Raw genomic sequence first — 57,149 nt, 5'->3', positions numbered from 1 at the left:
GCCCGGAGGGCTCGTAGGAGCCGGCGCCCGCACCCACGTTGAGTACCGAGCGAGCCGGGCCGAGAGCCGATTCGATCATCGCCGCGATGCGCGGGTCGGGACGCCGCCGGCGCGCGTACCCGTTGCCGAGAACCGCATACGGATCGTCCGACGCCGTCACAGGCGTCCTCCTCTGCGCTGGCCGTGGAGCTCCTCGTGATCGACATCCTAAACGATCATCATCCGGTTCCGGGAGGAAGCGGCCGCCGAGGGGCGGTTCAGCGGCAGCGGTCGAGGACCTGCTCCCGCGCGAGGAGACATGTGAGCCCGCTGGTGATCACTCGGCCAGCACGTGCGGCCGCCCCAGCACCTCCTCCGACCGGGGGCGGACCGAGCAGGCCGGAAAGGGGACCAACCGCAGGCCAGGCGCTGGAGGCGGAAGCCGAGGTTTCGGCCGACGCCGCGGCCAAGGCCGCCCACGATGCCTACGGTCTGGTCGACCTGGTGATCAACAACGCCGGTGCGATGCTGCCCAACCCCCTCACCGAGGGCCGGCTCGACGAGTGGACCCGCATGATCGACACCAAACCCAGGGGTTCACGCCAGCTCTGTGAGACACACGCCAGGTCTCCTGAGACAGAACAGCGAGCGCGGTCGGCGACGTTCATGCGGTGGGATCCGTCTGGCGGCCAGGCGCCGGGAAAGTGTTGACGGCCGGTCGCGGATCGATGCTCCGTTCAAATGATCATAGCTAGCGGCTTTACGCTGTAGATTCATTGGGTGGCCGGTGCCACGGGATCCACCAGGCCACCGGCGCCAGCACGGCCCCGGCCAGGAGGGCCGCGGCGATGTACGGCTGGCGCTGCGGCGGTGCCCGGCGCAGCGCCACCGCGCTCAACAGCGCCAGGAAGGCGAAGAACAGCGCCAGCCGGCGGGCGGCGCGTCGCGCGCCGTCACCGAGTACGGACCGCCGCCCCATGGTCTCCTCCTTCACCCCGAAACCGGCCAAAGAGTCATAACGGGATGAATGCCCTCCCTGGTGGGCTTAACGCCGCAGCCCGGCCCGGCGATGCTCATCGGGGGCCCGCCGGGGAAGGATCCCTCCCGGAACCGGGGAAGAAGCATGCCGGGCGCGCTGGTCGTCGAAGACGGCCCCGATCACCAGAACCTGCCGGCCCTGCTGCTGGAGCAGGCCGGGTGGCGGGTGCGCGCCGTGGCGGACGGCGCCCAGGCCCTGCCGACGGCCCGGGAGGCGCGCCCGGACCTGGTGGTGGTGGACCGGCGGCTGCCCAGCCTGCCGGGCCTGCCGGGCACGGGGGTCTGCCGGCGGCTGCGCGCCGCGCCCGAGACGGCGGTGCTGCCGCTGACCTCCCGGGTGAGCGACAGCGTCAAGGACGCCCAGCAGGAGGCCTGCCGGGCGGGAGCCGACGACTTCATCCTCAAGCCGATCAACCACCGGGAGTTCCACGCGCGGGTCCTGACCCTGCTGAAGCGGCCCCGCCCCCGAATGATCCCAGGCCCGCTCCCGCACCGGAAGCGCCAGCTTGTGGGCTGGCCCGCGCGCACCGGGCTTGTGGGTTGGCGCCGCCGCTGGTGCGCCGACCTTGTGGGACGGCGCACCAGCGGCGGCTTACGACGCGCCCGGAGCCGTCCAGCCCATACGCTCGCGCAGCTCGGCGAGGCTCCGGTCGACGGGGACGACGTCGCCGGACGGCTCGCTGTGCGGCTGGGCGGCCAGCACGACGCAGCGGCGGCGGGATCGGCGTGGGGGCCGAGCGGGCCTGCCGGCTGGCGAAGTGCTCGGGGGTGAAGGAGCGCAGGTAGCGGGGCCAGTTCGCGACGGCCTTGTCGGCGTCGATCAGGCGCACCATCGCCTCGGCGTCGGCCTCGGAGCAGGGGTAGAGCTCCCGCAGGACCGTCACCGGCCGCAGCCGGGTCGAGCCGGGTCAGCTGCGGCCGAGCATCTCAGCGGTGAGGACGTTGCCGCCGAGACCCCAGCCGCCGTCGGCGACCTCCTCGAGCAGGACCAGAGTGGTCGCCCTGGCGCGCTCGCCGTACACGTCGGCGTAGGCGTCGGTGACGGCGTCGATGAGCTTCTTCTTGGACTCGGGGGTCAGGGTGTCGGCGGGGACCTTGAGGTTGGCGAACGGCATGACGATTACCTTTCTTATGGTGGTTATCCACAGTGGGGCGGCCGAGGACACCGGGTCCTCGGTGCCTGCGCACCGGTGCAGATCCGGTGCGGATCCACACCGGCGACGACGGGGGCCGGAGCGGCGGACCGGACGGGATTGGCGGCGCGACCTCCCGCGAGGCCGTCAGATGATCCCGCCGTTGGCGCGCACGACCTGACCGTTGATCCAGTGCCCGGCCGGGCTCGCCAGGAAGGAGACGACTTCGGCGATGTCCTCGGGGGTGCCGAGCCGCTCCAGCGGCGGCTGGGCGGCGAGCCGCTGGATCGTCGCCTCGTCCTTGCCGTCCAGGAACAGATCGGTGGCGGTCGGGCCGGGCGCGACGGCGTTGACCGTGATGTCCCGTCCGCGCAGTTCGCGGGCGAGCACCAGCGTCATCGCCTCGACGGCTCCCTTGCTCGCGGCGTACGCCCCGTAGCCGGGGAACTGCAGACCGACCACGGAGGTGGACAGGTTGACGAGCGCGCCTCCGGCGCGCAGGCGGCGTGCGGCCTCCCGGGCCATCACGAACGCGCCGCGGATGTTGGTGCGGTGCAGGGCGTCCAGCTCGTCCAGGTCGAGGTCGGCGATCGGGGACAGCGACAGCCGCCCTGCGGAGTTGACGACCACGTCGACCCCGCCGAAGGACCTCTCGGCCGCGTCGAACATCTCGGCGACGGCGCCCTCGTCGGCCACGTCGGCCCGGACGGGGATCGCCCGGCCGCCGGACGCCGTGATCTCCTCGGCCACCCGCGCCGCGGCGGAGGCCGACCCCTGGAAGCCCACGACGACCGCACAGCCGCGTGCCGCCAGCGCCAGCGCGATCGCCTTGCCTATCCCGCGGGAGCCGCCGCTGACGACGGCCACGCGCTGATCGCTCATGGGAAAACCCTCTCGTCATATCATCGGTACGGATGATCCGTACCGGTGTTACGTAATGACGATAGCACGGTTTCTTATCGCCGCTAGCGCCCGGCTGTATCATTGATCGCATGACAGAGGCGGAGCCGCTCCGTGCGGCGATGATCGAGGCCGCAGAGCGGCAGCTGGCGTCGTCCTCGGACCACGAGATCGCCACCCGCGCGGTCTGCGAGGCGGTCGGTGTGAGCCAGCCCGTGCTCTACCGGTTGTTCGGTGACAAGCGCGGGCTGCTCGACGCCGTGGCCGACCACGGCTACGAGCGGTACGCCGCGCTCAAGGCCGCCCAGGAGCGGACCGGCGACCCGGTCGCCGACCTGCACGCCGGCTGGGACGGCCACATGGCGTTCGCACAGGCCAACCCGGCCCTCTACCAGCTGATGTTCACTCCGCGGCCGTGGTCGCACTCCACGGCGCGAGACCGTGTGACGGACCTGCTGGAGGCGGCGCTCACCCGGTGCGCGGCGGCGGGCGCGCTCAAGCTCGAGCCACGAACCGCCGCCCGGCTGATCCTGGCGGCCAACATCGGGACCGCTCTGGACCACATCGCCAGACCGGCCCTGTTCGCCGACCCCGCCCTGTCCCACCGCATGCGCGACGCCGTGTTCTCGCACGTGCTCACCGAGCCCCCCGCCCGGCAGGACGCCGATCCCCTGCGGGCCGCCGCGCTGCGCCTGCGCGCGCAACTGCAGCTCGGCGGCGCCGAGGCCCTCGAACCGGTCGAAACCGCTCTCCTGCAGCGATGGCTCGAGCGCATCGCACGGCCTTGACCGGCCGGGCGACGCGGACCCGGCACAGCAGGCGGCAGCCCCCAGGGACGTCGGTCACCTCGGGACTGAACCGATCCGGGTTCATAGCGCCACTCCCCTGCCCGGAGCGGTGAGTCACCCCGGCTGATGGACGCGGCGGCAGCAGGTTCAGGCATCCGGGGCGGGGAGAGTGACAGCTCCCCGCCCGGAGGCCTGGCGCGTCGATTGGACTCTCGGGCTGATGCGTGTACAACGGCGGCATTCCGGCCGACGGAAGACCCCCGTCGTTCTCACGTCTGCGCACCGATCACGCCAGATCATCGGTCCGGGCGAAGCCACCGCTTGGAGTGCTGATCGTGCTGGGTGACCCCAGGTCTCCCCTCTCTCGTGGGGCAAGTGTTCGCGGCCACGCACTTGGCTCTTGACAGTAAGTTGTCTCAACCGTGGCACATCTGCCGCCGAACGGAAGCACGTAGGCTGGCGGGATGATCTATGTCAAGACGCCCCTTACCCGTGAGATCCGCGAAGCCGTGGCTCTGACCTGGGGTGTCACGGGAGAGAGTGAGCGGTTGCATGGAGGAGAGGAATCCGCCGCCTACCGCTTCGACGGGCACGTCATCCGCGTCGGCCCGGCGTGGCGCGCCGCCGCTGAATCGGAGTGGTGCCACGCGATTGCCCGGCACTCCGCCGCCGGCCTGCCCGAGGCTGTCGCCCCGCTGCCGACCGCCGAAGGGACGACGGTCATCGTCGTGGACGGCCGCCCGATCTCCTGCTGGCCGTATGTCGAGGGCTCCTGGCCGGACTCCGACATCCCGGCCCAGCGCGAAGCCGGTGCCCGTCTGCTTGCCAGGCTTCACAGGTCTCTGGCCGACTGCTGCCCCGGCCCGCGCCCGGTGCCCGCCTTTCAGGAGTCCGGCCTGTACGGCGATCCGCCTCAGGACGCCGCCGAGCTGGACGACCCCGACCTGGACCGCTGGCTGGCCGCCTTCCACGCCGCGTACCCCGTGCGTCACCCCCTGCACGGCGACTACTACACCGGCAACACACTGGCCAGGGACGACGGCCGGATAGTGGCGGTTCTCGATTGGGACGAGACCTTTGTCGGCGCCCCTGAGCTGGAGCTGGCCGCCGCCGCCCTGGAATGGGGCGACGACCTGGCCGGGCCGAGCGCGGAGTTCGTGGCCGCTTACCATGAGGAGGGCGGCACGGCAGCCCGCCTGGACGAGGAGTCGCTCGCTCAGCTCGTCAGGCACAAGCTCCGCAGGGAGCATGCCTACTTCCGCAAGGCCGTCCACTCAGGGGTGACACACGACGAGGCGGACGTCGAATACCACCGCGCCCGGGTGGAGCTGTTCCACCGGCTGCGCCCCTGACAGCGGCCGACGAGGGCCCGTCGCACGCTCCGGTGTTCACCGCTCCGTCGCCCGCCCGCCCCGCCGGCGGCGCCCGGATCGTCTCAGCGACCGGGACGGGGGCGAGCAAGGCGGCGGCCGCCGCGGCGCTGCTGACCGCGCTGGGTTCCGGCTGACGACCGTCAGTGGTTCTCGTCCAGGCGGCGGCCGTGTTCGGCCTGCCTGTCAGGCGGGCTCTGCGCGGTGCGACGGGTCGGCCGGCAGCCGGACGGTGAAGACGGTGCCACCGCCGGCGCGCGGGGCGGCGGTGATGGCGCCGCCGTGCGCCTCGATGATGGCCTTGGTGATGGCCAGGCCCAGGCCGGTGCCCTTGATCCCGGCCGCCTTCGCGGTGGAGGCGCGGAAGAACCGGGAAAACAGCTGGTCGTACTGCTCGGCCGGGATGCCGATGCCGGTGTCGGCCACCGTCACCGTGATCGCTTCGCCTCGGCAGGCCTCCTGGTTCCCGGCCCCGGTGTCTGCGCTGTCGCAGCCGGCGGTGACGGTGACGGCGCCGCCGGCGGGCGTGTACTTGACCGCGTTCGACAGCAGGTTGTCCAGCACCTGGCGCAGCCGGACCGGGTCGGCGTGCACGTGCAGGTGATGTGCCAGCTCGGCGGTCAGGGTGATCCGCCCGGCCTGCGCGGCCGCCCGGTGCTCGTCGACGGCCTGGCGGACCAGGCCCGTCAGCCACACCGGGCGCGCGTCCACGACCACCCGGCCGGCGTCCAGCCGGGCCAGGTCCAAAAGGTCGTCGACCAGGTTCTGCAGGTGCTCGCTCTTGCGATCGATGACCTCGATGAAGGTCCGGTACTCCTCCGGCAGGCCGGGGGCCTCGGCCAGCATCTCGGCGTAGCTGCGGATGATCCCGATGGGGTTGCGCAGCTCGTGGCTGGCCATCGCCATCAGGTCGTCCTTCATCGCATCCAGCTGCCGCAGCCGTTCCACCTGCTGGTGCTGCTGGGCCAGCAGGCCTTCGCGCTCCTCTGTGATCCGGCGGCGGTCGGTGACGTCGCTGGAGATGCCGTCGACCAGCAGCCGCTCCCCCTCCCGGCGGGGCGCGCCCCGGCTCCAGATCCAGCGGGTGACGCCGTCCAGGCCGATGAGCCGGTACTCCAGCTCGGCCCGGTCTCCGGTGATGAGCTCGGCGCAGTAGGCGCGGAAGGCGTCGTGGTCGTCGGGGTGGACGAAACGCAGCATGACGGCGATGAAGTCGTCGTCGGGCGACAGGTGCAGCCGCCCGCCGAAGACGGTGGTGTGCTCGGTGTTGACGTAGACCGGGCGGGCGGTGCCGTCGGGCCGGATCTCGACGGTCCAGGCCTTGTCGGTGAGCTGGTTGATGATCCGGTCGAACTGGCGGCGGCTCTCGGCCAGAGCGACGGTGAGCTCCTCGGCGCGGCGGCGCTCCATGTAGCGGCCCAGGTGGGCGCACACCCCGTCCAGCAGCTCGACCAGGTCGTCGTCGGGCGGCTGGGGACGGTCCGCGCCGAAGATCAGCACGCCCAGCACGTGGTCGCCGCTGCGCACCGGCAGCGCCATGGCCGAGCGCAGGCCGGCCCGCACGGCGCCCTGCAGGCGGGAGAAGTCACCGGACTCGGCCGCCATGTCGCCGATCCAGACCGGTTCCCCGCGCTCCCAGGCCAGTCCGGGCAGGTCCTGTCCCCGGGTGAAGGTCGTCGGCTGGCCGTCGGTGAAGGCCGACAGGTCCCGTCCGGGCCGGCTCCAGAAAGCGATGGAGGCGATGGACCCCCCGCTTTCGGCCCCTCCGTCCTCGTCGACCTGCCAGTACTCGCCGTAGGTCCACCCCAGCGCCTCGGTGACCGCGGCGACCACCCCGCCGGCGGCCTCCTGGACGGAGGCGGCGTCCGCCAGCACCTCCGCCACCGCGTGCTGAGCCGAGCGCAGCACCTGGGCCCGATGCTGGGCGGTGATGTCGTGCAAGGCCACCACCGCGCCCAGACGGCGCCCGTCGGGAGCGTCGATCGGCCGTCCGTTGACGGCGAAGCAGCGCGGTTCCTCACCCGGTAGCCGGGCGATGATCTGCTGGCCGTCGATGTGCTCGCCGGCCAGCGCCCGCGCCAGCGGCACCTGGTCCCCGCGCAACGGCGTGCGCCCGTCGGCGGCGAACACCTCGAAGACCTCGCCTGCATCCTGGACGTGCACCTCGGGCCAGGGCGCGTGGGTCCCCTGCCGCAGCGGCCGGTTGACCAGGACCACCCGGCCGTCGCTGTCACAGGCGCCGATCATGACGTCCAGGCTGTCCACCAGCGCCCGCAGGAACAGCTGCTCGCCCTCGAGCTGCCGCCGGATCTCGTCGCGGTCACCGACGTCGTGCAGCACCACCTGACAGATCGGCCCGTCGCCCCCGGCGGAGACCTGCGCGACCAGCTCGGCGGGAAACTCCCGCCCCGCGCGGTCGGCGGCGGTCAGCTCCAGCCGGTGCACCTCCCGGGCCGAGGCGTCGCCCTCCCGTACCCGGCGCAGGAGCCGCTCGCAGTCGCCGCGCACCCGCTCGGGGCTGATCAGCTCGCTGACCGGCCGATCGACGGCCTCTGCCGCCGGCCAGCCGAACAACCGCACCGCCGCGGCGTTCCACCCCGTCACCACCCCCGCCGCGTCCAGGCAGGCGATCGGCTCCGGCACACGGTCGAGCACCGCCGACGCGTGCGGCTCGTTGCGGGTCAGCCGCGTCACGATCTCGGCTTCGGCCATCGCGGCCAGGTCCTCCAGCATGGCCAGCTGCTCGCCGCTCCACTGCCGGGGCTCGGCGTCGATGACGCACAACGTGCCCAGCACCCGGCCGCGGCCGGCCCGCAGCGGCATCCCGGCATAGGAGGCGACGCGCCCGTCACGGGCGGCCTCGACCTCGCGCCAGCGCTCATCGGCGCGGGTGTCGGGCACGGTCAGCGGAGCGTCGGTGATCACGATGTGCCGGCACAGCGTCTGCGACAGGGGCGTCTGCCAGTGGCGCTCGGGACGCGCGGACCCGGCCGCGCTGATGACGACCTGGCGGTCGGCGTCGATCAGCGACACCACCGCCGCCGGCACATGCAGGCATCCGACCGCCAGCCGGGTCACCCGGTCCAGCGGCGGTACCTCCTCGGCTTCCAGCAGGCCGGTGGCGTGCAGCGTGCGCAGCCGCTGGGCGTCGTGGATGTGATCTGTTGCCGACACCGATCTCATCTCCCCCGAGATTCGCCGCCCCGTATCCGGTTCCACCTGCCACGTTACGCAGTCACGGAACGGGAGGCAGAGATCGGCGTCCCGCAAGCGTCCACCTGGACTCCGGTCCGCACGGCCGCTCGCGCCCCTCAGCGGCATGGCCGGCGGCTGCGGCGACGTGATCCATCGAGTGCCCGGCGGCCCAGGACGGACAACCGCAGCAGCAGCCACCTCCCCGCTCGTGCGGTCTCCGGCCTCGTTCCCGGTCAGGTCACCAAACCACCCGAGGGGATGTCACCGGCGCCGGAGGCTCACCCCTGGCCGCCGATGACCCGGCGGATGCCGTTGTACTTGCCGTCGAGGATGCGCAGCAGCATCTGGTAGCGCAGCGTGGTGTCCATGTGGGTGAGGACCTGCTGATCGAGGTTGACGTTGTTGCCGTTGATGCGGGTGGGCTCCAGGGACCGGGCGACACCGGGCCGCACCTGCGCGGGTGAGTCCCCCTTGTCGATCGCGGCACGCAGCTCGCGTTCGAACTGCACTCGCCCGGCCAGGAAACCGGGCGTCTCGATGTTCGCGATGTTGTCCGCGACCACCCTCTGCCGCATGGCCAACCCGTCCAGGGCGACGTGGAGCATCTGTACCACTGTGCCGTCGAACACTGCGTTCTCCAGGGATCACCATGGCCCCGCCTGCGGTGCGGGAACCTAATCTCGTCTGCCACATCGGCAGCAAGAGGCCGATGCTGAGCGAAACCGCACCCGACGCACGCTCCGGCGTTCACCGCCACGGTGACCACCCGCCCCGCCGACGTCGACCGCCTCGTCACCGCGACCGGCACCGGGGCGATCAAGGCGGTGGCGCGGGCGACGGCCCGGTCGATCCGGCGCACGGTGCCGCGCCCGCACAGCGGATGAGCCTGCCTTCGGAGGAGGACCGGCGGTACGGCTCCGGCCGGAACGGCCGGTGGGCTCGGTCACACCACGCCGCCACCGGCCGTGATTTCTTCAGAAGAAGAGGCGGCCGGCCGATGAGGCGGACATGACTTGGCTGTCGAGCGCGTCGAACGGGGTCACTGTGCCGACGGCGGCGACCCGGAGCATGGCCGCCTTCTGGCACGGGCTCGGGCTGGACGCGGAGCCGGTCGCCGAGCTCGGCCGCGGCGCGCATACGGCGGTGTACCGGATCCGCCGTGACGGCGTGGACTACGCCCTGAAGGTGCTGCAGGGCTCTCCGGCGGACCGGGAGCGGATGGCCGCGGCGTTCAGCCGTGAGGCGGCGCTGCTGGCCCGGGTCGACCATCCCGGGGTGCCGAAGGTGTTCGACGCCGGGATCGCGGCCGGGTACCCGTACCTGGTTCAGGAGCTGCTGGAGGGGCGGACGCTCACCGCGCTGCTGGAGGACGCCGCACTCCCGGAGGACCGGGTGGTGGCGCTCGCCGCGGACGGCGCGGCGGCGCTGGCGGCCGCGCACCGTGCCGGGCTGGTGCACCGTGACATCAAACCGGACAACATCGTCATCACCGGTGAGGGTCGTGCCCGGCTGGTCGACTTCGGGCTCGCCGCGGCGGGCGACCGGGTGCTGACCGGGGACGCCGCGGTGGGCACGTTCCACTACAGCGCGCCGGAGCAGACCGGCATGCTCAACCGTCCGGTGGACCGGCGGGCGGACCTGTACGCCTTCGGCGTCGTGCTGTTCCAGGCCGCCACCGGCGTGCTTCCGTTCGTCAGCGGCAACGTCGGCGAGCTGATCGCGATGCACGCCAACCTGCCGGCCCCCGATCCGCGCTCGCTGCGCCCGGAGCTGTCGAGCGGGTTCGCCGAGATGATCCGGCGGTTGCTGGCCAAGGACCCGGACGACCGGTTCGCCACCGCCGACGAGCTGCTCACCGTGCTGGCCCGCCTGGCACCGGAGGTCGTTCCCCCCACGCCGCACGCCGCGGCCCGATCGGCGCTGGCCGGCCGGTCCGCCGAGCAGGCGGCGCTGGCGGCCCGCTGGGCCCGCGCGCGGGCCGGCACCGGCGGTGTGGTGCTGCTCAGCGGTGCTCCGGGAAGCGGGAAGACCAGCCTCGCCCGTGAGCTCGCGGCGGCGGCGCGGGCGGGCGGCGCACTGGTCATGTCCGGCAAGTGCGATCCGGATTCGTCGCTGCCGCTGGCGGCGCTGCGCGCCGCGGTCGAAGAGCGGCTGGGGGCGATCGCGGCGCTCGCGCCCGAGGCGAGAGCCGCGGCCGTGGACCGGTTGCGGACCGCCGCGGGGGCCGGGGCGAGCCTGCTACGGTCGCTGTCACCGCTGCTCGGAGTGCTGCTGGACGCGCCGGAACTGGACGCCGAGGGCCGGCATGAGCAGTTCGCCGGGGCGGTGGCGCTGTTCCTGGCCGCGCTGCCGGGCGAGACGGGCGGCCTGCTGATCCTCGACGACGTGCAGTGGCTCGACGGCTCCAGCCTCGCCGTACTGCGCCGTCTCGCCGAGGAGCTCGCGGACGTGCCGCTCCTGGTGGTGGCCACGGCCCGCGACGACGAGGCCAGCCGCGCCGGCGGTGAACGGTTCGACGACGCGCTCGGCGCCACCGTCGATCTGCGGATCCCGGTCGGGCCGCTGGACGACGCGGGCACGGCGGCGCTGATCTCGTCCTACCTGGCCGGCTCGACGGTGGGGCCGGAGGTGATCGCCGAACTGTCCGCGCGGGGCCGGGGCAACCCCTTCACCATCCTCGAATACCTCCACTCCCTCGTCGACGCCGGCGCGCTGCGTCCGCACTGGGGAGCCTGGCGGCTGGACACCGACCTGCTGCGGGAGATCGACCTGCCGGCCGACGTGCTGGACCTGGTCATCGCACGGATCGACGGGGTGGGCGAGCACGTCCGCTCGGTGCTGGCGGTCGCCGCCGCCATCGGCACCGTCGTCCCGACCGGCCTGCTGGCCGAGGTGATCGGCGCCGAGCCCGCCGTGGCGCTGGCCGAGGCGGCCGAGCACGGCCTGGTCCAGCCGCACGCCGACGGGTACGCCTTCGTGCACGACCGGATCCGGGAGGCGCTGCTCGCCGCGGTCGACGCCGACCGGCTGCGGGCGCTGCACCAGCGCATCGCCACCGTCCTGGACTCCGCCGAGCACACCGGCCCCGCCGCGGTGTACGCCACCGCGCGCCACTACGGCGCCGGGGAGACCGACCGCAACCCCGAACGGGTGTTCGCCACCGGATGGGCCGCGGGACGGCTCGCGCTGGCCGAGAACGCCCCGGACACGGCTCTGGCCTTCCTGGAGACCGCGCAGGACGCGGCGGAGCGGGCCGGCATCGAGCCGGACAGCCGGTTCCGGGAGACGTTCGGGGTCGCGTACTGGTCGACCGGGCGCATCGAGCCGGCCCGCAGGCAACTGGAGGCGGGCCTCGATCGGGAGACCGACCCGGTGCGGCGCGCCGCGCTGCTGCTGCAGCTCGCGCACGTGCTGCGGACCAGTTGGGAGCTGAGCCGCTCGATCGCCTGCGGCCGGCAGGGGCTGGCCGAGCTGGGCGTGCCGGTGCCGGAGAACCCGGTGCTGCTGGGTCTGTCGACGGCGCGGATCATGCTGCGCTGGCTGGCGAGGGGCACCCGCGCCCCCGCGGCCTCGCCGGCCACGGGTGAGACGGCCGAGCGGCTCCTGCTGCGGCTGATGCTGATCCGGGCCGTCGCGTCGGCGGCCTCGCTCGGCCTCAAGAACAACCTGGTGGTCGCGTTCACCCTGCAGGCCGAGCCGTTCGCGCACCGCCTCGGAGCGACCAGCGGGTTCGCGGAGCACCTGAGCATGATCGGTACGGTCGCCGGCCCGCTGAGGCTGGGCAGGCGCCGCGACCGGATCTACCGGCAGGCCAAGGAGCTGGCCACCGCGCTCGGCGATCCGAAGGCGTACGGCTACGCCGTGTGGTTCGAGGCGTTCTCGAAGCTGCTCGGCGGGGAGAGCCTGATCGGCGAGTGGGCCGACGTGTCCGAGACCCAGCGGCGCTGGCTGGAGGTGGACTACTACACCAACATCCTGCTCATCCGCTGCCGGAACCTCGTGCAGCGGGGCTACGCCGCGGACGCCCTGACCTGGCACGACCAGGGCCGCAGCCGGATCTCGCAGGCCACCGCCGACACCTTCCCCAGCTTCGGCATCGTCGCCGGCATGTCCCGCGCGCTGCTCGGTGAGACCGGTGACGACGCGTCCGCGTTCGCCGCCCGCTGCGCCGAGCCGCTCGACGCCGGCCACGCCGTCCAGTTCATCCTCGGCGCGACCCAGATCTCGCTGGAGCAGGACGAGCTGGGCGAGCCGTTCGAACAGGCCGCCGCGGCGTTCGACCGGCTCGCGCTGCCGATCTCGGCGATCTTCGTCGAGTACCGCATGATCTACGCGTACCTCGCCTACGGCCGCCTCACCCAGCTGCAGCGCGCGACCGATCCAGCGGACCGGCGCGAGCGCCTGGCGGCGGCCGAAGCCGCGGTCCGCGCGCTGGAGCGCGCGGCCGCCAAGACCGGGCCGGGCGCCGGCCCGCTCATGCTGGCCCTGCTGCGCGGCTACGCGACCGTCGCCGCGGCCAGCCTGCTCCAGCTGCGCGGCCGGCCTGAGGAAGCGCTGGCCCGGCTGGCCCGCGACGGAGTGGACCTGGTCCGGCTGGACGCCCCTCTGGTCGAGTACGAGGCGGCGCGGGTCCGCTCCAGGGCGCTGGCCGCACTCGGCGACGACGTCCTCGCCGGACGACAGGCGAACGCGGCGCTCGCGCTGGCCGCGGAGCACCGCTGGGCGCGGCGGGCCCGCTGGGTGCGCAGCGAGTTCGGTCCGGTCCTGGCCGGCTCGCGCGGCACCGTCGGCACCGGCTACGCCGGACACGCCCCGACGTCCGCCACCGACCCGCACCGGCGCAGGCTGGAGGCGCTGCAACAGGTCAGCACCGCCGCCGCCAAGGTGCTCGACCCGCGGCAGCTGGCCCGGGTGGCGCTGGACGAGACGCTGCGCATCCTCGGCGCCGAGCGGGCGATGCTCTTCCTCGCCGACGAGCCGGACGGTCGGCTCCGGCCGGACCTGGGCCGCGACGCCGGCGGAGCGGACCTCTCCGAGCTCACCGGTTACTCGTCCACCCTGGTCGACCGGGTCGCCGCCGACCGCCGGCCGGTGGTGGTCACCGGCAGCGAGGAAGGCGCCGCCCTGGGATCGCAGAGCGCGGTCGTGTACGGCCTGCGCAGCATCGTGGTCGCACCGCTGGAACTGGAAGAACGGCTCATCGGCGTCGTCTACCTCGACAGCCGGGTCGCCAAGGGCGTCTTCACCGACGCCGACATCGACATCCTCACCGCGGTCACCAGTCACATCGCGGTCTCGCTGGAGACCGCCCGGGCCGCACAGCTGGAACTGGCCGTCCAGGTGGCCAACGAGCAGCGCGACACCGCCGAGCTGCTGCGCGGCTCGATGACCGAGCTCTCCGCGACCTTCGACCCCGGCCGGGTGCTGGAGAAGCTGCTCGACGTCCTCGCCCGGACGCTGCCCGCCGACCGGCTGCACCTGCTGCACCGCGACGGTTCACAGGTGACGGCCCTGCACCGCGGAGCCGGGCGGGGCACCGCGGCCGACCCCTCGGCGCTGCTGACCGCCATGCCCGCCGGGCACGGCGACCTGCGGTCCGCCCCGGCGGCCGTCGCCACCCTGCTGGACGGCGCCGCCGGCTGGCTGGCCGTGCCGATCCGCACCCACGGTCACGGAGACGGCCTGCTGATCGCCGGCTCCGCCGACCCCGACGGCTTCACCCAGACCCACCGCGACGTCACCGCCGCGATCGTCGGGCAGGGCTCCGCCGCCTACGACAGCGCCCGGCTGTTCACCAGGGTGCAGCAGCTGGCGACGACCGACGGGCTGACCGGCGCGTACAACCGCCGGCATTTCGCCACCCTCGCCGCCCCCCAGGTGGAGATCGCCAAACGCAACTGCCGGCCGCTCGCGGCGATGATGGTCGACATCGACCACTTCAAGCGGATCAACGACACCTACGGGCACGCCACCGGCGACGAGGTGATCCGTGCGGTCGCGCAGGTCCTCCGCGGACACCTCCGGGAGCCCGACGTCTTCTGCCGGTACGGCGGCGAGGAGTTCGCCGCGGTGCTCAGCGAGGTACACGGCGACCCGCTGGAGATCGGCGAACGGCTCCGCGCAGCCGTCGCCGGCCTCGGCGTCCCGGCCGACGGCGACCGCGTGCGGTTCACCGTCAGCATCGGCATCTCCGAACTCAAGATCGACGACACCCTCGACAGCCTGCTCGACCGCGCAGATCAAGCCCTTTACCAGGCAAAACGCTCCGGCCGCAACCGGGTGCAGCCGGGCTGACCGAGGCAGCCCCCGTGCGCCCGCTCCCACGGCCGGGGGCCCGCGACCGGCGCCGGAGAGGCCCACTGGCGGCCGCCGGCCAGGCGGTGCCCTGCGACTGGCGCGCGCCGGCGAACGAGGAGGCGGAGTACGCTCTCCGCGTCAGCCTGCTCCGCGCATCCGCGGAAGCGGCCGGAACGCCCGGCTGAGCCTCAGGTGAGGCCGAGGCGGGTCAGCTCGCGACGGGAGCGGATGCCGAGCTTGCGGTAGGCCCGATACAGGTGGTGCTCCACGGTGCGCGGACTCAGGAACAGCTGGGCGGCGATCTCCCTGCTCGTGCCGCCGTCCCTCGCCAGCCGTACCACCTGGAGTTCCTGCGGCGTGAGCCGCTCCAGAGGGTCGGCGGCCGTCGGCCGGGCGGCCACGACGGACTCACCGGCCGCCTTCAGCTCCGCCTCCGCGCGCGTCCGCCACTGCGCGGCCCGCAACCGCTCGAAAGTCCGCAGCGCCTCGCGTAGCGGGGCGCGGGCGTCGCTGCGGCGGCGAGCCCGGCGCAGCCACTCACCGTACGCCAGTTCGGTGCGCGCCTGCTCGAAGGGCCGGTTTGCGCGCCGGTGCGCCGCGAGGGCGCGCAGGTAGTCGTCCTCGTCGTCACTGAGCAGAGCACGGCAGCGGGCGCTGACCGCCTCCGCCCAGGGTTGTCTTCCGGCGCGCGCCCATGCTTCCAGGCGGTGCAGGGGCTCCTCGGCCCGTTCGGGGCGGTCCAGCCGCACGGCGGCCTCGACCTGCTCTGCTCCGGCCGTGACCAGCACCGTCAGGTGGCGCCACGGTCCTCGCGTGGCGGCTTCGAGCCGCTCCAGCACCCGCTCGTAGCGCCCCATGCCCAGGTCGAGCAGGCAGAGCGCGGCAAGACCGGCCATGCCGCCGGCATCGGTCGGGTCTCCCGCCAGTAGGAGGCAGCGTTCCTCGTCGCCCTCGACGGCTGCCACTCTGGCCAGGACCGCGCGCAGCCGCGTGACCCGCTGGTGCATCCCGGTGTCGTGGGCGAGCTGGACGGCTTCCGCGACGGAGGCCTCGGCGTCACGGTGCCTGCCGGCCTGCACTTGGACCCCGGCCAGGTGCTGCAGCACCTGCGGCAGCGCTCCCACCAGACTCTGCCTGCGCAGCCGCGCCACCTCGGCGGTCGCCAGGGCGGCGGCCGTGTCGTCGTCGGCGACGACCATCGCGCAGAAGGCGGCCCACTGCGTGGTGTCCTCCGACGATGCGCCTGACGACCTGCCGGTGACCTCAGGCACTGTCCGTACGACGAACTGCCGCAGCAGCGGCAGGCCGCGCGCGTAGTCGTCGTCGACCAGGTGCGCCAGCCCCTGGACCATCGGATCCTGCGCCCCCATGCCGGCCAGCCGCGCGGCCGCGCTCCGGATCACCTCCGCCTCGCCGCAGAGCCACGCGTACCCGGCCGCCGTACGCAACATCGGCACCGCCCGCACCGGGTCCGCGGCTACGGCCCGTTCCATCAGGATGCGGGCCGCCGAACGGCCCTCTCCCCGTTCGAACTCCACCGTCGCCCGTATCCCGGCCAGCAGGGCCAGGGAGGCGGGATCGTCCACCAGTTCCTCGGCCCGCCGGACGAGGCTCGCGGCGTGGTCGGCGTGGCCGGACGAGAGCGCCAGCGACGCCGCCCGTGCCAGCCGGGCGGCCCGGTCGGGCGGGCTCGGGGTGAAGGCCGCGGCCTGTTCCCACAATCCGGCGGCGGCGGCGAAAGCGGCCCGGCCGCGAGCCCGTTCGGCGGCGTCGGCCAAGGCCGCCGCCAAGTCCTCGTCGGGTGAGGTCGCCGCCGCGGCCCGGTGCCGGATCCGGCAGTCGTCGTCGGTGGCCGCGTCCGCCAGCACCCGGTGCACGGCGATCCGCCGCGCCAGGGGCGCGCTCTGGTAGGCGGCGGTACGGATCAGGGGATGGCGGAAGGCGATGGCGGCGGCGCTCACTTCGACCAGCCGTGCCTCCTCGGCCTCCGCCAGATCCTCCGGACCGACCCCCAGCGCCGCAGCGGCGCGCAGCAGCATGGGCAGGTCCCCGCGGCCTTCGGCTGCGGCCGTCAACATCATCAGACGGGTTCTGTCCGGCAGCAGGGCGATGCGCGAACGGAAGGACGCGAGCACCCGGTCGGCGACCGGGATCGGGCCGGCCGCCGTGTGGTAGCGCCTGCGCCCGGCGGACAGCTCCTTCAGCGCCAGCGGGTTCCCGCCGGATTCGGCGATCACCTGGTCCCGCTCCGCGGGAGGCATGCGCCGGTGTTCCAGTACGCGCACCGCGTCCTCCTGCGACAGTCTGGACAGCCGGATCTCGGGCAGGCCGGGGGCGGCGAAACCCTCCTCCCGCGTGGCGAACAGCAGCGCGGTCCTCTCGTCCGCGAGGCGCCGGGCGGCGAACAGCAGCGCGTCGGCGGTGGCCTGATCAAGCCAGTGCGCGTCGTCGACCAGGCAGAGCACCGGTCCGTCGTCGGACAGGCGGGCCAGCAGGGTCATCACGGCCAGCCCGGACAGGAACCTGTCCTGCCCGGCCGGGCCTCCCGAGCCGAGCACCGCCCGCAGGGCGTCCGCCTGCGGTGCGGGCAGGGCGCCGAGGTGGTCCTGAACCGGCCAGAGCAGCTGTATGAGTCCGGCGAAGGCGAGATCCGCCTCGGTCTCGATGCCGGTGGCCCGCAGTATCCGCACGCCGAGGCCGGCACAGTGCTCGGCGGCCCAGTCCAGCAGCGCCGACTTGCCGATGCCCGCCTCGCCCCGCAGGACGAGGCCGCCGCTGTGGCCGGCGCGCGCGGCCTCCAGGAGTTTCTCGATCGCGGCCTGCTCACTCGCCCTGCCGTACAGCAACGACGATGCCTTTCATCCCGGGGTACGGATGGCCGGGATACGTAGGCGATCCCAGTAACTCAGTACCGAAACCTTACCGATTCGGCCCATAAGCGTCCGCTCGTATCTTCGTCGCACCGAAATGGACTCATGGCACGGAGGGCGACATGAACGAACTACTCACGCCTATCACCGGTGGCGCGCTGGATCTCCCGAACCGCCTGGTCATGGCGCCCATGACACGGAGCCGGTCCCGGGGCGGGCTCGTCGGAGAACGGACCGCCGAGTACTACGCCCAGCGTGCCGACGCCGGCCTGATCATCACCGAGGGCACCCAGCCATGCGTGATCGGCCAGGGGTACATCGACACGCCGGGCCTGCATTCGCCTGAGCAGGTGGCGGCCTGGCGGCTGGTGACGGATGCGGTGCACCGGCGAGGCGGCCGCATCGCGGTCCAGCTCATGCACTCCGGGCGGATCGGCCATCCCTGCCTGTACCCCGGGGGCGAGGTTCCCCTCGCGCCGTCCGCGATCCGCTCCGGCGAGCGGCTCTACACGCCGGAAGGGCTGCTCGACCACCCGACCCCGCGCGAGATGACCCTGGCCGACATCGAGCAGGCCGTCGAAGAGTTCGCGACCGCGGCCCGGCTGGCGATGGACGCCGGTTTCGACGCGGTCGAACTGCACGCCGCCAGCGGCTACCTAATCCACCAGTTCCTGTCGGACAACACCAACCGACGCACCGACGCCTACGGCGGTTCGGTGGCCGGGCGGATCAGGTTCGCCGTGGAGGTCGTGCAGGCCGTCAGCGACGCCATCGGCCCGGACCGCACCGGGGTCCGCGTCTCTCCGGGCATCACCTACAACGGCATGAACGAGAGCGACACGGAGATCCTGTACGCGGAGCTGGCCCGCGCGCTCGCCCCGTACGGCCTGGCCTACCTGCACGTGTCGGAGAACGACACGCGTGACGTGACCAAGATCATTCGTTCGGAGTGGCCCGGACTGCTCATCCTCAACCCGCACCCGTGGGACGGTGACGGGCCCGCGGCCCCCGCCGACGGGCTCGAGGCACTGCGCTCCGGCCTGGCCGACGTGATCTCCTTCGGCCGGTTGTGGCTGGCCAACCCCGACCTGCCCGCGCGGATCGCGAGGGGCGGCCCGTACAACGAGGCCGACCCGAAGACCTTCTACGGCGGCGACCACCGCGGCTACACCGACTACCCGGTGCTGTCGGCGAGCGGGGAGGACAGATGAGCAGCTCATCCCCCACCCCCTCCACCCACGCCGGAGCGCCCGATCAGCTCGGAACTCCGGACCGCGGGGTCCCCGTGGCCTGGCTGGCGCTGCTGGCGGGACCGCTCTCCTTCGGGATCGCCGGGCCCAGCCTCATCCTGCCGGACGCCGCCCGCGACCTCGGACTGACTCTGGGTGCCGTGACCTGGATCGTCACCGCCTTCGGCTGGGCCATCGCGATCGGCACCCCCGTGATGGCGGGATTGCAGAGCCACCAGGGCGTACGCCGGGCTCTGCTCACCTGTGCCGCGCTGGTCGCCCTGGGCGCAGTGCTCGTGGTGAGCGTGCCCTCACTGCCGTCGCTCGTGCTCGGCAGCGCGGCTCAAGGGCTCGGCACCGCCGGGTTCACCACGATCGCCATGAGCCTCACCCACTCGGCGCGCTCCATGGGACTCGTCACGGCCTCGCTGGCGACGGTCGGTTCCACCGCGCCGCTGATCGCCGACCTGGCCGGAGAGCTGCTGTCCTGGCAGGCGGGCCTGGCCCTGCCCGCGCTGAGCCTGCTCGCCGTTCCCGGCGTGCTGCGCCACCGACCCGCCGGCCCGGCACCGGACGCACCCTTCGACCCGGTGGGTGCGGTGCTGCTGACGGCATTGGTCACCGCGCTGGTGTTCGTGCCCCACTCATGGCCGGTCGCGGGGACGGCCGCCGTGGCCGCCGGTGGGCTGCTGGCGCTGCACCTACGGTCCAGGCGCGACGGATTCGTGCCCGCCTCGATCGTCCGCGCTCCGGTGTTCCTCCTGACGTCCGGACTGGCGTTCCTGCTGGCCGCGACCAACTTCGGCATGATCTATCTGCTGCCCACCCTGTTCGCCGGACAGGCGGACTGGACCAGCAGCCAGGTGGGAGCCGCCATCCTGTGGCCGCTGCTGTTCGGCGGGTTGGCCTCCTACGGGATGATCGCCGCCACCGCGAAAGCGCCGGTGAAGGCCGTTGCCGGGCTCTTCCCCGGGCTGGCGGCAGCAGGTGTGGGGCTGGCATGCCTCAGCCTCTCGCCGACCGCTCTCCTCATCGCCCAGGCGCTCACCTCCCTCGCCGCCGCCTCCGGACAAGGGGCGTTCGCAGCACGCGCCGCCGCCGCGGTGCCCGACGGCGCCAGATCGACGGCGATGGGCCAGTTCAACCTCTGCTACCTGCTCGGCGCCGCATTCGGCCCCGCCATCGCCGCCGCGCTCGCCGGCTGACCTCGACGATCCGGCCATCCGAATCCGATACGAAAGGGAGCACCATGACGACGACAACAGCTGCGGCTGACAACGCCACCACCGCGGCGAGCCGGGTCACCGTGCTCGGTCCAGGTTCCATGGGATCGCCGATCGCCAGAACGTTCGTCGAACGCGGATATCGCACAACGGTCTGGAACCGAACGGTAGGCAGGAGCGCGCTGCTGGGCGGCGTCGGCGGGGAATACCCGCCGGACCTCGGTTCGCTCCGCGCCCAGGCCGCGCTGGTGGACGGCATGATCGGCCACCGGGAGGCCGTCGGCGTGGAAGCCATGCGGATGCGCCAGGCCAAGGAACCGATGGATCGCCGGATCGCCGACGGCCACGGCGAACAGGAAATCTCGAGCCTGTTCGAGCTGCTTCCGGAGGAAGGCCGGACCGCGTCATGAGCCACCAGGACGAAACGATCCTCCTCTTCCGCAACACCATGCGAATCACCGACGGCCACCTGGAGGATTTCCGCAACGCCATCGCCCGAGCCGTGGAGTTCGCCCAGCAGCATGGCCCGCAGCTGATGGTGCAGACCTTCGTGGACGAGACGCGGATGCTCGCGCACAGCTTCCAGCTTTATCGGGACTCCGACGCGGTCCGCCTGCACTGGAAACTCGCGGGCCCGTTCATCCAGGACGTGATGAAGCACTGCCGGGTGGAGCACTTCGAGGTGTTCGGTGAGCCGGACGCCGAGGTGGCGGCGGGCCTGCGCTCGTCGCTCGGCGAGCAGACCCCGCTCACGTTCTCACCCCGCATCGCCGGTTTCCTGCGCTTCGGCGTGGCACCTCAGGCGTAGCCGACGCGCCCGCACCCGGAACCCGAGGCCGTCGGGCCGTCGAGCCGGGATGACGACGGCCCCGACGCCGCGCCGGGCTCGGTCCGCGCTCTACTTCCGGTCCTGGCGGCGGGCGCTCCAGACCCGCCGCAGCAGGCGCACCCACACCGACCAGCGCGCGGGGCGGCGGCTGAGCCGGCCGGCCGCGGCACGCTCGGCGTTGTCGAACAGATCCTGCATCAGCGCCTCGTGCAACCAGCGGATCAGCAGCGGCCACAGGATCCTCATGCGCCCCCGGGTGGTGCCGACGATCGTGTGCGTGAGACGGGAGCGATCCGCTCCCTCGGCGGTGATGACGAGCTCGTGATGGCCGTCGAGGCCCAGCTCCGGGTCGAAGGAGAACCGCAGACGACGGCCGGGCTCGTATTCGGTGACGCTGTAGCGGATGGGACCGTGACCGCCGCGCGATCCGGTGGTCAGCCCCGCATCGAGGACGAGCGGCGGCCAGGACGGGGTGGGCCAGAGACGGTCATCGGCGGTCGACACCCCGTCCAGCAACGCACCGAGCCTGTCCGCCGACGCGTTGACCGACCGCTGCTGGACGTTCCTCATATCGCTCCCCATCCGCCGGTCTCCAGTGGAACCGTACGGCATCAACCGGATCACGCAGGAACGCGGGTGCGGTTCAACGGCGGCCCACGCCAGGGTGGGGTCGTCGTCGCGGCGGGCCGCCGTCCGGTCGGTATTCGAAGTGCCGCCACTCGTCGTCGTAGATGCGGTGGAGGCCGCAGCACGGTGAGCACCGGCGTGACCGCGGCGTACAGCCGGTCCCTAGGCCGAGGCGGGATGGTGTGTGGTCCGTTCATGAGGAATTACGATTGGCACCGGATGTGCGCGCGTCGTCAGCCCCATGTCACCGTTCGCCGACGGCCGCCGCCGTCGGCGCGACCGTGACACGACCATGACACGACGCGGACCGGGCGGGGACACGACCGGACGACAGTGGACGGGACTGACCGGCGGACGAGTTACGGAGTGTGCTTTGACGTCCTCCCCCGTCTGAAGCCGGGGGATTCCAACGGCAACTACCCCACAAGGAGGAGGTCGCGTTGAGGTTCGCGGTTCACCGGCCCGCCCGACGGCGAGCCTCCCCGCGCAGCCACCGTGCGCCCCACGGCGGTGTCCCGGAGGTTGCAGGCCGCGTTCACGTCGGCGTCGGCCCGATGCCCGCAGGCGACGCACCGGAACACCGCTTGGCTCTCGCGGTTGTCCGGGGCGCGGTGCCCGCAGGCGTTGCAGGTCTGCGACGTGTACGCGGGGTTGATCTTGACGACGCGGCCGGGGGCCTTGTCCTCCAGGCGGGTCACGAGCCGCCCCCATCCGGCGGCGAGGATGGCCCGGTTCAGTCCTGCTTTCTGGCGGACGTTCGTTCCCGGCTGCTCGACGGTGCCCTTCGCCGACCGGGTCATGTTCCGGATCTTCAGGTCTTCGACGGCGATGACGTCGAACCGGCGCGCCAGATCGGTGGAGGTCTTCTCCACCCAGTCCTTGCGCCGGTCACTCTCACGGGCTTTCAGCCGGGCGATGGCGGCCTTGACCTTCGCCCGCCGGTGGGAGCCGCGGCGGGCGCGGGCGAGTTTCCGCTCAAGCCGCAGCAGCCGCCTGGCCTCGGGCTCGCGCAGTCCGGGAGCGGTCAGCAGTTCCCCGGTCGACAGCGCCGCCGAGGCGGCCACGCCCCGGTCCACGCCGACGGCCTCACCCGTTGCGGGCGCGGGCACCGGCTTCGGGACGGCGGCGAACGCGACATGCCAGCGTCCAGCCGCATCCCGGGTGATCCGGAACGACTTCACCCCGCCGGGCACGGCGCGCGACCAGCGGAAGCGCACCCAGCCGACCTTCGGGATCTTCACCTCGCCGGTGTTGCGCGACAGGCGCCGCACCTGGTCGGCTTTGACGGCGACGATCCGGAACCCCTCATTCCGGCCGCGTCTGCGCCAGGTCGGCTTGCGGTGGGTGCCGCCGAAGAAGTTCGCCATGGCCTGGGCGAAGTCCTTGAGGGCCTGCTGCTGGACGACGATCGACCCGGCGGCCGGCCAGCCGAAGGCCGCTCGGGCTTCGGTGAGCTGGCGGCACTGCTCGGCGAACCCCGGCGCGCTTTTCCGGCCCGGCTTCCAGTGCGCGTGCTGCTCGACGGCGAGGTTCCACACGAACCTCGCGTGCGCGCAGTGCTCCGCCAGCGCCGCCTCCTGGGCGGGGGTAGGGGAGAGCCGATACCGGGACATGCCATCAATTTACCATCAGCGAGATGGGGTCCGGCAGGTATTCTGCCGACATGAAACAGATCACGTTGCGGCTTCCCGACGACCTTCACGCACGGCTCAAGGAGTTGGCCGAACATGAGCACCGATCCCTGCACGCGCAGGTGCTGCACATCGTGCAGCAGGCCGTCCCGGCTCCGCCGGACCATCCCTGACGGGACGCCCATTCCTCCCCGGCCTGAAGGCCGAGGCACCCTGGGCAGAATGACGTGAAATCCGGGGGCGTGTCGCGAGTGCTGCTGATCGAGGACGACCCGGCCGTGCGGGAGGGCCTCGAGCTGGCCCTGACCCGGCACGGGCACCGGGTGCGCGCGGTGGACTCCGGTGAGCAGGGACTCGACCGGCTGCGTACGGACCTCCCCGACGTCGTCGTGCTCGATCTCATGCTGCCCGGCATCGACGGGTTCGAGGTCTGCCGCCGCATCCGGGCCGCCGGTGAGACACCGATCATCATGCTGACCGCGCGCGGCGACGACATCGACGTGGTGGCCGGACTGGAGGCGGGCGCCGACGACTACGTGGTCAAGCCGGTGCAGCCCCGGGTGCTCGAGGCGCGCATCCGCGCGGTCCTCCGGCGGATCGGCCGGGACCAGGCGGAGCTGGAGCGGCACGGGGACCTGACCATCGACCGGGCCGGGCTGGTGGTCGCCAACCGCGGCGTGCCGGTCGGCCTCGCCCCCACCGAACTGCGCCTGCTGCTCGAGCTCTCCGGCACGCCGGGCCGGGTGCACAGCCGCCAGCAGCTGCTGGAGTCGGTGTGGGAGCACGGGTACTTCGGCGACTCGCGCCTCGTGGACGCATGCGTGCAGCGGCTGCGCGCGAAGATCGAGGACGACTCGGCCGCGCCCGTCTACGTGCAGACGGTGCGTGGGTTCGGATACCGGTTCGGGCCGGTGTGAGCCGCCGGTGGCACCTTGGCCGAGTCTGGGGCTGCGGGCCCGCCTGTCGTCCGCGTTCGCGCTGCTGTGCGTGGTCACCACGGTGGCGGTGGCCGGCGGGATCTACGTCCAGGCCCGCAACGCCATCCTGCAGAGGACCCAGGACGCCGCGGTGCAGGCGATGACGAGCCGACTGCAGGCGCTCTACCCGTTGCGGAGTCCGGCGCCGGACCGGGCCGAGCTCGGCGGCATCGCCGGCGCCGTGAGCGACGGGAACGTCTTCGCCGTCGCCTTCCACCGCGGCGAGCACTCACTGGCCGGACCGCCCCCGGAGCGCCCCGGCGCCCCGGCCCCCGGTCCGCCGCCGGAGCACCGGAGGCCGGGCGGCGTGCCGGTCCTGGACCTCGGGGTGATCTCACCGCAGTTGCGGCGGACGGTGGCCGGCGGCGACGTCGCGTGGCAGCGCGTGGTCTGGCAGGACGCCCCCTTCCTGATCATCGGCACGCCGTTGCTGATCACCGAGCGGGACCGGACGACGCGGTCGTCCGGCATCGAGGTCTACGTCGCGCGCAGCCTGCTTCCCGAACAGCGCAGCATCGACGGGCTCGCCGTACACGCCTGGCTCACCGGCGGGGCGGCCCTGGCGTTCGCGGTCGTCCTGGCGTCGCTGGCCACCCGCGGTGTGCTGCGCCCGGTGCGCGAGCTCGGCCGGGCGGCGCGCCTGCTGGGCGAGGGCGAGCTGCGCACCAGGATCGCGGTCCGCGGTTCCGACGAGCTGGCCGACGTGGCCCGCACGTTCAACACCACCGCGGCGGAGCTGGAACGGCACGTCGAGCAGCTGCGCCGGATGGAGGCCGACGCCCGCCGGTTCGTGGCCGACGTCTCCCACGAGCTGCGCACCCCGCTGGCCGCGCTCGCCGCGGTCGCCGACGTCCTCGACGAGGAGGCGGCCCGGCTGCCCGAACCCGCCGGCAGGGCCGCCAGGCTGGTCAGCCAGGAGACGCTCAGCCTCACCGCTCTGGTGAACGACCTCATCGAGATCAGCAGGTTCGACTCCGGCGTCGCGGCCCTCGCCCTGAACGAGGTCGACGTGGCCGAGCTGGTGCGCGCGACCCTGCGCGCCCGCGGCTGGTCGGAGGCGGTGCGCACCGAGCTCCCACCCGGGGTGACGGCACCGCTGGACCCGCGCCGGGTGGACGTCATCCTCGCGAACCTGGTCGGCAACGCCCTGCGGCACGGCGAGCCGCCGGTGTCGGTACGGCTCTCCGCCGACCCGCACCGGATCGCTCTGGAGGTCCGCGACCACGGGCCGGGCCTCGACGAAACGGTGCTGCCGCACGTGTTCGACCGGTTCTACAAGGCCGGCGCGGCCAGGGCCAGGTCCGAGGGCAGCGGTCTCGGCCTCGCCATCGCGCGGGAGAACGCGCGCCTGCACGGGGGCGACCTCACCGTCGCCAACGCCGTGGACGGCGGCGCCGTGTTCACGCTGCGCCTGCCGCGCCGGGCACACGATCCGGGCGGTGGCCCCGAGTGAGGACCGGGCTGCCCCGCCGCGTGCTCGCCGCGGGTCTCGTGGCGCTCATCGCGGTGGCCGGCTGCGGCGTGCGGCCCAGCGACGTCATCCCCGCAGGCGACCCGCCGAGCGGACCCGTCGCACCGACCACCGCGGTCACCCTGCCCGGGTCACCGTAGTCGGGGCCGGTCACAAGGCCAGCCCTCGGAACCGCTCGGGGCGGCGGTAGCGGCCTGTCGTCATACGCCGGTGTGCTCGGCCCTCTGGCGGTCGGCTCTGTCCGACCGCCAGAGCCGTGAGGCGACGGCGTTTCCCCCGGTCGGATTGTGGTTGTCTTCTGGTTTGAGAATTTTCCTGTACCGACTCCTTTACAATGTAGATTAAGTACTCTCTTTGATCTCACGAGATGCCCTGTTTCTCAGCAGATGCCCTGTGCGCGGAGGCCGTCTCCGGAGATGATGCGATCACGGACATGAGGAACCGGTGATCGCGAGAAGCGAGGAGGCGTTCGTGCGTCTGGGATTCAGCATCGGCACCCTGGGGCCTGTCGCGTCCGCTCCCGACGAGCATCTCAAGCTCGTCGCCGAGGCCGAGCGGCTGGGGTACGAGTCCGTCTGGGCCTCCGAGGGGTACGGCGCCGACCCGGCGACGACCCTGGCCTGGCTGGCGGCGGGCACCGAACGCGTGGAGCTCGGCAGCGGGATCATCCAGATATCCGGTCGCACCGCCGTCGCCACCGCCATGGCCGCGGCGACGATCGACCGGCTGTCCGGCGGCCGGTTCCGGCTGGGCCTGGGCACCTCCGGCCCGCAGGTGACGGAGGGCTGGCACGGGCGGCGCTACGAGCGTCCGCTGGCCCACCTGCGCGACTACGTCCAGGTGGTGCGGACCGCGCTGGCCGGCGAGCCCGTGCGCCATACGGGCCCCACCCTCCGGCTGCCCCTGCCCGACAGCCGCGGCAAGGCGCTGAGCATGGCCATCGGGCCGGTACGGCGGCCGCTGCCGATCCATCTGGCGGCCATGGGTCCCAAGGCGATCGCCCTCGCCGGTGAGATCGCCGACGGCTGGCTGCCGATCCACTTCCCGCCCGAGCACGTGGCCGAGTCCCTCGGCCGGCTGCGCTCGGGGGCGGCCCTGGCCGGACGCGACCCGGCGGAGGTCGCCGTCTCCCCCATGGTGATGGCGATGGTGGACGAGGACGCCGACTACGCCCGCGACGTGGTGCGCCCGATGCTCGCGCTCTATCTGGGCGGCATGGGCAGCAAGGAGGTCAACTTCTACAACCGGCTGGCCCACCGCCTGGGCTTCGCCGCCGCGGCCGCCCGGGTCCAGGACGCCTACCTCGACGGCGGGATGGGCGAGGCGATGGAGGAGCTGCCCGACGACCTGGTGGACGCGCTGGCGCTGTGCGGCACCCCGGGGCGGGTGCGCGAGCGGCTGGAGGCCTATCGCGAGGCGGGGGCGACGACCCTCGTCGTCGGGTTGAACGCGCCGACCCTGGACGACCGCCTGGAACAGCTCGGCTGGCTGGCCGAGCTGAACTCCTGACAGGTGCCTGCGGGTTCCGGGGGCTCCTCTCCCGGAACCCGCGGGCGGCCCGCCGCTGGAGGACGCACGCGGGGCGTCGCCGGAGGCGGGCTCAGGCGAGCAGGAACTTCAAGCGGTCGTCGGCCAGCCACGGCGCGATCTCGACGATCTCCGCGCTGATGGAGTTGCCCCGGTTCGGTAGACGCATCAGAGCTTGCCGCTACGCGGCAGCATAGCCGTCTTGATGGACGTTCTTGAGCGCGTGTCGGCGCTCGTACTCGGCCGGGCTGAGCTGGCCGTTGGCCGAATGCCGGCGCCGGGGGTTTCGGCATCACGGTGGGCACGCGCCGACGGACCGCGCTCCTGGCGCCTGCGCCAGGTGTAGTAGCCCTGGCGCGACACACCGAGCACCCGGGCCAGCAGGGAGACGTCGTGGTGGTCGTTCTCCGCGTCGACCAGCCGGAACTTCATCTCGGCCGATCCGTCTCCCGTTCGAAGAAAACCGCGGCCTTGCGCAGGATCTCCTTCTCCTCGCGGAGAAGCTTGACCTCGCGGCGCAGCCGGGCCAGCTCGTCTTTTCCGGCGCTGGTCAGGCCATCGCCGCGGCGGCCGTCATCGAGGTCGGCTTGGCGCACCCAGGTACGGATCGACTGGGCGGAGGGCTCGAACTCCCGAGCCAGTTCCTCCGGTGTCCGTCCGGCGCGCACCAGTTCCACCATCTGCCGGCGAACCTCCGGCGGATAGTTGTCCGGCACAGTGGACTCCTTCCGGGAACCAGGGTTCCCCAGAGGTCAAGCGTCCACCAAACCGGGTCAACTCCAGTGAACCGCGCCGCCACGATGGTGGTCACCCGCCTGATCGCTGCCGGCGAGGGCGGGGCCGTAGGGCCGGTCTCCGTAGGCGAGGACTTCCTGCGCCGCTCACCGTCGCTGCGGGTGCCGCTCCGCTGCCTTGACGGAACGGCGGGTCACCGAGGAAATCGAGCGGAACCGGCTCTGGGCCGCGAAGGCAGGCTCACGGAGTGAGCACGACCTTGTTGCACTCGTCCTGCTTGTGCTTGAACAGCTCGAACCCGCGTGGCGCCTCGCTGAGCGGCATGCGGTGCGAGATGACGAAGCTCGGGTCGATCTCGCCCGCGCGGATCCGCTGCAGCAGCGGCTCGGCGTAGCGCTGCACGTGGCACTGGCCGGTGCGGATGGTCAGCGACCGGTTCATTACGGTGCCCATCGGGAACTTGTCAACGAATCCGCCGTACACTCCGATGACGGAGACCACACCGCCGTTGCGGCAGGCCATGATGGCCTCGCGCAGCACGTACGGCCGCTCGGTCTCCATCCTGGCGGCCTGCTTGGTGCGGTCGTAGGCGTACATCGCCGGAGTCGGGTGATGCGCCTCCATCCCGACCGCGTCGATGCAGGCGTCCGGGCCGCGCCCGCCGGTCATGTCGCGCAGCGCCTCCAGCACGTTCACCTCCTCGTAGTTGAGCACCTCCGCGCCGGTCCGCTGCACCCGCCGCAACCGGTACGGGAACCGGTCGATGACGATGACCCGGTCCGCGCCGAGCAGGAACGCACTGGCCGCGGCGAACTGCCCGACCGGCCCCGCCCCCCAGATCGCGATCGTCTGGCCCGGCTTGATGTCGCACATCTCCGCACCCATGAAACCGGTCGGGAAGATGTCGGACAGGAACAGCACCTGCTCGTCCGGCAGATCGTCCTCGATCTTGATGGGGCCGACGTCGGCGAACGGCACCCGCACGTACTCGGCCTGCCCGCCGGCGAAGCCGCCCAGCATGTGCGAGTAGCCGAAGATCCCGGCGGGCGCGTGACCCATCAGCTTCTCGGCCATGCCGGCATTGGGGTTGGAGTTCTCGCACACCGAGTACAGCTCGGCCTCACAAGCGAAACAGGCGCCGCACGCGATCGGGAACGGCACCACCACCCGATCCCCGGCGCGCAGGTTACGCACGCCGGGGCCGACCTCGACGACCTCGCCCATGAACTCGTGGCCGAGGATGTCGCCCTTCTTCACCGTGGGGATGTAGCCGTCCACGAGGTGCAGGTCGGAGCCGCAGATCGCGGTCGAGGTGACGCGGACGATCGCGTCACGCGCGTTGAGGATCCGCGGATCCGGCACGTCCTGGATCTCCAGGCAGTTGCGGCCCGCCCACACGTTGGCCTTCATGCCCGTCCTCCGATCGGTTGCGCGGGACGCTGGCGAAGCTGACGCCGGGCACGGTGACCCTCGGGGCTGCCCTCCGAGCGGACCACCTCGCCGGTCTCCATGACCTGCTTGAAACGGCGCAGATCGTCACGGACCTGCTGCTCGGGATGCTCGCCGAACATCCGGGCGACCGCGGCGGCGAGCTTGCGGCCGGGCGCGCCGTACTCCAGCGAGACGTCCACGACCGTGCCCCGCCCGCCGGGGCCGTCGGTGAAGCTGACCAGGCCGGCGGTGGCGATGCCGGTGCCGGGCACCGACCGCCAGGCGATCAGATCGCCGAACCGCTCGTCGATGATCTCGGCCTCCCACTCCAGGTCGACGACCCGGCCCTTGGCCCTCCAGCGGGAGCGGCGCTGGTTGATGGTGCGCACCGAGTCCAGGTGGATCATGAAGGTGGGCAGGTTCTCCAGCTCGCGCCAGAAGCGGTAGACATCCTCGCACGGCTTGTTGATCGTGATGGAGGCGCGCACCTTCAGCGGGCCCTTGGTCTTGGCGGTGCCGCCCCGGGCGCAGGCGGCGTCCAGGGCGGTGAGCCCGGCGACCGCGCCGAGCGCGGCCAGCGCGCGGGTGCGACGGGCGCCGGTGCGGTTGGCGGCGGCCCTGCCCAGGACGCCGAGGTCCATCGTGTCGCCGGCGACCCTGGTCCACGCCCACTGGGCGGGGTTCTTGGCGCCGAGCAGCAGCGCGGCGTGCAGGAGCTCGCGCCCGCCGACGAGCCTGGCGACGGTCGTGGCCCCGGGCGCGTCGTCGACGCCGCACAGGCGGGTCACGGCCCGTGGTGCCGCCAGTTGCGCCGCGCCCAGCGCGAGGCTGGTCCACCCGAGCGCACGGGCGATTTTGTCGGTCATCATGCGTCCTTATAGAGGTTGTAGTGGTATGTACGTGCGCCACAGGCGGCCCCCGGTCTGCTCACACCCCCCGCGTCCTCCGGCCCCTTGTCCCTGACAGAACCGATGACACCAGCGCATCCAGACATGAAAGGTGCACGTCGTCTGGATGGCCGTTCAGTACGTAGAGGCCGGGAGCAGCGCCGGCGCGGACAGCGACGGGACGCGCGTTCGTGGTCGGCGATGTCAGGCCCGGCGTGCGGCGGCACCGTCCTGCGGGTCTTTGGCGAACTCCTGCACGATGCGCTCGCAAAAGGCCGGCAGGTCGTCGGGCGACCGGCTCGTGGTGATGTTGCCGTCGGTGACGACCGGCTCGTCGACCACCTCGGCCCCGGCGTTGCGCAGGTCGGTGCGCACGCTCGGCCACGAGGTCAGCCGGCGGCCCCGCGCGACGTCGGCCTCGACGAAGTTCCACGGACCGTGGCAGATCGACGCCACCGGCTTGCCCGACTGGACGAAGTCCCGGACGAACCGCACCGCGGCGGGTTCCATCCGCAACTTGTCCGGGTTCACCGTCCCGCCCGGCAGGAGCAGCGCCTCGTAGTCGTCGACCGACACCTCGCCGACCAGCCGGTCCACCGTGAAGGTGCCGGCGTCTTCGAGGTCGTGGTCGCGTGCCTGGATCTCGCCGCCGGCGATGGAGACCACGACGGTGCGAGCGCCGGCGTCGTCCAGCGCCTGCCGCGGCCGCTCCAGCTCGACTCGCTCCACCCCGTCGGCCGCGAGGATGGCGATGCGGCGTCCGTTCAGCTCTGCGGCCATGTCAGGCACCCGCTCCCGCCATCGCCGGGTGCAGGACGATCTTCGTCCAGCCTTCGTCCCGCTTGTCGAAGTGCTCATACGCCTCCGGCGCGCGGTCGAGGGGCAGCTCATGGCTGACGATGAAGGACGGTTCGGCCTTGCCCGCGGCGATCAGGTCGCGCAGCTGCCGGTTGTACTTCTTGACCGGAGCCTGGCCGCTGCCGATGTGCTGGCCCTTGAACCAGAACATGCCGTAGTCGAAGGCGAGTTTGCCCTGCTTGGCCAGCTCGTCGCCGGCCCCGGGGTCCTGCGGGACGAAGACGCCGACACAGCCGATCCTCCCGGTGAAGCGCACCGAGGCGACCAGCCGGTTCATCGTCAGGTTGGGCTGCTCCCGGCCGTCGGGCTCGTGCGCCTGATAGCCGACGCATTCACAGCCGTTGTCCGCGCCCAGCCCCATCGTCTCGTCCAGCACGGCCTGCACCGGGTCGACCTTGGAGTCGTCGATGGCGATCGCGCCGATCGATTCGGCCAGCCGCAGCCGGTCGGGGTGGCGGTCGACGACCATCACCTTGCTCGCCCCCCGGACGGTCGCCGAGAGGGCGGCCATCAGCCCGACCGGGCCCGCGCCGTAGATGACCGTCTGGTCGCCGGGCCGCACGCCGGCCATCTCGGTGGCGTGGTAGCCGGTCGGGAAGATGTCGGCGAGCATCACGTAGTCGGTCTGGCGCTGCTCGGCGTCCTCGCCCAGCCGCAGGCAGTTGAAGTCGCCCCAGGGCACGCGCAACAGCTCGGCCTGCCCGCCGCCGTAGGGGCCCATGTCGGCGAAGCCGTAGGCGGCGCCGGCCATTTTCGGCTCGGGCTGGGCGGTCAGGCAGTAGTTCGTCAGCTGGCGTTCGCAGTTCTTGCAGTGCCCGCACGCGATGTTGAACGGCAGGACGACCCAGTCGCCCACCTGGACCTTGTCCACCCCGGCGCCGACCTCGACCACCTGGCCCAGGTTCTCGTGCCCGAACCAGCGGCCGGGCTCGAAGTCGGTCCGGCCCTCGTACATGTGCAGGTCCGAGCCGCAGATGTTCGCCGACGTGATCCGCACCAGGACGTCGGTCGGCCGCTCGATCCGCGCGTCCGGCACATCCTTGACGCTGACCTGCCGCGGCCCCTCGTACACCACTGCCTTCATGACGATCTCCCCGTCGCAGATGCCTCCCTCCCCATGGGCGGCCCCCAGACCGATACCCCCGGAAAACCCCCTGAACCCACGGCCGGACACTTTAAGTGCCCATACAATTACTACACGTCACTAATAGAGGTTTCCTATCAATCTCTGACTGCATGGTGTCCAAGCATGACTCGATACAATTCGCATGTGTCACGCCACTGTGGGTAGTCACTATCGGGATTTCGTCCGGCTACCGGCGAGGAGCGCCATGGTCATCAGTGAGCCGCATCGGCCGGAGATCGTCGTCGGACTCGTGGCGACCCCGCCGGACTATCCGGCGCAGGTGGTCGCGCGGCTCGCCGCCGAACTGGCCGACCTGCTCACCGAGCAGGTGGCTCCGCACGTGCGGTGGCGCGTCCGGGCAGGCTGGGGTGAGGTGGCGCCGCGCCGCGACGGCGGCGTTGAGGCGCTGCTCGACGATCTAGCCCGGCGGCGCGCCGATGCCCGGTGGGACGTCGCGGTCTGCCTGACCGACCTGCCGCTGCACACCGAGCGGGTGCCGCTGGTCGCGCAGACGTCCGTCCGGCGCCGAGTCGCGATGGTGTCCTTGCCCGCGCTGGGGCTGCGCCAGCTGCGAGCGCTGCGCACGGCCATCCCGGGTCTCGTGGGCCGGCTGCTCACTGACGCTTCCGAGGAGCGGGTGCCGCCGGCCGGCCGGGCACCGGCCGAACTGGCCGGCCAGGTCGCCGCCATACACCGGGTGGTCGGCGAGGCCGATGCCGGGGAACTGGGCTACGTCGCCTCGCGGCTGGCCGGCCGGGTGCGGCTACTGACTGGGATGATCCGGGCCAACCGCCCGGAGCGCGCCCTGCTGGGCCTGTCCAAACTGCTGGCCGGCGCCTTCGCCACGGCCGCGTTCGCGCTCACCACCAGCACCATCTGGGAGATGGGCGATGCGCTCGGCGGACTCCGCCTCACTGTGATCATGCTTCTCGGACTGACCGCGCTGGTGACCTGGCTGATCGTCGCGCACGATCTGTGGGAGAAACCGGGCCAGGAGACACCGGCTGAGCTGGCCCGGCTGTTCAACCTGGGCACAATCCTTACCCTCGCTCTGGCCGCTGTGGTGTCCTATCTGGTGCTGTTCGCCGGAACGACACTCGTCGCGGCGCTGCTGATCGACACCTCCGTACTGCAAAAGAACCTGCACCGGCCGGTCGATCTCACCGACTACCTGAACCTGGCCTGGATCATCAGCTCGCTGGCCACCGTCGGCGGCACGATCGGCTCCGGGCTGGAGGACGAGGGCACGGTGCGGGCCGCCGCCTACGGTTACCATCCCGAACCCCAAGGCTGGCAGGACGAGCAGGACACGTAGTTCCGCCCCGAGGACGCCACCGGGCAGGTCCCAGGACTGGATGATGTCGCGCCGGTTCGACTTCGTGCAGGCCTCGGCGGCGACGAGCATGTCGTACAGCTTCCGGTTGATGAAGTCGCTGTATCGCTTGAGGTCGGATTTGTCCACGTCCAGTCCCGCAGCGGCGCGGAAGAAGTACTCGAACCTGGAAACCGCGATAACTGACATCTGGATCACCGTCCTTGTTGCCGATGCCCTGTCATGGAGAATCTTTCGTGCACAAGGCGTACCGCCATGGCGCCCTCCCCGACCGCGGACGCGACCCGTTTGACCGACCCGCTGCGAACGTCTCCCACGGCGAACACGCCCGGCCGCCCGGTCTCCAGGGGAAGAGTCTCCCCGTGTGACGAGCCGATACCCGTGGTGACGAAGCCCCGGTCATCCAGCGCGACGGCGCCCGCAAGCCAGCCGGTGTGCGGATCCGCGCCGATGAACACGAACATCGCGTTGGTCTCGATCTCGATGGGCTGCCCCGTCTGGTTGTTCTGGGCGCGGACGGCCCGCAGGGAGCCGTCCCCGAGCAGTTCGCGTACCTCGGTGTGGAAGATGATCTCGATGCCGGGCGTCCGGCTGATCGCGTCGACGAGGTAGCGGGACATGCTCTGGCTGAGATCGCCGCCGCGCACGAGCACACGCACTGACGAGGCGTTCCTGGCCAGGTAAAGTGCCGCCTGGCCGGCGGAGTTGCCGCCGCCGACGATGACCACCGGCACCTGCCGGCACATGCGCAGCTCGAACGGCGTCGCCGCGTAGTAGACGCCGCAGCCTTCGTACTTCTCCAGGTCGGGAACGTTGAGTTTGCGGTAGCGAGCGCCGGTGGCGATGAGCACGGCGTGGCCCTGCACAGCAGTCCCGCCCTCGACGAGCACGCTGTAGTGGCCGTTGTCGGACTCCAGCCCGCTCGCCTCGGCCGGTACGGTCAGCCGGGCGCCGAACTTGGCCGCCTGGATGACCGCGCGTTCGGCAAGCTCGGCGCCCGAGATGCCCGACGGGAAGCCGAGATAGTTGTCGATGCGGGAGGAGGTGCTCGCTTGGCCGCCCGCGGCGACCGCGTCGAGCACGACCGTGGTCAGGCCCTCCGAGGCCCCGTACACGCTCGCGGCCAGGCCGGCGGGACCCGCGCCCACGACGATCAGGTCACACACGTCGCTGCCGGGCCGCGACGCGGACAGGCCGATGGTCTTGGCCAGTGTGGCGGTGGTCGGGTTGCGCAGCACCTGGTCTCCGTGCCAAATCACGACCGGCGTGTCCTGCGGGGAGATGCCGAGCTGGCGCAGCAGCGCCTCCGCCTCCTCGTCGTCCTCCAGGTCGATCCACCGGTGCGGGAGCCTGTTGCGGGCGGCGAACTCGCGCAGCCGGCGGGCATCGGGCGAGTAGCGGGAGCCGATGATGCGGAAACCGGCGTCCATGCCGATCAGCAGGGTACGGCGGGTGAGGTAGGCGCGCAGGATGAGGTCCCCGAATGCGGGGTCACCGGCCACCAGCGTGCGCACCTGGTCGGCCGGGACGGCCAGGATTTCGCCGGGCTCCCGCACGAGCGCGGTCAGGAACCCGACCTGGCGGGTGAGCAGGCCCAGCTCGCCGAGGAAACGCCCGGGGCCGTGAACGGCGATCGTCCGCTCCTCCGCGCTGCCGTATCCCTCGACCGTGGCCACCTTGCCGCGCAGGATCACGATGAACTCACCAGCGGGCTCGCCCTCCCGGTAGAGGACCTCGCCGGGCGACACGGGCCTGCGCTCGCCGCACCGCGACAGGTCCGTTATGCGCCGCTCGTCCAGCCGGGGATAGGCCCCGTGCAGGTCCGGTGTCTCGGGCAGGGTGGCCGGCGACTGCGTCATGACGGCGTCCTCAGCGTGTCCTCGACCCATTCGCGCAGCTGAGCCGACGGGACCGCGCCGACGCGTTGTGCCACGACGCGGCCCTCGTTGAGCATCATGAGCGCCGGGATGCCCGTGATCGTGAAGCGCTGTGAGAGGGCCGGGGACCGGTCCACGTCGACCTTGACGAGCTTCACGCGTCCGGCCATCTCTTGGGCGACTCGTTCGAGCGCGGGCGTGACCATCCGGCACGGCCCGCACCATTCCGCCCAGAAGTCGACGAGTACCGGCAGGTCGGCCCGTTCGGCGACCTCCGCGAAGGTGTCGTCGCCGGCGTCGGCGATCCACGGCAGCGGCTGGTGGCAGTTGCCGCAGCGGGGCGTGCCCGAGGCGGCCTCCGGAACCCGGTTCGGCCTCCCGCAGTCGGCGCAGCGCACGGTGTGCATGTCAGCTTCCCGGAGTGCAGAAGGTGACGTTCAGCTCGCCCTTGTCGGCACCGACCACGATGGTCGAGCCGTCGGGGGCGTCTCCGGCGAGCAGGGCCCGGCCAATCCTGGTCTCGACCTCCCGGGCGATGAACCGGCGCAGCGGCCGGGCGCCGTAGACGGGGTCGTACCCCTGGTTGGCGATGAGCTTGCGGGCCTCCTCGGTGACCTCCAGGGTGAGCCGCCGGTCGGCCAGCCGCCGCCTGATGTCGGCGAACATCAGATCGACGATCCGCTCGATCTCCGCCTCGGTCAGCGGCTTGAACAGCACGATGTCGTCGATCCTGTTGAGAAACTCGGGCCGGAAGTGCCGGCGCAGCTCCGCCATCACGCCGTCGTGAGCCCCGGGCTTGATCTCGCCGTCGGAGGTGACCCCGTCCAGCAGGTGCTGGGAGCCGATGTTCGAGGTCATGATGATCACGGTGTTGCGGAAGTCGACCGTGCGGCCCTGCGCGTCGGTCAGTCGGCCGTCGTCCAGGACCTGCAACAGCGCGTTGAAGACGTCCGCGTGGGCCTTCTCGATCTCGTCGAAGAGCACCACCGAGTACGGCTTGCGCCGCACCGCCTCCGTGAGCTGCCCGCCCTCCTCGTAGCCGACGTAGCCTGGAGGAGCGCCGACGAGGCGGCTGACCGTGTGGCGTTCCTGGTACTCGCTCATGTCGATGCGGACCATGTTGTCCTCGGTGTCGAACAGGGCCTCCGCGAGGGACCTGGCCAGCTCGGTCTTGCCGACGCCGGTCGGCCCGAGGAAGAGGAAAGACCCGATGGGACGGCGCGGGTCCTTGATGCCCGAGCGGGCGCGGATGATGGCGTCGGCCACGAGCCGCACGGCCTCCTCCTGGCCGACGACGCGCTCATGCAGGATCTGGTCGAGCTTGAGCAGCTTGTCCCGCTCGGCCTCCTGCAGCCGTGTCACCGGGATGCCGGTCCAGCGGGAGACGATGTCCGCGATCTCCCTTTCGGTCACCACCTCACGCAGCAGCCTGTGGCCGTTCTGCCGGGTGCCCAGCCGCTCCTCCTCGGCGTGCAGCCGGCGCTCCAGCTCGGGCAGCCTGCCGTGGCGCAGCTCGGCGGCGCGGTTGAGGTCGTAGTCGCGTTCGGCCTGCTCAGCCTCCCGACGCACGGCCTCGATCTCCTGCCGCAAGCTCTGGACCTTGCGCAGGGCCGAGCGCTCGGCCTCCCACTGTGCCCGCATCGCATCGCATTCGGCACGCGCGGCGGCCAGTTCCTCGCGCAGCTCGTCGAGGCGCTCCCCGCTGGCCGGATCGTCCTCCTTGTCCAGTGCGGCCTCCTCGATCTCCAACCGCCGTACCCGCCTGGTCAGGGCGTCGAGGTCGGCCGGCATGGAGTCGATCTCCGTCCGGATCATCGCGCACGCCTCGTCCACCAGATCGATCGCCTTGTCCGGCAGAAACCGGTCAGAGATATAGCGGTGGCTCAGCGTCACGGCGGCGACGAGCGCGCTGTCCTGGATCTTCACGCCGTGGAAGACCTCCAGGCGCTCCCGCAGGCCGCGCAGGATCGAGATGGCGTCCTCCATCGAGGGCTCGTCGATCAGCACCGGCTGGAACCTGCGCTCCAGGGCGGCATCCTTCTCGATGTGCTTGCGGTATTCGTCTACCGTGGTCGCGCCGATCAGGTGCAGCTCGCCACGCGCCAGCATCGGCTTGAGCAGGTTGCCGGCGTCCATGGCGCCCTCGGTCGCCCCGGCTCCGACCACCGTGTGGACCTCGTCCACGAACAGCAGGATCCGCCCCTCCGCCGCCTTCACCTCGTTCAGCACGGCCTTGAGGCGTTCCTCGAACTCCCCGCGGTACTTGGCACCGGCTACGAGCGCGCCCATGTCCAGGCTGAAGATCGTCTTATCGCGCAGCCCCTCGGGGACATCGCCGCGGACGATGCGCTGGGCCAGCCCTTCGACGACGGCCGTCTTGCCGACTCCGGGGTCGCCGATGAGGACCGGGTTGTTCTTGGTCTTGCGGGAGAGGATCTGGATCACCCGCCGGATCTCTCCGTCGCGGCCGATCACCGGATCGAGCTTGTCCGCCCGGGCGTCGGCGACCAGGTCACGCCCATACTTCTCCAGAGCCTCGTAGGCCACCTCCGGCATGGCCGAGGTGACGCGCTGATTGCCTCGCACGGCGGTGAGCGCCTCCAGGAACCGGTCCCTGCTCAGGCCCTGGCCGTGCATCAGACGTCCGGACGTGGTCGTGGATCCCTCCTCGATGAGGGCGAGCAGCAGGTGTTCGACGGAGACGTACTCGTCCTTGAGCCGGCGTGCCTCCCGGTCAGCGGCGTCGAGCAGCCGCGACAGGCGCTGGGTGAGGAACACCTGGCCGGGCGCGGCGCCCGGGCCGCTGACCTTGGGCCGTCGCGACAGCTCGTCTTCCAGGTCGGCATGCAGGCGTCGGGGATCGGCGCCGGCCTGTTCCAGTAGCCTGGGCGCCAGCCCTTCAGGCTGGTCGAGCAGGGCCAGCAGGAGGTGCTCGCCGTCGACCTCGGTGTGGCCGAAGCGCAAGGCTTTGGTCTGGGCGTCGTGCAGGGCTTCCTGCGACTTCTGCGTCATCCTGTTCGGTTCCACTCCAGCCCCCTAGCGTGGTCGTGGGAGGTCGCGCAGGGCGGCCTCCAGCTCCCCGATCCGGTCGAGGAGGTCGATCACCACGCCGATCGCGGCGTAGTTGATGGACAGTCCCTTGTGCAACCGCTGGATGCGTGCCGCCGCCGTCACCTGGGCGGGCGTGAAGCACAGCTCCCCCCTGGCGTTCCTGCCCGGCTCCAGCAGGCCGAGCGCCACCAGTCGGCGCACGGCCTGCGGATGCAGGCCCGTGGCCCGCGCGTAGGCGTCCAGGTCCAGCCGGACCTGGCGGACGAGCGCGTAGCTCATGAGCGCCTCCTCGGGTCGAAGCGCGAGACGGCGGCGAGCTGCTCGAACAGGCGCCGCTCCTCGTCGGTAGGCCTGGGAGGCACCATGATCCGGGACTCGGCGTAGAAGTCCCCCGCCGCCCCGCGCGGACTGGGCATGCCGCGTCCTTTCAGGCGCAGGCGGAGGCCCGTGGATGTGCCCGGCGGTACCTTCACCTTCGCCTCGCCGCCCGGCGTGTCGACAGCGACCATGGCGCCGAGCGCCGCCTCCCAGGGAGCCAGTGGCAGCGGGGCGTAGATGTCACGGCCCTCCACTCGGTAGCGGGGATGGTCGGCGATCCGCACGATCAGGTGGAGGTCGCCCGCCTGGGCTCCCTCACTGCCGTGCCCGCCCTGGCCAGTGAGCCTGATCCGCTGCCCGTTCGTGACACCGGGCGGGATCGTGACATCCAGCCGCCTGCCACCAGACAGCGTGATGCTGCGGCGCCCGCCGTGATACGCCTCCTCCACGGTCAGCGTCAGCTCCGCCTCCTGGTCGGCGCCGGGCACCGGCCCCCACTGCCGTCTGCCCCGGCCACCGAACATGCCGCCGAGCAGGTCCTCCAGGTCGATGCCCTCGTCCGCGCCGAAGCCGAAGCCCTCGGCGCCGGCCGAGCGCCACCCGCCACCCCCCGCGCCGGCCCGCGCACCCGCACCCGCTCGGCTGCGTGCGCGGGCCCAGTCCGCGGGATCGACGTCGGGCGGCACCTGGCGGAAATCACGTCCGAACGCGTCGTAGCGGCGACGCGTCTCGGGATCGGAGAGCACGCTGTAGGCCTCCGAGATCTCCTTGAACCTGTCCTCGGCGCCGGGATCCTTATTGACATCGGGGTGGTAGGCGCGCACGAGCTTGCGGTAGGCCCGCTGGATCTCGTCGGCGTCGGCGTTCCGGCCGACGCCGAGCACCTCGTAGAAGTCCCGGCGTTCGGCCATCACTCCACCTGCTTCGCGACGGCCACGATCGCCGGCCTGAGCTGCCGCTCACCGTCGCCGTAGCCGGGCCTGAGCACCTCCACCACGGTGCCCGGATCGACGTCTGCCCGTTCGACTGTCGTCACCGCCTCGTGGCGGGCGGGGTCGAAGGGCACACCGGTCTCGTCGTGACGGGGATAGCCGAGCCTGTTGAGCAAGGTGACCGCCTGGTCCCGTACCGCTCGTACCCCTTCAAGGACGGCGTCCGCGCCCCCGTCGCCACGGACCGCGTGGCTCAGCGCGCGCTCGAGGTTGTCCAGGATGGGCAGCCACTCCGCCGCCACCTTGGACCGCTCTTCGGCCCTGATCCGCTCGGCGTCACGTGCGACGCGCTTGCGCAGGTTGTCCAGCTCCGCGACCGCCCGCAGCCACCGGTCCTTCAGCTCCGCCAACTTCGCGTTGGTCTCCGCGGGCGCGGCGGCCTCCGCGGGTTCCTGCTCGACCCGCGTGGTGGCCGTGCCGGCCTGGTCCTGGGTCTCGGATCTGTCCTCGTTCATGTCACTTGGGCTCCGAGGTCGTGAATTCGGCGTCGATCACGTCCTCGTCACTGCCGCCGGGGGCGTTTTCCGTCCTGCCCTGCGGCGGCACGCTCGGCCCGCCGCCCGCGGCGGCACCGAGTCCGTGATAGACCTGCTGCAGCTCTCCGCTGAGCATGCGCAGCCGGTCCACCGGCGCCTCTTCCTTGATCGCCTGCCTGGCGTCCTGGACGAGCTGCTCCGCCCGCGCCTTCTCGTGCACGGGCACGGCGTCGCCGAGCTCCTCCAGGCGGCGTTCCACCTGGTAGGCGACCGAGTCCAGCTCGTTGCGCGCGTCGATGGCCTCCCGGAGCCTAAGGTCCTCCGTACGGTGCTGCTCGGCGTCGGCGACCATCCGCTCGATCTCCGGCTTGTCCAGGTTGGAGCTCTCGCTGATGGTGATCCGCTGCTCGGCACCGGTGTCCTTGTCCCGGGCGGAGACGTTGAGGATGCCGTTGGCGTCGATGTCGAAGGTGACCTCGACCTGCGGCACCCCCCGCGGCGCAGGCCGGATGTTCTCCAGTCGGAAGCGCCCGAGCACCCGGTTGTCGGCGGCGCGCTCCCGCTCCCCTTGCAGGATGACGATGTCGACGGCGTTCTGGTTGTCCTCGGCCGTGCTGAAGACCTCGGTACGGCGCGCCGGAATCGTCGTGTTGCGCTCGATGACCTTGGTCATCAGGCCGCCGAGGGTCTCGACGCCCAGCGACAGAGGCGTGACGTCGAGCAGGACGACGTCCTGCACCTCGCCCTTGATGATCCCGGCCTGGACCGCCGCGCCGATGGCGACGACCTCGTCCGGGTTCACCGTCATGTTGGGGTCCTTGCCGTCGGTGAGCCGGCGCACGAGATTCTGCACGGTGGGCATCCGGGTCGACCCGCCGACGAGGATCACCTCGTCGATGTCCGCGGGCCTCAGCTTGGCGTCCTCCATCGCCTGCTCGACGGGAGCGACGCAGCGCTCGACCAGATCGGCCGTGATCTGCTCGAACGTGGAGCGCATGAGCGTGGTGTTGAGGTGCTTCGGCCCCGAGGCGTCCGCCGTGACGAACGGCAGGCTGATCGTGGTCTGGGTGACCTCCGAGAGCTCGACCTTGGCCTTCTCCGCCGCCTCGAACAGGCGCTGCAGGGCCTGTGGGTCGTTGCGCAGATCGATGCCCTGGTCCCGCTGGAACTCATCGGCCAGGTGGTCGACGATCCGGCGGTCGAAATCGTCGCCGCCGAGATGCCCGTCCCCGGAGGTGGCGCGGACCTCGACCACGCCTTCGCCGATGTCCAAGATGCTGACGTCGAAGGTGCCGCCGCCCAGGTCGAAGACCAGAACGGTCTCGCTGGACTTCTTGTCCAGCCCGTACGCGAGCGCCGCCGCCGTCGGCTCGTTGATGATCCGCAGCACCTCGAGCCCCGCGATGCGCCCCGCGTCCTTGGTCGCCTGACGCTGGGCGTCGTTGAAGTACGCCGGAACGGTGATGACCGCCTCGGTCACCTTCTCGCCCAGGTATTTCGCCGCGTCCGCGACCAGCTTGCGCAGGACGAGCGCCGAGACCTCCTCCGGCGCGTACTGCTTGTCACCGACCTGGAAGCGCACGGCTCCCTGGGGCCCCTCCACGACGTCGAAGGAGACGGCGTGCTGCTCGCTCTGGATCTCGTCGTAGCGGCGGCCGATGAAGCGTTTGGCGGAATAGATCGTTCCTTTCGGGTTGAGTATGGCCTGGCGGCGGGCCAGCTGGCCGACCAGCCGTTCGCCCTGGTCGGTGAACGCCACCACGGACGGCGTCGTCCGGGAGCCTTCAGCGTTGGGTATCACCGTGGGGTGGCCGTCCACCGCGGCGGCGATCACCGAGTTGGTGGTACCGAGATCGATGCCGACTGCCTTCGCCATTTCTCGCTCCCCCTCATACTCCCTTTCGGGCTCTAGCCGGTCATTCCTCGGAGCAGTTCATGGGCTTTGGCCGCCTGCCCTGACTCGACGAGGACCTCGTACTTGTCAGCGACGAGGGTGCTTTCGGAGGTGAAGTCCCGCTGACCGCGCAGCATCGCGTGTGAGATCAGGCCGAAGGCCGCTCCTGCCACCGCACCCCACAGCAGCCCCCACAACATCAGGGGCAACGCGGCTGCGACGGTGGTGGAGAAGATCGTCAGGAACAGGCCGATGAGGAACCCGAACCATGCTCCGGACGCCGCACCCCAGCCAGCCGCCCGCAAATGGGTCATGCGCGCGATGACCCGCTCCAGCGAGTGCAGGCCGGTGCCGACGATGAGCGTTCCGCCTACGGTGAACCCGTGATCGGACAGGTAGTCAACGACCTTTTGCGCCTCCTCGTAACTGCCGTAACTTCCGATCACTTCGCGGCCGGTCATGATGGGGACAGACGGCGCGACGGACACGGCTCCTCCTTACCTCCTCAGGCTGAGACCTCCAGAGACCACGATGGGCCGGGCTCGGCGGCCTGCGCCTTAGGCACGGTGATGACGCTCTTTCCTCCCTTGCTTCCAGGCTTCCGCACGCTCTTCGCAGCCACATCCCCCAGGCGGGTAGTCATCGCCGCGGTCCCGTGCCAGCGCGGTTCAGGCGTGCCTCCCGCCGGGCGGCGGATCGAAGCCATCCCGTGTCTTCTCCGCCGCGAGCCGCGCGAGCTCGACCCGGGACCTGATGCTCAGCTTGCGGAAGACCTGCCTCAGGTGGAACGCGACCGTGTGCACGCTGATGAACATCTGTTCGGCGATCTGCGGGTTGGTCCAGCCGTCCGCCGCGAGCGACGAGACAGCGTGCTCGGTCTCGGTGAGACTGTCCCAACCGGAAACCGGCCGTTCGGCGTAACTCCAGTGCCGGTGGCGCACCCCCATGCCGCGCAGCCTCCGGCGGACGCGCGAGGCGTCCCTCACTGAGCCGATGTCGTCGTACATGCCCAGGGCGCGCTCCAACGCCTCTGTGGCCTCCACGCGCCGGCCTGCGACGGCGAGCACCATGCCGAGGTCCTCCTCGGCAGAGGCCCGCGCCCACACATCCTCGGCCCGCCCGGCAGCCAGAGCGAGCGCTTCGTGATCCCCGTCGAGCAGGCCCCGGGCATGCGCCGCGGCGGCGCCCAAATCCGGAAACTCATGGTTGGCCCGGCCGAGCGCCTCTGCGGCGGCGACCACGAACTCGGCCGCCGCCCGGTCCTCCGCGCCCAGGGCGACCCGGACCATCCACGGGCCGGCCGCAGGCTCGATGGTGAGCATCAGCGGGCGGGGCAGCTCCGCGAGCGCGCTCATCGCGCTGCGCGGCCCGTCGCGGGCCTCCGCGACCTGCGCGGCCAGCAGGGCGTGACGCAAGCGTGCCTCGGCCGCTCCTCCGGGCTGTTCCCCGAGATGATGCGCCGCTCCCTGCAGGTCGCCGCGCCGCAGCGCGACGGCGGCGAGCACCGCGCAGGCCGCCGCGACCGACAGCGGCGTGTTGAGCGCGCCGGCCAGGTCCAGGGCCCGCCTCGCCTCGGTGACCGCGTCGTCGAAACGGCCCGCGAGCAGCGCCAGGCGGGCCTCCAGCGCCGAAGCGTCCGCGGCCCAGGCCAGATGACCGTGGCCGAACATGTCCCTGCGCGCCTGGCGGAGCACCGCCCCCGCCTCCTCCAGTCGGTGGACGTCGACGAGCACGCCGGCCGCGGTCAAACAGGCCTCGTAGCGGCGTTCCTTCGAAGAGCCGGCCCCGGTCGGCCGTCCGGCGCTCTCCGCCAGGGCCAGCGCGCCGGAAAACCTGCCCTCGTGCCGCTCCGCGATGGCCAGGGCGACCAGCGCGGCGTTCCTGGCCGCGGGACCGTAGCGGTTCTTCCCGTCGATGACCTCCTGCGCGTACGCCTGTGCGGTGCCGTCGTCCCGCAGACGCGCCGTGGCGTACAGCTGGACCAGGGTCGCCCGCTCGCGTACGTGGCCGGGCAGACCCGGGACCGCCAGCACCGTCTCGGCCTCGTGGATCGCCTCTTCTCCCCTGCCCGTCAGGTACATCGTGTCCGCCAGCAGACAGCGCAGTTCGGCCGAGCCGTACACGGAGCCGTGCTCGGCCAGGCGGCTCCGCACCATCTCCTCGGCCTCGTGAAGCCGCCCGCTGGCGATCGCCGCGTCTATGGCGATAGAGGCCGGGCCGGTGAGCAGGCGAGCCGGCCTCACCCTCTCGGAGCTCATGAGAGCGCCGGACTGGTCGAGCAGGGTCTGCCGCACCGATGGAGGGATGCCCGCGCCGACGATGTCCGCGACCAGTTCGTGACGGAAGGCCAGGCCGTGTTCGGTCACGATCAGGATGCCCGCGGCAGTGGCCTCCTCCGTGGCTGGGAGCAGCGCGGCCGGCGTGGTGTCAAGCAGCGACGCGGCGTGCTCCGGCGACAACGAGCGGCCGAGCACGGCGATCGTCTCCACCAGGCTCCTGGCTTTCGGACTCAGGGCATCGATCCAGCCCCGCACCACGATCCGCAGCCGGCCGGGCGGGCGGGCGCGCGCTGTGTCCCGCAGCAGCCCTTCCTCGCGTAGCCCCGCGAACAGTTCGGTGATCAGCAGCGGATTGCCGCCGGCACCCGCCGCCAGCGCCCGCGTCGCCGGGTCGGGCGACCTTCCCAGGGTGTCCGCCGTCAGCGCCGCGACCGCGGCCGGTGACAGCGGCGCGAGCGTCACCCTCTCTGCCCCCTCCCGCTCCAGGATGTCGAACAGCGACACGGCCTGGCACGCGATCGGCACGGTCGAGCGGGACATCAGCCAGCTGATGGGACGATCGGCCAGCAGGTCGTGCAGGGTGTGCACCATCCTCAGCGTCGCCGGGTCCGCCCGTTGCAGGTCGTCGAGCGCAGCCAGCACCGGCCCCGGGGCCAGTCTCTCGAGGCCCAGCCGCAACCGTTCCAGGACCAGCGGGCCGAAGTGGGCGGAGCCGTCGCCGTCTCCCCGCTCGGACCGCAGGTCGAGGGCATCCAGCAACATACTGCACGGGGCCAGCTCACCCAGCTCCTCCACCCTGCCCTGCACGACCCCGATCCCGCGTTCGGACGCCTTGGCGATGGCTTCGGCCAGCAGCCGGCTCTTCCCCGACCCCGGCTCGCCGTCCACGAGCAGCGTCCCGCTCCCGCCTCGCCGCAACTTCTGCAGCAGGCCATCGACGAGACTCCATTCCCGATCGCGTCCCCGCATGATTCCTCCCACGGAGCGCCTGCCACGACAGGAGACGGAGAATCCCATGCCCGATAAGATTTTTCGCTCCCGAGCCGGGACGAATACCCGGCTGGGGGATGTGACCCCACGCCCGCCTCGCCGAAGCTCGAACAGAGGCATGCCCCCCGAGGGGGAAGGGGTGAAGGAAATGACGGAAACCGGTTTTGCGCCGTGCAACCGTACGGTGGACAAGACGAACCGCGTGCTGCGGGAGATCGAGGAGGCGCACGGCTGGACGCCTGAGCGCCGCAACCAGTCCGAAGGACCTGGCCTCGATCCTGCCCTGATCGCCGGCCCGATCCCGGGACTGTACGGTTTTCGGCTCTGTCCCGTAATCTGGACACACTCCGGCTGGACTGTCAGGGACGAGCCTTGCTGACCGGCGCCTCGGTGCTTAGCGGGAGTTTCCGGCCGGATATGACCAGGACCCGACCCAGGAAGCCCAGAAACGATCCGGCGGCGAGCCTCCGGCGATTCGTCGCGGCCCGGAGGAAAGACCTGCACCGATCAAGATCAACGACTTTCCGGGGCGTCGACGCCGACCTCGGCGCGGCCTCCCCTCGCTCCCCGGAGGGTGGGGCCTGCCGGGTCGGGAGGGCGATGTCGGCTCAGGAGGAGGACACAGCGGCGGGCAGGGTGAGGGTGAAGGTCGACCCCTCACCCGGGGTGCTGGTCGCGGTGACGGCGCCGCCGTGCGCCTCGGCGATCGCCTTGGCGATGGCCAGCCCCAGCCCCACACCCTGGATGGCGTGCTCGTCGGCGTACCGGGTCCGGGAGAAGCGCTCGAACACGTGCGGCAGCTCATCGGCGCCGATCCCGGCTCCCCGGTCGGTGACCGCGACCTCCACCCGCTGCCCGGTCGCGGAGGCGCGCACGGTGATCGGCGTGCCGGCGGCCGAGAACTTGACCGCGTTCGACAGCAGCGCGCCCACCGCCCGCACCAGCAGATCCCGGTCGCCGGCGACGCGGCCGACGCCGTCGTCCACACGCACCTGGAAGACGTGCCCGCTGTCGCGAGCCGCGGCGGCGGTCACCCGTAGCGCCGCCTCGATGACCTCACCGACCGGCACGGGCACCGCCTCGATCTCCAGGTGGTCGGCGCTGAGGGTGCTGATCGCCAGCAGGTCCTCGACCAGGTTCTGCAGCCGGGCCGCGTTGCGGGTCATCGCCTCCAGCATCCGCCGGCCCGGCGGCGAGGCCTCCACCACCCCGGCCTCGGCGTCGGCCACGACCTCCAGATAGCCGATCAGCGAGGTCAGCGGGGTGCGCAGCTCATGGGAGACAGCGGTGATGAAGGCGTCCTTGGCCGCGTCCAGCTCCCTCAGGCGCGCCACCGTGGCCTGCTCGGCCTCATAGGCCTGGCGCAGTGCCTGCTCGGCGCGGCGCCGGTCGGTGATGTCGTGGATGAACGCGTGAAAGGCCCACTCACCGTCCTCGCGGGTGGCCCACACCACGATCTCGATGGGGAACTCGCTGCCGTCGGGCCGCGCGCCGGCCAGCTCCAATCTGCGGCCGAGCACGTTCGACCGCCCCGTGGCCAAGAACCGGGCCCGGCCGGCCTGGTCGGCCTTGCGGTAGCGCTCCGGCACGATCGTCTCGTGCACCTGCCGTCCCAGCACCTGCTCGCGGGAGCGGCCGAACATGCGCGTCGCCGCGGCGTTCCACTCGGTGATGTGCCCGGCGGCGTCGGTGGAGACGAACCCCTCCACGGAGGTGTCGATGACCTGGCGCAGCCGGTCGCGGCCCGCCTGGACGGCTGTCTGGGCGGTGCGCCGGTCGACGATGCGCCCCAGCTGGTGGCCGAGGCTGGCCATCACCCGCAGCAGCGGCTCATCGGGCTCGGCCGGTTGGGCGGAGAAGAACTCCAGCACCGCCGCGACCCCGTCGGCGGCCACGATCGGGAACGCGAACGCCGCCCGCACCCCCAGGTCGCGGCCCTGCTGCGCGCGGAAGAACAACGGATCGACGGCGATGTCGCGTGACCAGACCGGCTGGCCGGTGGCCGCGGCCCGGCCGATCGTGCCGGTGCCGGGCGGGAAACGCACGGTCTGGCTGATCTCGCGCAGTGCCGGGAAGTCGCCGATCGGCCCGCTCCAGATGTCGGCCGAGACGAAGTCCTCGCCGATGTCGGCCGGCACGCACAGGTGACCGAGCGGCCAGCCGGTCGCCTCGCACACCGCGTTCAGCACCGCGCGGGCCGCGTCCTCGAGGTCGTCGCTGGTGTTGGCCACGGCCGTGATGGTGTCCAGCAGCGCCACCAGCGCCGCTTCCCGCTTGGTGCCCGCCACCGGCCTCGTCCCCCCTCCGCTGTGATCTGTGCCCGTGGAACCGGCACGGCCACTCCCGTGCTTCAACCGAGGGTAACCGAATGATTGCGCACAGGCGTTCTGTGGATGCCGGGAGCGGGCGTCCGGCCGGGCGGACACGGCCGCCCGGTCAGCGGTGAGATCGCCGCCTGCGCGGGCCGATGCGGTCTGGAATGATCGCAGACGACGGCTTCACGTCGTAGATTCACCGGGTGGCGATGCCGATCGCCACCCCGACCGGTTCATGACCGAAAGGTCGGGTATGAGGGTTTATCAGGGATTGGACGGTGATGGTCATGGTCCGGCAGTGGTCGGTGCTCGGGGAAGGCCCCGTCCACGCCGCCCGGCAGATGGCGCTGCTGTTCACCGTGGGCACGGTCCTGACCGTGGTGAAGGCGCTGTCGGTCCCGGCCGACCAGCAGCCGATCTTCCTCGGCCTGGCCGCGCTGCAGGCGGCCGCGGCCGCGGCCGGGTGGTGGCCGATCTGGGCCCGGCTGCACCCATGGGCGCCGCTGGCATTGACCCTGCCCGCCTTCGTGGTCTTATCCGTCTCCATAGGGGCGGCCGGCGGCACCGTCGCCAACGCCGCACCCTTCTTCGTGCTGGTGTTCGTCTGGATCGGCCTGCACTTCCCTGCCCGCGCCGCGCTGGCGGTGGCACCGGTGGCGCTGCTGGCCTACCTGGCCCCGATGGTCGCCACCGGCCGGTTGCCGGGAGTGCTCACCAGCGCGGTCCTGTTCATCCCGACACTGGTGGCCGTGGCCGCGATGATCGCCCGCCAGGTCGACCACCACCGCCGCGACCGGGCCGCCCTGCGCCGCGCCGAGCGCTGGCGGGCCGCCCTGACCTCGACCCTGGCCCACGACGTGCGCTCACCGCTGACCTCGGTGCAGTTCGTCCTGGAGACCCTGCACGACGATGAGGGCGACCTGCCGCCCGCCCAGCGCAAGAAGTTCACCGAGATGGCGCTGCGCCAGACCGCACGGATCCGCCGCCTGGCCATCAGCCTGCTGGACGCCGACCGGGTCGACGTCAACGGCCGGCTGCGCCTGGACCTGCGGTCCGTCCCGCTGCGCGCCGCGATCGACGACGCCCTGGCCCACCTGAACGGCCCGATCACCGTCGACATGGACCATGACGTGAAGGTCCGCGCCGATCCCGCGCGGCTGGAGCAGATCCTCATCAACCTGCTCACCAACGCCCTGCGCCACGGCGAGCCCCCGATCGTCATCAGTGCCGCGCCCGCCCCCGGCGGCCAGGTCGCCCTGTGCGTGCGCGACCACGGCCTGGGCGTGCCCGACGACAAACGCGAGGTGTTGTTCTCCCGGTTCAGCAGCGCCGATGCCGCCCCCGAATCCGTCGGCCTGGGCCTGTGGATCACCCGGGAGCTGGCTCGCGCGCACGGCGGCGACGTCGTCTACACCCCCGCCGACCCGGGCGCCTGCTTCACCGTCACCCTGCCCGCCGCCGACCCGGCATCTGCCGATCCGGCCGATGGCCGCCCCTGACAGGGCGATTCGCGAGTTGACGTCCTTTTCGTCGTTGAGGTTGGAGAAGACAGGCTGGTCAGGGGGCTCGCTGCCGGACTATGCGCGCGGCCGAGCGAACAAGCCGGGCTCGTCCTCGACGAGGATGCCGCGGCTGACCAGGCGCTTGAGCTTGGAGCGGATGTTCTTGGTGTTCCTCGACACGATGGGCAGGTCCAGGGCCTGACACAGGTCACGGGCGCGCAGAGGCCGGCCGGCGTCGGCGAAGACGGCCAGGATCCGCTCTGCTGGTAGGCGGGGTGGTCGGGTATCGCGGGTGCTGGTGCGGCCGGTTCGACGGCGTCGTCGTCGGCGAGCGCGAGGAGGGTCTTGCGGGTGATCCGCAGATGGTCGATCGCCTCGTCGGGTTCACGCAGCCGCACAGCGAGTTCGTCGATCCGGGTGCGGGTCTGTTCGACCTCGCCGGTCAGGGCGGCCTCGCGTGCGTCGATCGGCTCCAGCAGCCCGGGGATCGGCTCCCGCCCGGTCACGCGCTGCGCCAGGACGGGGTGGAGGCGCCGGTCAGGCGGCGGGCCATCACGTCGCTCATCGCCCAGTACACGCGCGATTCGGAGCTGGCGGGACGGTGTTCGTCGTCGCGGACCAGGCGGCGGTGCAGAGTCAGGGTGCCGTAGGCCTGCTCCACCACCCACCGTTTGGACTGGGGGACGAACCCCCGCTCGGCGCCGTGGGCGACGATCCGCACGTCGATGCCGAGCGCGGAGCCGTGGGCGACGACCGCGTTCTTCAACCCCTGGTCGGCCAGCGCGGTGCGCACGGTGTCGCTCTGCGCGGTGATGCGGTCCAGCAGGGCGATGCCGGCGGCGTTGTCGTGCGCCGAGGCCGCTGATACGACGACCGCGACGACGAGGCCCAGTACGTCTACGGCAGGCAGCGTTCACGGCCGGGCGCCTTCTTGCCGGCGTCCCTGCCGGTGGTGTCGGAGGGGACTCCGGCCGCCGCGTGCACGCTCTGGGTGTCGAGCACGACCAGGCTGGGGTCGGCTGATCGGCCGCGTTGGCCTTCCACGCGGTGATCACCGGTTCGATCAGGGCCCACCGCTCGTCGGACACGTCGCTCGGGTACGGCTTGCGCTCGCTCACCTGTGATCCCAGCACGGCCAAGCCCGCCGACCAGCCGGAATCCCGCAGAACCGTCCGATCGTGCTACGACAAGCCGGGCATCAGCTCGCGAATCGCTCTCTGACGACCCGCTACGACAAGGCTGAAAGAGATGGATACGTGACGAGGCGTCGCAGGCAGCAGTTCTCGCCCGAGTTCAAGGAAGAAGCCGTCCGCATGGTGCTGGAGGGCGAGCGGACGGTCGCATCGGTGGCACGCGAGTTCGGGATCAACGCCAGCACCCTGGGCAGCCGGGTGCACCGGCACCGGATCGTGCACGGCCAGGACGAGCAGCCGCTGTCCGGGCCGGAGCGGGCCCGGATCCGCGAACTGGAGCGGGAGAACGCCGAGCTGCGGGAGAAGCTGACGTTCCTGAAAAAGCAGCCGCCTTCTTCGCGGCCGAGAGCCGATGACGCTCGCCGAGTACGAGCTGATCGATGCGGAGAAGGCCCACCATAAGATCGCCAAGATGTGCGCCTGGCTGAGGGCGTCCCGCTCGGGCTACTACGAGTGGCGTCAGCGGCCGGCCTCGGCCACCGCGCAACGTCGTGCACTGCTGGCCCGGTTGGTCGTCGAGATCTTCCACGAGGCGCACGAGACCTACGAATATCGGCGGGTGCACGCGGAGCTGCTGCGGCGCGGCGAGTCCTGCTCGGCCGAGCCGGTGCGGGCGCTGATGCGCGAGCGGGGCCCGGTCCCGGCCCAGGTGCGGGCGTTTCGGCCGACCACCGCCGCCCAGGGCGCCTTTTGCGGCCTTCCCGACCTGGTCGGACGCGACTTCACCGCCACGCGGCCGGGACTCAAGCTGGTCGGCGACATCACTGGGGTGCCCCATGACTTCCGGACACGGATTACCACCACACATCGTTCCGGTGCCAACAGAAACGACACACCGCCCGAACAGACTCAAGACGATCCGGCGGAGTCCACCACAGGGCTGGTGATCTCCGTGATGGCGGCCAGAGCCTCGGCGGCGCTGCTCCGCACCCGGGGATCATCATCGCCGAGGCGGGCGCTCACCGGGCCGATGAGAGCCGGAGCGATCACCCGTAGCTCCAGCATCGCCTGAGCGATGGCCGCATCGGCCACTTCCTCATCCCAATCGCCTTCGTCGTTCCCGTCCTCATCGTCTTCGTCCTCCTCTCCGCCGGCGAACATCCGCGCCGCGAGGTCGGCGATGTCCCGTTCCCGGCCGTGCGGATACGCTGCGGCGCGTAGTTCCTCCTCGGGGACGTCCGGCTGGGCCGCTTCGGCCATCTCGGCCAGGAAGTCGAGGAGGATCGCACGCAGCGGCCGGGCGGCAGGCTCCTCCCCCACGGCGAACGGCTGGGCGACCGAGCGGACCGTGCGCGGATCATCCAGCAGGCCCGCCACCACCAGGGCCGCCGGCGGGGTCACCGTCCAGGGTGTCCCCTGGTGTATCACCGCGCCTTCCAGGTGGGCCACAGCGGCCCGCGTGGCGGCCTCGTCCTCGCTGACCAGCGCCCGAAGGTGTCCCGGGGTGTCGGTGGCCATGCCGTAAGCGTGAAAGAGCCGCGACCAGTCGATCTTCTCCACAGCTGCCCATCCTGTCTGCATTCCGGTGATTCTGCCCCACCAGATGAGACTCCGCGATCTCTACCGGTCCGACGCTCCGGGACGCGCTCACAGCCGTGCAGGGGGTTCATGGATCCGACGAGCCGCGAGGGTCGGATTCCCTGCTCACGCGGACTTTCCTCTCGCCTTCCGGTACCGGGCGCGGCACATCACGCAGTGGGGCTCGCCGGTGCGCGGGTGCGTGCTCGCCCGCCGGCGATGCCGTGCCCGGATCTGTGCCGCGTCGTGGCCGCGGTCATGACGCGGCACGCATCCCGGGCGGGGCCCGGCTCGGTGATCACACGTTGAAGGCCTTGGCCTGCTCGTTCATCTGCTCGGCCATGACGGCCGGCTCGTCGATCGTCGCCATGCTCTCCTTCACGGCGTGGTGCGCCTGCGACACCGTTTCGGCGACCGCGGAGATGTGGTCGGCGATCCGCGTCGATCCGCTCGCGGCGTCGCTGACACTGTTGCTCATGCCGGCCGTCGTGGCGCTCTGCTCCTCCACGGCGCCGGCGATCGCGGTGACGTAGGCGTTGATCTTGCCGATGACGTCCTGGAAACCGCTGATGATCTCCACGGCGCCGTCGCTGTCGGACTGGATCGCCTTGACCCGCGCGGCGATGTCCTCGGTGGCGCGTGCGGTCTCCTGCGCCAGGTCCTTGACCTCGCCGGCCACCACGGCGAAGCCCTTGCCGGCGTCCCCGGCGCGGGCCGCCTCGATGGTGGCGTTGAGCGCCAGCAGGTTGGTCTGCTCGGCGATCGCGTTGATGGCCTTGACCACCGCGCCGATCTCGGAGGAGGACGTGCTGAGCCGCTGGACGCGCGTGCCGGCGGAATCGGCGGCGGCGACCGCCTCGCCGGCGACGGTGGCCGCCTCGGAGGCGCTCTTGCTGATCTCCTGGATCGACAGGCCCATCTCCCTGGCGCCCGAGGCGACCAGCTGAGCGTTGCCGCTGACCTCGCCGGCCGCGGCTGATGCGTTCTCCACCCGCGAGGTGGCGGTGTCGGAGCCGGTGACGATCCGGGTCGCGGACAACCGCATGGCTTCTGAGGCCCGCGACAGCTGCTGCGCGTCGGTCTTGATCTGCGTCACCGCGCCGCGCAGCACGCCGACGGCCTCGTTGATCGCCGTGCCCATCTCGTGCAGCTCTCCGCCCATGGCGGAGGTGTCGGCCTGGCGGGTGAGGTCCTTGGCGGCCAGCGCCTTCAGCGCTCCGGTGGATTCCGCCAGCGGAACGGTGATGCTGCGCCGCAGCAGGCGCAGCAGGGGGACCGACATGACGAGCGCGGCCAGCACGGCCGCGCCCATCTGGATCTTGGCTGAGCGCGATGCGGCGGCGGCCTGCGGATGGCCCTAACGATCCTGGGGCCCGGAAGTTCACCAACCTGAGATCGGCCTATCGAGAGTGGGGCGCTCGGGACGGCGAGGTGGCTCCGGAACTCGCCGACGCTGCCTGTGGTCAAGGTGGGCATGGGAGCCGGCGACCACCGGCATTCGGCTCCCGTCGCGATCCACCAGGCCACGCTGTTCAACTCGTGCGTCGTGCTGCCGATGAGAGAAGGAAGACCCTCATGGGGGAATGACGACGGCGAGGAAACGCATCATGTCTTATCTGAAGGGCTTGGGAGTCGGCAAGCGGCTGGGGCTGTCCTTCTTCCTGGTCGCCCTTCTCATCGCCATCGCGGTCGGCGTCGGCCAGTGGGGACTGGGACGGCAGGCCGACATCAGCGCGCGGATGGCGCATCTGGAGCAGTTGGAAGACGACATCCAGACGTTCGCCTACCACGTGGCCGACGCCACGAGCTGGCAGGGACTGGTGGTGGCCGACGCCGGCGCGTACGGCGGTGCGGCAGCTGTCGCGCCCGACTCCTACAACCGCACCGGCCTCATGGACACCAAAAAAGCCCTGTTCGCCACCCTGGACGGCACCCACACCCAGTACATGATCGCGGCCGAGCGGCAGAAGTTCGACCGGCTCCGGCCCGCCTGGGAGGACTTCTTCACCTGGGACGACAAGATCGTCGAGCTGCTGCGCGAGGACACCCGCCAGGCGCGCGTCGAGGTCATGGACAACATCAACGAAGGACCCGCCGCCGACGCCTGGGCCCTGGGCGTCAAGATCAGCACCGAACTGAAGGACTCCATCGCGGGACGCCTTGCCGCCCTGGAGAAAGAGGCCGTGCAGGTCGAGCAGACCAGCAGCCGGGTGCTGTACGGCGCCCTGGCCGGCGCCCTGGCACTGGCCGCCGTCTTGAGCGTGGCCGTGACGCGGTCACTGGTGCGCCCGCTGAGCACCGTGGTCACCGGACTGGGCCGGCTGGCCCGCGGTGACCTGACCGTGCGCCTGGGCCTGCAGCGCCGTGACGAGCTCGGCCGGCTCGGCGACGCCCTGGACGCCACCGCCGTCTCGCTGCGCACCACGGTGGCGGCCCTGGTCGACCACAGCGACACCCTGGCGGCCTCCTCGGTCCGCCTGTCTCAGGTCTCAGAGCAGATCGCGGTCTCGGCTGAGGAGGTCGGCGCCCAGTCCGCAGTGGTGGCCGCCGCGGCCGAAGACGTCTCCCGCAACGTCGAGGTCGTCGCGGCCGGCGGAGAGGAGATGGGATCGGCGATCCGCGAGATCTCTCACAGCACCTCCGCAGCCGCCGGTGTCGCCATCGAGGCGGTGACCGTGGCCGAGACCACCAACGCGATCATGGCTCAGCTGGAGACCTCCTCGGCCGAGATCGGCGACGTCGTCAAGACGATCACGGCCATCGCCGGGCAGACCAACCTGCTGGCACTGAACGCCACCATCGAGGCCGCGCGGGCCGGAGAGGCCGGCAAGGGCTTCGCCGTGGTCGCCGGAGAGGTCAAGGATCTGGCGCAGGAGACGGCCAAGGCCACCGAGGACATCGCCCGGCGGGTGAAGGCGATCCAGGCCGACACCAGCAGCGCGATGGAGGCGATCAGCAGGATCAGCGAGATCACCGGCCGGATCAACGACCACCAGGCCGCGATCGCCGCGGCGGTGGAGGAGCAGACCGCCACCACCGGGGAGATGAACCGCAACGTCGCCGACGCGGCGAGCTCCAGCACCGAGATCGCGGCCAACATCGCCGGGGTCGCCCAGGCCGCGGCGGTGACCACCGAAGGGGTGGAGCAGTCGCGCCGGGCCGCGGCGGAGCTGGCCGACATGAGCACGTCACTGCGCGAGCTGGTGAACCGCTTCACCGTCTGAACGGAGGGCTCTGCCCACGGACCGGCGGAGCCGGACCGGGCCGGCGTGCACGTGCAGGCATCGGACCGCCAGCCGGGTCACCCGGTCCAGCAGCGGCGCCTCGCCCGCTTCCAGCAAGCCCTGTCAGGCTCACCCGGTCTGCTCCTCGGGGAAGGAGGGAGCGGCGACTCCCGGCCTCGCGGAACGCACCACGCCGCAGGGCCGGGAGCGGGGCCGGCCCGTCCGGACCGGCCGCTCCGGCGGGCCGCCCCTCCGGAGCGGGCCGGGTCAGCCCGGCGTGGCGGTCCGGGGCTGGCGGACGATGGCGGCCGGAGCCGCCTCCTTGGCGGCCCCCTTCGCCCGCATCTCCTCGACGAGCGCCGCCATCCCCGTCACCGTGGGGACCTGGAACAGCGTCCGCATGGGGAGCTTCACCCCCGCCTTCTTGCGCAGCAGCGCGATGAGCTGGACCGCGACGAGCGAGTTGCCGCCGAGCTCGAAGAAGTCGTCCTCCACGCCGACCCGTCCCGCGCCGAGCACCTCGCCCCAGAGCCCCGCCAGCATGCTCTCGGTCTCGTTGCGGGGCGCGACGTAGCCGTCCGCGTTCCCCCCGCCGCCGTCCGCCGCCAGGTCCAGCTCCTCGGCCACGGTCTCCTGGGTGAGCTCGCGCACGCCCGCCACGAACTCCGCCAGCGCGGTCGCGTTGACGACCGTCTGGGGTCCCAGGTCCGCGGCGAGCAGCCGCCGGAAGGCGTCCGCGCCGCCCGCGGGCGAGATGCCGCGCTGTGTCCCCTCCAGGTCCACGCCCGCCCCGGCCGCCGCGGACTCCTCGGCCACGACGGGCTGCTCCGCCGTCTGCCGGGCGCCCTCCCCGACGGTGGCGGCGACCGCGCCGGTGTCGACCCGGCGGAGCACGAAGTCGGAGACGTCGGCCAGGACGCGGCCGTCGTCCCCGTAGAGCGTCAGGTCGACGGAGACGATCTCCCCTCCCCCGGTGTCCCGGTGCCTGGCGTGGCTCCAGACCCGCTCCTGCAGCGGTGCGTGCACGGTGATCCTGCCGTAGCCCAGCGGCAGGTAGCTGTGCTCGCCCGCGGCGCTGACGAACGCGGTCGCCTCGTCGAGCAGGGCCGGGTGGAGCCCGAAGCGGCCGAGTTCCGCGGCGACCTCGGGCGCCGCCTCCAGCAGGGCGAGCTCCTCCTCCTGCCCCAGGTGCACCGCGCGCAGGCTCCGCCAGCGGGGTCCGAAGGCGACCAGGCCGGACGCGGAGGCGAACATGTCCGCCGCCTCGCCGCGGGAGCCGTACGAGCACCGGTCCCGCAGCTCGGCCAGGTCCGCGGCCTGCGCGTCCGCGGGCACCCACGCCGCGCCGCCTCTGGCGTGCTGCCTGGTCGTCCCGCCGACGACGCTCACCACCTCGAAGTCCACGCCGTCCCCCCCGGGCGAGAACAGCACCCGCAGCTCGGCCGAGGCGCCCTCGGCGACCGCCAGCGGCGCCACGAAGGCGACGTCGCGCAGCTCGACGGCGTGGCCGGGTCCCGGAGCGGGCACGGTCGCCTCGAAGGCGTGGCGGACCGTCTCCAGGTAGCCGGTGCCGGGCAGCACCGGCTCTCCGGCGACGCGGTGCTCGGCCAGCAGCCAGTGGGTGTCCGGGGAGACCGTCCCGGAGGCCCAGGGCAGCCGGTCCGCGGAGTCGTGCCGGTGGGTGAGCACGGGGTGGTCCAGCGGGCTGACCCGGTCGCCGCGCTGCAGCGCCCGGAAGGCCACCGGCGCGGCGACCTCGGCGGCCATGCCGACCTCCAGCCAGGCGCCCCAGTTGACCGAGACCACCCGTCCGGGCCAGGTCTGCGCGTAGGCGTCGAGGAAGTTGTTGGCGGCGCAGTAGTCGACCTGGCCGAACCCTCCGGCCACCGCGGTCACCGAGGAGCACAGCAGCACGAAGTCCGGCTCCAGGTCGCCGAACGCCTCGCGGAGCGCGATGGTGCCGGCCAGTTTGGGGGCCATCACCCGTTCGGCCTCCGCGCGTTCCTTGACCTCGGCCATGCCGCCGCCGGGCAGGCCGGCGGCGTGCACGATCCCGTCGATCCGGC

Annotated in this window: 50 protein-coding genes and 2 pseudogenes (2 of these 52 cut by a window edge); 21 read left to right on the top strand and 31 right to left on the bottom strand. The window is 71.8% G+C overall.

Features of this window, described 5'->3' with window-relative positions:
* Together HS048_RS20430 and HS048_RS20425 are read right to left on the bottom strand one after the other, a co-directional pair.
* On the bottom strand, positions 1-160 hold the 5' end (the start) of the coding sequence (locus tag HS048_RS20430) for a class I SAM-dependent methyltransferase (RefSeq protein ID WP_196468277.1). 596 nt of this gene lie to the left of the window's left edge; 160 of the gene's 756 nt are visible here — the first part of the coding sequence; it begins with the start codon at positions 158-160; its stop codon lies beyond the left edge, outside the window.
* A 579-nt stretch (positions 161-739) separates the two neighbouring features.
* Entirely contained in the window at positions 740-958 is a 219-nt protein-coding gene (locus HS048_RS20425) for a hypothetical protein (protein WP_196468276.1), read from the bottom strand.
* A 144-nt stretch (positions 959-1,102) separates the two neighbouring features.
* Here HS048_RS20425 and HS048_RS20420 point away from each other — a divergent pair, with 144 nt between their 5' ends.
* Positions 1,103-1,789 carry a response regulator transcription factor gene (locus tag HS048_RS20420; RefSeq protein ID WP_196468275.1) on the top strand — a complete coding sequence of 229 codons (687 nt, stop codon included), beginning with the start codon at positions 1,103-1,105 and terminating at the stop codon, positions 1,787-1,789.
* A 136-nt stretch (positions 1,790-1,925) separates the two neighbouring features.
* Here HS048_RS20420 and HS048_RS20415 read toward each other — a convergent pair whose 3' ends face one another.
* Positions 1,926-2,132: a 4-oxalocrotonate tautomerase family protein gene (locus HS048_RS20415; RefSeq protein ID WP_068900911.1), complete on the bottom strand. Its 207-nt coding sequence runs from the start codon at positions 2,130-2,132 to the stop codon at positions 1,926-1,928.
* 165 nt (positions 2,133-2,297) lie between these two features.
* The gene (locus HS048_RS20410; RefSeq protein ID WP_196468274.1) at positions 2,298-3,032 is read right to left on the bottom strand and encodes an SDR family oxidoreductase; all 735 of its coding nucleotides are present in this window, start codon (positions 3,030-3,032) and stop codon (positions 2,298-2,300) included.
* A 110-nt stretch (positions 3,033-3,142) separates the two neighbouring features.
* On the opposite strand from HS048_RS20410, the gene HS048_RS20405 reads away from it, so the two are divergent.
* The 3 genes from HS048_RS20405 to HS048_RS38225 all read left to right on the top strand — a co-directional run bounded on the left by HS048_RS20405 (position 3,143) and on the right by HS048_RS38225 (position 5,345).
* The gene (locus HS048_RS20405) at positions 3,143-3,838 is read left to right on the top strand and encodes a TetR/AcrR family transcriptional regulator (protein WP_068900908.1); all 696 of its coding nucleotides are present in this window, start codon (positions 3,143-3,145) and stop codon (positions 3,836-3,838) included.
* 464 nt (positions 3,839-4,302) lie between these two features.
* On the top strand, positions 4,303-5,190 hold the full coding sequence (locus tag HS048_RS20400; RefSeq protein WP_196468273.1) for a phosphotransferase enzyme family protein: 888 nt from the start codon (positions 4,303-4,305) through the stop codon (positions 5,188-5,190).
* 32 nt (positions 5,191-5,222) lie between these two features.
* A complete protein-coding gene (locus HS048_RS38225; RefSeq protein ID WP_255529724.1) occupies positions 5,223-5,345 on the top strand; it encodes a hypothetical protein in 123 nt (40 codons plus the stop codon).
* A 49-nt stretch (positions 5,346-5,394) separates the two neighbouring features.
* On the opposite strand, the gene HS048_RS20395 is transcribed toward HS048_RS38225, so the two are convergent.
* The gene (locus HS048_RS20395) at positions 5,395-8,382 is read right to left on the bottom strand and encodes an ATP-binding protein (protein WP_196468272.1); all 2,988 of its coding nucleotides are present in this window, start codon (positions 8,380-8,382) and stop codon (positions 5,395-5,397) included.
* A gap of 299 nt (positions 8,383-8,681) precedes the next feature.
* On the bottom strand, positions 8,682-9,008 hold the full coding sequence (locus tag HS048_RS20390) for a flagellar basal body protein (RefSeq protein WP_068901043.1): 327 nt from the start codon (positions 9,006-9,008) through the stop codon (positions 8,682-8,684).
* Positions 9,009-9,161: 153 nt separating this feature from the next.
* Here HS048_RS20390 and HS048_RS38220 point away from each other — a divergent pair, with 153 nt between their 5' ends.
* Together HS048_RS38220 and HS048_RS20385 are read left to right on the top strand one after the other, a co-directional pair.
* Positions 9,162-9,287 carry a hypothetical protein gene (locus tag HS048_RS38220; protein WP_255529723.1) on the top strand — a complete coding sequence of 42 codons (126 nt, stop codon included), beginning with the start codon at positions 9,162-9,164 and terminating at the stop codon, positions 9,285-9,287.
* 124 nt (positions 9,288-9,411) lie between these two features.
* Positions 9,412-14,697, top strand: a complete 5,286-nt coding sequence (locus tag HS048_RS20385) for a diguanylate cyclase (RefSeq protein WP_196468271.1) — start codon at positions 9,412-9,414, stop codon at positions 14,695-14,697.
* A gap of 191 nt (positions 14,698-14,888) precedes the next feature.
* Here the strand turns inward: HS048_RS20385 and HS048_RS20380 are convergent, their stop codons facing one another.
* Positions 14,889-17,546 carry an AAA family ATPase gene (locus HS048_RS20380; protein ID WP_068900900.1) on the bottom strand — a complete coding sequence of 886 codons (2,658 nt, stop codon included), beginning with the start codon at positions 17,544-17,546 and terminating at the stop codon, positions 14,889-14,891.
* A 146-nt stretch (positions 17,547-17,692) separates the two neighbouring features.
* Here HS048_RS20380 and HS048_RS20375 point away from each other — a divergent pair, with 146 nt between their 5' ends.
* The 4 genes from HS048_RS20375 to HS048_RS20360 are packed head-to-tail and all read left to right on the top strand — an operon-like array spanning position 17,693 to position 20,830.
* Complete coding sequence (locus HS048_RS20375) at positions 17,693-18,781, top strand: alkene reductase (RefSeq protein WP_196468270.1); 1,089 nt, start codon at positions 17,693-17,695, stop codon at positions 18,779-18,781.
* On the top strand, positions 18,778-20,004 hold the full coding sequence (locus HS048_RS20370; RefSeq protein ID WP_196468269.1) for an MFS transporter: 1,227 nt from the start codon (positions 18,778-18,780) through the stop codon (positions 20,002-20,004). The genes HS048_RS20375 and HS048_RS20370 overlap by 4 nt, the downstream gene beginning before the upstream one ends.
* Positions 20,005-20,048: 44 nt before the next feature.
* Positions 20,049-20,432, top strand: a complete 384-nt coding sequence (locus HS048_RS20365) for an NAD(P)-binding domain-containing protein (RefSeq protein WP_196468268.1) — start codon at positions 20,049-20,051, stop codon at positions 20,430-20,432.
* Complete coding sequence (locus HS048_RS20360) at positions 20,429-20,830, top strand: hypothetical protein (RefSeq protein WP_196468267.1); 402 nt, start codon at positions 20,429-20,431, stop codon at positions 20,828-20,830. Before HS048_RS20365 ends, HS048_RS20360 begins: the two co-directional genes overlap by 4 nt.
* Before the next feature lie 90 nt (positions 20,831-20,920).
* Here the strand turns inward: HS048_RS20360 and HS048_RS20355 are convergent, their stop codons facing one another.
* Complete coding sequence (locus HS048_RS20355; protein ID WP_196468266.1) at positions 20,921-21,421, bottom strand: SRPBCC family protein; 501 nt, start codon at positions 21,419-21,421, stop codon at positions 20,921-20,923.
* Between the two features lie 473 nt (positions 21,422-21,894).
* The gene (locus HS048_RS20350; protein WP_196468265.1) at positions 21,895-23,091 is read right to left on the bottom strand and encodes an RNA-guided endonuclease TnpB family protein; all 1,197 of its coding nucleotides are present in this window, start codon (positions 23,089-23,091) and stop codon (positions 21,895-21,897) included.
* Between the two features lie 50 nt (positions 23,092-23,141).
* On the opposite strand from HS048_RS20350, the gene HS048_RS20345 reads away from it, so the two are divergent.
* From HS048_RS20345 to HS048_RS20325, 5 genes are all read left to right on the top strand, one after another.
* Positions 23,142-23,282 (top strand): Arc family DNA-binding protein, encoded by a 141-nt coding sequence (locus HS048_RS20345; protein ID WP_196468264.1) that lies wholly within the window; start codon positions 23,142-23,144, stop codon positions 23,280-23,282.
* 69 nt (positions 23,283-23,351) lie between these two features.
* Positions 23,352-24,026 (top strand): response regulator transcription factor, encoded by a 675-nt coding sequence (locus tag HS048_RS20340; RefSeq protein WP_191896709.1) that lies wholly within the window; start codon positions 23,352-23,354, stop codon positions 24,024-24,026.
* A 7-nt stretch (positions 24,027-24,033) separates the two neighbouring features.
* Entirely contained in the window at positions 24,034-25,539 is a 1,506-nt protein-coding gene (locus HS048_RS20335) for a HAMP domain-containing sensor histidine kinase (protein ID WP_196468263.1), read from the top strand.
* Positions 25,536-25,697: a hypothetical protein gene (locus HS048_RS20330; protein ID WP_157237497.1), complete on the top strand. Its 162-nt coding sequence runs from the start codon at positions 25,536-25,538 to the stop codon at positions 25,695-25,697. Before HS048_RS20335 ends, HS048_RS20330 begins: the two co-directional genes overlap by 4 nt.
* A 304-nt stretch (positions 25,698-26,001) precedes the next feature.
* The gene (locus HS048_RS20325) at positions 26,002-27,066 is read left to right on the top strand and encodes an LLM class F420-dependent oxidoreductase (protein WP_307832567.1); all 1,065 of its coding nucleotides are present in this window, start codon (positions 26,002-26,004) and stop codon (positions 27,064-27,066) included.
* Between the two features lie 186 nt (positions 27,067-27,252).
* On the opposite strand, the gene HS048_RS20320 is transcribed toward HS048_RS20325, so the two are convergent.
* From HS048_RS20320 to HS048_RS20295, 6 genes are all read right to left on the bottom strand, one after another.
* Positions 27,253-27,516 (bottom strand): hypothetical protein, encoded by a 264-nt coding sequence (locus HS048_RS20320; protein ID WP_196468262.1) that lies wholly within the window; start codon positions 27,514-27,516, stop codon positions 27,253-27,255.
* Positions 27,513-27,800: a transposase gene (locus HS048_RS20315; RefSeq protein ID WP_196468261.1), complete on the bottom strand. Its 288-nt coding sequence runs from the start codon at positions 27,798-27,800 to the stop codon at positions 27,513-27,515. The genes HS048_RS20320 and HS048_RS20315 overlap by 4 nt, the downstream gene beginning before the upstream one ends.
* A 259-nt stretch (positions 27,801-28,059) precedes the next feature.
* Positions 28,060-29,229, bottom strand: a complete 1,170-nt coding sequence (locus HS048_RS20310) for a zinc-dependent alcohol dehydrogenase (protein ID WP_196468260.1) — start codon at positions 29,227-29,229, stop codon at positions 28,060-28,062.
* On the bottom strand, positions 29,226-30,116 hold the full coding sequence (locus HS048_RS20305; RefSeq protein ID WP_230881806.1) for an SRPBCC family protein: 891 nt from the start codon (positions 30,114-30,116) through the stop codon (positions 29,226-29,228). The genes HS048_RS20310 and HS048_RS20305 overlap by 4 nt, the downstream gene beginning before the upstream one ends.
* 225 nt (positions 30,117-30,341) lie before the next feature.
* Complete coding sequence (locus tag HS048_RS20300) at positions 30,342-30,917, bottom strand: type 1 glutamine amidotransferase domain-containing protein (RefSeq protein ID WP_196468258.1); 576 nt, start codon at positions 30,915-30,917, stop codon at positions 30,342-30,344.
* Between the two features lies 1 nt (position 30,918).
* The gene (locus tag HS048_RS20295) at positions 30,919-32,079 is read right to left on the bottom strand and encodes a glutathione-independent formaldehyde dehydrogenase (RefSeq protein ID WP_196468257.1); all 1,161 of its coding nucleotides are present in this window, start codon (positions 32,077-32,079) and stop codon (positions 30,919-30,921) included.
* Positions 32,080-32,326: 247 nt separating this feature from the next.
* Here HS048_RS20295 and HS048_RS37350 point away from each other — a divergent pair, with 247 nt between their 5' ends.
* Complete coding sequence (locus HS048_RS37350) at positions 32,327-33,436, top strand: hypothetical protein (protein ID WP_230881805.1); 1,110 nt, start codon at positions 32,327-32,329, stop codon at positions 33,434-33,436.
* A 33-nt stretch (positions 33,437-33,469) separates the two neighbouring features.
* Here HS048_RS37350 and HS048_RS39135 read toward each other — a convergent pair.
* The 10 genes and pseudogenes from HS048_RS39135 to HS048_RS20245 all read right to left on the bottom strand — a co-directional run.
* Positions 33,470-33,643, bottom strand: a pseudogene (locus HS048_RS39135) (DUF1931 family protein); the annotation flags it as partial.
* 5 nt (positions 33,644-33,648) lie between these two features.
* Positions 33,649-35,313 (bottom strand): FAD-dependent oxidoreductase, encoded by a 1,665-nt coding sequence (locus tag HS048_RS20285; protein ID WP_196468255.1) that lies wholly within the window; start codon positions 35,311-35,313, stop codon positions 33,649-33,651.
* Positions 35,310-35,738, bottom strand: a complete 429-nt coding sequence (gene trxA / locus HS048_RS20280; protein ID WP_196468254.1) for a thioredoxin — start codon at positions 35,736-35,738, stop codon at positions 35,310-35,312. Before trxA ends, HS048_RS20285 begins: the two co-directional genes overlap by 4 nt.
* 1 nt (position 35,739) lies before the next feature.
* Positions 35,740-38,343: an ATP-dependent chaperone ClpB gene (clpB, locus tag HS048_RS20275; protein WP_230881804.1), complete on the bottom strand. Its 2,604-nt coding sequence runs from the start codon at positions 38,341-38,343 to the stop codon at positions 35,740-35,742.
* Between the two features lie 24 nt (positions 38,344-38,367).
* Positions 38,368-38,661: a chaperone modulator CbpM gene (locus HS048_RS20270; protein WP_196468252.1), complete on the bottom strand. Its 294-nt coding sequence runs from the start codon at positions 38,659-38,661 to the stop codon at positions 38,368-38,370.
* Positions 38,658-39,611 (bottom strand): DnaJ C-terminal domain-containing protein, encoded by a 954-nt coding sequence (locus HS048_RS20265; RefSeq protein ID WP_196468251.1) that lies wholly within the window; start codon positions 39,609-39,611, stop codon positions 38,658-38,660. Before HS048_RS20265 ends, HS048_RS20270 begins: the two co-directional genes overlap by 4 nt.
* The gene (locus HS048_RS20260) at positions 39,611-40,147 is read right to left on the bottom strand and encodes a nucleotide exchange factor GrpE (RefSeq protein ID WP_196468250.1); all 537 of its coding nucleotides are present in this window, start codon (positions 40,145-40,147) and stop codon (positions 39,611-39,613) included. Before HS048_RS20260 ends, HS048_RS20265 begins: the two co-directional genes overlap by 1 nt.
* 1 nt (position 40,148) lies before the next feature.
* Entirely contained in the window at positions 40,149-42,044 is a 1,896-nt protein-coding gene (gene dnaK, locus HS048_RS20255; RefSeq protein WP_196468249.1) for a molecular chaperone DnaK, read from the bottom strand.
* Positions 42,045-42,076: 32 nt separating this feature from the next.
* The gene (locus HS048_RS20250; RefSeq protein ID WP_255529722.1) at positions 42,077-42,550 is read right to left on the bottom strand and encodes a general stress protein; all 474 of its coding nucleotides are present in this window, start codon (positions 42,548-42,550) and stop codon (positions 42,077-42,079) included.
* A 180-nt stretch (positions 42,551-42,730) separates the two neighbouring features.
* A complete protein-coding gene (locus tag HS048_RS20245) occupies positions 42,731-45,310 on the bottom strand; it encodes a LuxR family transcriptional regulator (RefSeq protein WP_196468248.1) in 2,580 nt (859 codons plus the stop codon).
* Positions 45,311-45,470: 160 nt separating this feature from the next.
* Here HS048_RS20245 and HS048_RS20240 point away from each other — a divergent pair, with 160 nt between their 5' ends.
* Positions 45,471-45,710 carry a hypothetical protein gene (locus HS048_RS20240; protein WP_196468247.1) on the top strand — a complete coding sequence of 80 codons (240 nt, stop codon included), beginning with the start codon at positions 45,471-45,473 and terminating at the stop codon, positions 45,708-45,710.
* A gap of 229 nt (positions 45,711-45,939) precedes the next feature.
* On the opposite strand, the gene HS048_RS20235 is transcribed toward HS048_RS20240, so the two are convergent.
* On the bottom strand, positions 45,940-47,619 hold the full coding sequence (locus HS048_RS20235; RefSeq protein WP_196468246.1) for an ATP-binding protein: 1,680 nt from the start codon (positions 47,617-47,619) through the stop codon (positions 45,940-45,942).
* A gap of 308 nt (positions 47,620-47,927) precedes the next feature.
* On the opposite strand from HS048_RS20235, the gene HS048_RS20230 reads away from it, so the two are divergent.
* Entirely contained in the window at positions 47,928-49,145 is a 1,218-nt protein-coding gene (locus tag HS048_RS20230) for a sensor histidine kinase KdpD (RefSeq protein ID WP_230881971.1), read from the top strand.
* 505 nt (positions 49,146-49,650) lie between these two features.
* Here HS048_RS20230 and HS048_RS39130 read toward each other — a convergent pair.
* A complete protein-coding gene (locus HS048_RS39130; protein ID WP_374058786.1) occupies positions 49,651-49,941 on the bottom strand; it encodes a hypothetical protein in 291 nt (96 codons plus the stop codon).
* Between the two features lie 104 nt (positions 49,942-50,045).
* The gene (locus HS048_RS39125) at positions 50,046-50,192 is read right to left on the bottom strand and encodes a hypothetical protein (protein ID WP_374058785.1); all 147 of its coding nucleotides are present in this window, start codon (positions 50,190-50,192) and stop codon (positions 50,046-50,048) included.
* A gap of 212 nt (positions 50,193-50,404) precedes the next feature.
* On the opposite strand from HS048_RS39125, the gene HS048_RS20220 reads away from it, so the two are divergent.
* Both HS048_RS20220 and HS048_RS39120 read left to right on the top strand, forming a co-directional pair.
* The gene (locus tag HS048_RS20220) at positions 50,405-50,743 is read left to right on the top strand and encodes a transposase (protein ID WP_196468244.1); all 339 of its coding nucleotides are present in this window, start codon (positions 50,405-50,407) and stop codon (positions 50,741-50,743) included.
* Positions 50,694-50,966, top strand: a pseudogene (locus HS048_RS39120) (IS3 family transposase); the annotation flags it as partial. The gene HS048_RS20220 and the pseudogene HS048_RS39120, both read left to right, overlap by 50 nt.
* A 224-nt stretch (positions 50,967-51,190) precedes the next feature.
* On the opposite strand, the gene HS048_RS37345 reads toward HS048_RS39120, so the two are convergent.
* Together HS048_RS37345 and HS048_RS20210 are read right to left on the bottom strand one after the other, a co-directional pair.
* The gene (locus HS048_RS37345) at positions 51,191-51,841 is read right to left on the bottom strand and encodes a hypothetical protein (RefSeq protein ID WP_230881802.1); all 651 of its coding nucleotides are present in this window, start codon (positions 51,839-51,841) and stop codon (positions 51,191-51,193) included.
* A gap of 316 nt (positions 51,842-52,157) precedes the next feature.
* Positions 52,158-53,171 (bottom strand): methyl-accepting chemotaxis protein, encoded by a 1,014-nt coding sequence (locus HS048_RS20210; protein WP_196468242.1) that lies wholly within the window; start codon positions 53,169-53,171, stop codon positions 52,158-52,160.
* A 295-nt stretch (positions 53,172-53,466) separates the two neighbouring features.
* On the opposite strand from HS048_RS20210, the gene HS048_RS20205 reads away from it, so the two are divergent.
* A complete protein-coding gene (locus HS048_RS20205) occupies positions 53,467-55,083 on the top strand; it encodes a methyl-accepting chemotaxis protein (protein WP_196468241.1) in 1,617 nt (538 codons plus the stop codon).
* 267 nt (positions 55,084-55,350) lie between these two features.
* Here HS048_RS20205 and HS048_RS20200 read toward each other — a convergent pair whose 3' ends face one another.
* A protein-coding gene (locus HS048_RS20200) for a type I polyketide synthase (RefSeq protein WP_196468240.1) crosses the window boundary here: on the bottom strand, positions 55,351-57,149 show its 3' end. It continues 3,763 nt past the right edge of the window; only the last 1,799 of its 5,562 coding nucleotides appear in the window; its start codon lies beyond the right edge, outside the window — the gene reads right to left on this strand; the stop codon is at positions 55,351-55,353.

Source organism: Planomonospora sp. ID91781 (genome assembly GCF_015711595.1).
GTDB classification, from domain to species: domain Bacteria; phylum Actinomycetota; class Actinomycetes; order Streptosporangiales; family Streptosporangiaceae; genus Planomonospora; species Planomonospora parontospora.
This window is presented reverse-complemented; position numbering and strand designations above follow the sequence as displayed.

Bases quoted from the DNA above. Each gene is read 5' to 3' on its own strand.
- HS048_RS20320 (WP_196468262.1), bottom strand. From the start codon at position 27,516: ATGAAGTTCCGGCTGGTCGACGCGGAGAACGACCACCACGACGTCTCC.
- HS048_RS20245 (WP_196468248.1), bottom strand. From the start codon at position 45,310: ATGCGGGGACGCGATCGGGAATGGAGTCTCGTCGATGGCCTGCTGCAG.
- HS048_RS20425 (WP_196468276.1), bottom strand. From the start codon at position 958: ATGGGGCGGCGGTCCGTACTCGGTGACGGCGCGCGACGCGCCGCCCGC.
- HS048_RS20350 (WP_196468265.1), bottom strand. From the start codon at position 23,091: ATGTCCCGGTATCGGCTCTCCCCTACCCCCGCCCAGGAGGCGGCGCTG.
- HS048_RS20400 (WP_196468273.1), top strand. From the start codon at position 4,303: ATGATCTATGTCAAGACGCCCCTTACCCGTGAGATCCGCGAAGCCGTG.
- HS048_RS20260 (WP_196468250.1), bottom strand. From the start codon at position 40,147: ATGAACGAGGACAGATCCGAGACCCAGGACCAGGCCGGCACGGCCACC.
- dnaK (WP_196468249.1), bottom strand. From the start codon at position 42,044: ATGGCGAAGGCAGTCGGCATCGATCTCGGTACCACCAACTCGGTGATC.
- HS048_RS20310 (WP_196468260.1), bottom strand. From the start codon at position 29,229: ATGAAGGCCAACGTGTGGGCGGGCCGCAACTGCCTGGAGATCCAGGAC.
- clpB (WP_230881804.1), bottom strand. From the start codon at position 38,343: ATGACGCAGAAGTCGCAGGAAGCCCTGCACGACGCCCAGACCAAAGCC.
- HS048_RS20230 (WP_230881971.1), top strand. From the start codon at position 47,928: ATGGTCATGGTCCGGCAGTGGTCGGTGCTCGGGGAAGGCCCCGTCCAC.
- HS048_RS20375 (WP_196468270.1), top strand. From the start codon at position 17,693: ATGAACGAACTACTCACGCCTATCACCGGTGGCGCGCTGGATCTCCCG.
- HS048_RS20370 (WP_196468269.1), top strand. From the start codon at position 18,778: ATGAGCAGCTCATCCCCCACCCCCTCCACCCACGCCGGAGCGCCCGAT.
- HS048_RS20385 (WP_196468271.1), top strand. From the start codon at position 9,412: ATGACTTGGCTGTCGAGCGCGTCGAACGGGGTCACTGTGCCGACGGCG.
- HS048_RS20300 (WP_196468258.1), bottom strand. From the start codon at position 30,917: ATGGCCGCAGAGCTGAACGGACGCCGCATCGCCATCCTCGCGGCCGAC.
- HS048_RS20295 (WP_196468257.1), bottom strand. From the start codon at position 32,079: ATGAAGGCAGTGGTGTACGAGGGGCCGCGGCAGGTCAGCGTCAAGGAT.
- HS048_RS20265 (WP_196468251.1), bottom strand. From the start codon at position 39,611: ATGGCCGAACGCCGGGACTTCTACGAGGTGCTCGGCGTCGGCCGGAAC.
- HS048_RS20305 (WP_230881806.1), bottom strand. From the start codon at position 30,116: ATGACCGACAAAATCGCCCGTGCGCTCGGGTGGACCAGCCTCGCGCTG.
- HS048_RS20345 (WP_196468264.1), top strand. From the start codon at position 23,142: ATGAAACAGATCACGTTGCGGCTTCCCGACGACCTTCACGCACGGCTC.
- HS048_RS20270 (WP_196468252.1), bottom strand. From the start codon at position 38,661: ATGAGCTACGCGCTCGTCCGCCAGGTCCGGCTGGACCTGGACGCCTAC.
- HS048_RS20360 (WP_196468267.1), top strand. From the start codon at position 20,429: ATGAGCCACCAGGACGAAACGATCCTCCTCTTCCGCAACACCATGCGA.
- HS048_RS20365 (WP_196468268.1), top strand. From the start codon at position 20,049: ATGACGACGACAACAGCTGCGGCTGACAACGCCACCACCGCGGCGAGC.
- HS048_RS20410 (WP_196468274.1), bottom strand. From the start codon at position 3,032: ATGAGCGATCAGCGCGTGGCCGTCGTCAGCGGCGGCTCCCGCGGGATA.
- trxA (WP_196468254.1), bottom strand. From the start codon at position 35,738: ATGCACACCGTGCGCTGCGCCGACTGCGGGAGGCCGAACCGGGTTCCG.
- HS048_RS20285 (WP_196468255.1), bottom strand. From the start codon at position 35,313: ATGACGCAGTCGCCGGCCACCCTGCCCGAGACACCGGACCTGCACGGG.
- HS048_RS20205 (WP_196468241.1), top strand. From the start codon at position 53,467: ATGTCTTATCTGAAGGGCTTGGGAGTCGGCAAGCGGCTGGGGCTGTCC.
- HS048_RS20415 (WP_068900911.1), bottom strand. From the start codon at position 2,132: ATGCCGTTCGCCAACCTCAAGGTCCCCGCCGACACCCTGACCCCCGAG.
- HS048_RS20355 (WP_196468266.1), bottom strand. From the start codon at position 21,421: ATGAGGAACGTCCAGCAGCGGTCGGTCAACGCGTCGGCGGACAGGCTC.
- HS048_RS20210 (WP_196468242.1), bottom strand. From the start codon at position 53,171: ATGGGCGCGGCCGTGCTGGCCGCGCTCGTCATGTCGGTCCCCCTGCTG.
- HS048_RS20420 (WP_196468275.1), top strand. From the start codon at position 1,103: ATGCCGGGCGCGCTGGTCGTCGAAGACGGCCCCGATCACCAGAACCTG.
- HS048_RS20405 (WP_068900908.1), top strand. From the start codon at position 3,143: ATGACAGAGGCGGAGCCGCTCCGTGCGGCGATGATCGAGGCCGCAGAG.
- HS048_RS20390 (WP_068901043.1), bottom strand. From the start codon at position 9,008: ATGCTCCACGTCGCCCTGGACGGGTTGGCCATGCGGCAGAGGGTGGTC.
- HS048_RS37350 (WP_230881805.1), top strand. From the start codon at position 32,327: ATGGTCATCAGTGAGCCGCATCGGCCGGAGATCGTCGTCGGACTCGTG.